Origin of the sequence: Crocosphaera sp. (assembly GCF_030064895.1) — a bacterium.
Lineage (GTDB): Bacteria > Cyanobacteriota > Cyanobacteriia > Cyanobacteriales > Microcystaceae > Crocosphaera.
In genome coordinates this window covers 1-57,671 of record NZ_JASJEB010000009.1, presented here as the reverse complement: position 1 = coordinate 57,671, position 57,671 = coordinate 1, and the positions used below count along the sequence as shown (strand labels likewise).

Here is a 57,671-nt window from a genome sequence, read left to right as displayed (position 1 = left end):
CTCCTTTAATCGATTAGACAAAAGTTAGTTTTTGAAATTGCTTAGTCAACCTTTTGGTTGTTTTTGACTAACCAACTCAAGAAAAAGAATAAAGGCTAAAGGTTTCTTCTGTCTCATTTGTGCAAAAGAAAGTCACATTTTGTAATATTCTGAAACTCAGACCTTGATTTTGGTCTTCAATTTCGGGAGTGTGGGAAGTGTGTCAAGTGTGCGAAGGGTGGGGAGTGTGGGGGTAATTTTGATTGAGATAATTAGGTCTATTGAAATGAAAACTGCTATGAGAAAATACATTTTGGCAACAATATATGGAGTTTGATTTTAATGGAAGAAAACTTGAGCCGTTATCAAACACAAACAGCCAAGGAGCAGTTGTTAGATGGACTGCACAAAAAGCTCAGAAATATGACAAGTGAAGCTCATCCCAACGGACGAGACATCAGGTTAATTCAGCAAAATATTAGGGAACTTCTCCCCAGTGTTGATACAGGGAAGGCACTACCCTATAAGAAGACCCCAAATGGCAGAATACAAGTTTTGCAGATGACTTATACCCGAAATCAGACAGATGAACTGATTGAAACAGAAATTGCTCACTTGAAGTTCTTTGCTAGGACAGTTGCAGAATTAGGATTACAACTAGAAATCTTGACTAACGAAAAAAGTCGGGGGGATATTGAAAAGGAATTAGTCAAAGATGAATATCAGTTACTCAATTACACCATAATAGAAAGCCAGAAACCTGTCTGGAAGTGGGCAGAAGACGGTGTGGAATACTTAGAAAATGGACGAACAGCTATACTTTACCCATTCGATGAGCAACTTCTGCAATGGGCAATGACAGAAAGCAGAAGACATCGATGGACAGGAAAAATTGACCCTGAGAACTTGGAAGAGGCACTACGAGATGATCTCTTATGGATTCCTCTCGGGATAAGTGTTAACACAGTCAAAGTAGGATTGGAGCGAGAGTGTGCGACACAAGTTAAGGGACAAAATATTTGTCACCTTAGAGCATATATAGAAGGAGGGAATATGATTACAGGAGAAGATAAAACAGGCCAACCAGTGATTATCGTTGGCAAAGATGCGATCGGAGCAACTGCTCATATATATCAACTGAATGACGACGATGTGAGGAGAATTATCTGTGAAGATTTTGGCTTAGAAGGTATTCAGCAGGTTATTTGTGTCGAACAACCAGGACAATTTCATCTGGACATGGGTATGCTGTTTATAGGAAATGGTGTGGTTATTGTCAACGATAGTAGGGAGAGTCTTAAAGATGCAATGGAAATGGCAGAAATAGCCCCTTGTTTAACAACGGAAAAAATGGCGGCCAAACTGAAGTTACAATGTCAACTAGAGAAAGAAGCTACAAAAGATTTAGAAACTGCTGGTTTAGAAGTCAGACGAGACAAACTAGAAAATAATCTGCTTTATAACTTCTTCAATGGTGAGTTTGTAGAGGGAAAGGATGGATTTAACTATTACATCACCAACGGAGGGCCACAAGAGCAGGAGGAAAAGTTTCAAACTTTGATGGTTGAAGAGTGGAAAGTAGTGAAAAAAGTAATTTTCAGTCCTAAAGATGCAGCACATAAGAGTCTCCAAGAAAGGGGAGGGGTGGGATGTCGAATCAAAGGACACAGAATCAACTAAAGTAGGGGTCAACGGCCGTTGACCCCTACTAATATGAATAATTTTGTTGAGAACCCTATGCTTTTAATCCGGGGAATCTCAACCTGAAGCTTGCTGTTGACGAAGACTTGAGAGTGTTGCGTCAATTTGGTCTAGTTGAGGTTTTATTTGAGCCATTGCTGCATTCTTAGGCATTTTAGCTCGTTTGGCCGTTGTTTCCATTTCGGAGACGAGTCGCTCCCGATATTTTTCAAATTCTTCAATGACTTCTGCTAAATCTTGTGCAGTCACTGGTTTCTTATTCTCTTGAGTTTCTTGTAAACTGATCGATGTAGAGTCTGGAGTAGAGTTCATATCTGTTATCCCCGATAAAATACCAATAATTATTTTATACTGAAGGCTTCTCTGTAATTAACCTATATTTTAAGATTTATTGAGTGTTTACATTTATTTAAATAAAGAAAACCCAAAAAGTTATATAAGTAGAGCTAAATAAACTATAAAAACACGAGGAGACTTACATCAATGGTTTTTGGACCTGCCTCTCAATTAGGAGTCAGTTTGTTTGAAGAGACCCCCCCAGTAGAACTAATACCAGGGAGTTCAGCAGAAGAAGTAGAAACCGTTATCCGCGCTATCTACCGTCAAATTTTAGGCAATGCCTATGTAATGGAAAGCGAACGGGCTAGTATTCCTGAATCCCAATTAAAACGGGGAGAATTGAGTGTCCGTGAGTTTGTGCGTGCTTTGGCTAAATCTGATCTTTACCGCAGTCGCTTTTTTGACTCTTGTCCTCGCTATCGGTTTATTGAACTCAATTTTAAACATTTTCTTGGTCGTACCCCCGACGGGTTAGAAGAGATGAGAGCGCATAGCACCATCTTAGATACCCAAGGATTTGAAGCAGAAATCGATTCTTACCTCGATAGCGACGAATACCAAAACGCCTATGGGGAATTCTTTGTTCCTTACTACCGAGGCTATAAAACCCAACCTGGACAGACAATGGTGGGCTTCACCCATATGTTTGCTATGTTACGGGGAGCTTCTAGCAGTGACCTTAAAGGAAGTCTATCAGGAAAAGAACCAGTTCTCAACAAATATGTGATCCAAGATACCCCTCTAGCTGTGATTCCTCCTTCTAGTGGTAGTGCTGGAGAAGGTTGGTCTTTCCAAGATACTCCTACAGGATCTCGTACTCGTCAAGGTGTGGGAGCTAGTGATCAAGGAAAAGTTTACCGTATCGAGGTAACTGGTTATAGCTCTCCTGGTAAGGTCAATCGTGTTTCCAAATTCCGTCGGAGCAACAAAGTTTATTTAGTACCTTTTGATAAACTCTCCCAAGAATACCAGCGCATCCACAAACAAGGGGGTGTCATTTCTAGTATTACTGCTGTTTAATCTGCTTAAACACTAAATAACTGTCAGTTTAGTCTAGATATAGCAATTCTCATACTTGTGAGGTACACAGTTTTCTAGTTTTAGGAGTTCGGAGTTCGGAGTTCGGAGTTCGGAGTTCGGAGTTCGGAGTTCGGAGTTAGATGTTAGGTGTACCTCATTAGTCCGAGAAACCCTATAAATCAAACATCGGAAGATTAAAGAATTGGGGTTAAAACTCTGATTTTTTGATCTTCCAATTTAAACCAATAATTGATGATTCAGTTATCAATTATGGAAAACTTTGGATTTTCAAACCAATAACAAACTAGGAGAACTCAAATGAGTGTAATTTTAGATAATCCCGTGGAACTCTTTCCTTCTCGAAACACTGATGAGGTAGCTATCGTTATTCGGGGAGTCTACAAGCAAGTATTAGGCAACCCCCACGTTATGGAGAGCGAACGCTTAATTAGTGCTGAATCTCGCCTAGCTAATGGGGAGTTAACCGTCCGAGAATTTGTTCGCGAGGTGGCAAAGTCTGACTTTTACCGTAGTCGCTATTTTGAATCCTGCGCCCCTTATCGCTTTGTTGAAGTGAACTTCAAACACTTATTAGGACGCGCCCCCCAAGACCAAGCAGAACTTTCCAGCCATATTCGTCTCTGTATTGAGTCTGGATATGAAGCAGAAATCGATTCTTATCTCGATAGCGACGAATATCAGGCGAAATTCGGCGAGAATATCATCCCTTACTATCAAGGGGCGCAAAGCCAAGTGGGTTCCAAGCAAGTGGGTTACAATCGCACTTTATCCCTCTATCAAGGCTATGCTGGTGTTGATAGTGCCTTTAAAGGCTCTCGTTTAGTCGATGAAGTGGCCAGCAATAGTGGAGGAAAAATTGTCCTACCCAGCAAGGGAGGACGTTTGGGAATCTCTCCAGATGCTACCACCAAGACCTTTAAAATCTTGGTTAAAGGAGCAAAGTTTGATTCTCCTCGTCGTGTTAGTACCACCGAGTATATTGTCCCTGGAGACCGTATGACTCCGCAAATTCAACGCATTCATCGCGCTGGTGGCAAGATTGTCAGCATTACTGAAGTTGCTTAATCATTTTCGGTCAAACTGTTGTGATGCTTTCAAAAAAATTTTAGGTGAGTCCCCATCTAAAAATCTCAATAACTAATACCAATTTCAAAAAATCTAGCTACACATTCGGTCTAGGGGTCAACGGCCGTTGACCCCTACAAAATAAATATCTGTAGTCTAAATTAATAAAAATGGTATAAAAATTCATGAGATACTGTTTATAGCATCTCTTAACTGTTTTTAGAGCGAATTAAACAATTCGCTCTCTTTGTTGAAAACTTGTCATGGATATTACTAAATTTGTTGAACTGTCCCTGGGCAGTTGGCGTTCTCAACGTAGCGCCCATCATCTCGCTTTCAGACACTTTGAAGAAGTAACATCAACCATTGATATTATTGGCCTAAAAGAGTCAGATAAGGAAGTTATTGATCTCTGTCAATCCTACAAGATTGACCCGACTTTAGCGGCTCATCCTTTTCGCATGAGTTGGCAAGGAGAAACAGACTGGGATGACCAAGAGGAAACTTTTGAGGGGACTACCATTTTAGTTCCTATACCAGACCCAGGCAATCCCAAAGCTGGAAAATTGCTGCGAGATATGGGTTATGCAGAAACTATTCCTTCTGTGGGTCAGTATCAAATTATGGAAGATGGTACATTTGTGTTAACAACACCCTATGACCGTGCTATGGCTGAAGAAAAAATTTGGTTTGTCAATCCTAATTTTCGTCTGCGAGTATCTTTGATTAAAACAAGCCAAGGGTCAGGGGTTGTTACGGCTTCTTTTTCCTCAGAAACTCGTGTTCTTGAACCTAAATCATAATTTATCCAACTTTGAAAAATGCTGAAACTTAAAGAACAATTGAGTGTAAAATTAGCTCACTGGCTTGCAGGGGATTTTAGTAACCAAAAACAAGCTGCTTCTAGTCCCAAAGATTACCCTCATATTCGGGTGTTTTTTCGTCCTTTATCTTGGGATTTTTTTGAGGGAATTGGTTTTTATTCTGAGCAAGCTTACGATTATGATCTTTGGAGTCCCTATCGTCAAGGAATTCATCGCTTTGTTGAACAAGAGGGACAAGTTTATATTGAAAATTATGGACTAAAAGAGCCTATACTTTATGCTGGTGCAGGAAGAGATCGAGACATTCTTAAAACCATTACCCCTGATTGTATAGAACGTCGTTATAACTGTTCGATGATTTTTCAACAGGAAGGAAATTTGTTTCGGGGAAAAGTTGAGGGAAACCAGTGTTTAATTACTAGAAATGGTTGCGACACTTATTTAGTTAGTCAAGTAGAACTAACTGAAAATACTTTCGCCAGTTTAGATCGAGGGTTAGATATTAATAGTCATGAACAGGTGTGGGGAACAGCAACCGATTCCTTGAAATTTGAAAAACGTGAAAGTTTTGCCCATGAACTTCCCGATATTTTAGCTTCCATATAAAAAATCACCGAATAATTATTAATTATTAATTATTGAATCTGTTCCTATTCGTTATGCTTCCCCCAGTTGCTCGGAAAAAAATGCAAGCTTGGATTCGCAGTCGTCACTTAATCTGTGAGGGTAATTTTTTCATTTTTGAAACCCTAGATTATTCCACCATTGAACGATTTGAAAAATGTGTTATTAGTTTAGGTGGAAGTTTAATTTGTGTTGACCCCAAAAAGCGAGTTTGGTTAGGAAATCACCGACAAATTTTTCTTTATCAAGCCAAAGCAAGCTTGCATACTCCCCATCATGAATTGAAACAATATTGGTTTAAAAACGGTAGTTTTCATACCAGATTTTCTGAAAATCCTTAATATTGGTTATAGGCTCTGTCTGCAAACCATTAGAATATTAAAAATAAATTAATTTCCCCCTCTGCTTCCTCTGCTTCCTCTGCCTCCCCCGTCTCCCCCGTCTCCCCCGTCTCCCCCGTCTCCCCGTCACCCCGTCACCCCGTCACCCCGTCACCCCGTCTCCCCCGTCTCCCCGTCACCCCGTCACCCCGTCACCCCGTCACCCCGTCACCCCGTCACCCCTGCCTCCCCCGTCTCCCCGTCACCCCGTCACCCCTGCCTCCCCCGTCTCCCCACACTCCCCACACCCCCCACACTCCATTAACTACAGCCAAGACTTTTCGCTGTATTAGAGCGAGTGAAAGAATTCCAAGTCCCTAATTCTTGGGAGGGACGACTGCATAAAAACACCCTGTCAGACTCACTCAATCCCTTAGTTCCTGTAAAGTCTGCTCCAGCAATACTCTGTAACTGTTCCCAACTCACTTCAGTTAAGTCGGCCCCTCGCAGGTCGACTCCCTGTAACTCCGCACTAATGAGTCGAGCTTGGGATAAATAAGCCCCTGTGAGAAATGCTCCTTGAAGGTTAGCTCCACTTAAGGCTGCTCCTTCCAAGTTTGCCCCCGTCAAATCAGCCCCACTCAAATAAGCTCCTCTCAAGTTAGCATAACGGAGGTCTGCGCCCCTCAAATTAGCTGTATTCAAGAAAACCCCTGCAAGGTTAGCATAAGGACCCACAGCCCCAGAATTCCGATAATTATAGCCTTCAGGCCAGACTGTGAGAGAGTCGTAGAGTGCCAGTTGCAGTTTAGCTGAGTCTAACTTGGTACCGCTTAAATTACACCCTTGTAACTGGGTCCGGTGTAAATAACTGTCTTGTAAGTCAGCATCGGTGAGGTTCGCTCCTTGTAAGTTGGCCCCTCGCAAGTCAGCCCCTTGTAAGTTAGCCCCCTGCAAGTTGGTTCCCTGAAGATTAGCCCCAATTAAGATAGCACCGCTTAAATTGGTTTGGGATAAATCCATCTGGCTGAGATTTATGCCTTGTAAATTACTATTGGTAAGGCTCCTGCTATTGCTTAAAGTGGATTTGACTTCATCAAGAGAGAGAGGAATAGAGCTAATGAAAGTAGCAAGGGTTTTCATGGGAAAATGAGTTAGTTGAGTGAATTTTTGTAATTAAGGATAAAACATAAATGTTACTGACACCTCCTATGACCATGATGGATTTTTTTCGTAAAAGTGAGGGAGTCTGGTTTTCCCAGCGTACAGTCCATCGTTTTGATTCCCTGGCTGATGAGTCAGGACTGTCTAACTTGATTATTAAAGTGTTGGACAAAAATGACCCAAGGGTTCTGAAGGTTTGTCAAGAACAAGGAGTAGATTCCAACCTGGTCACTGGTGGTGCTAGTTTCGCCTGGCAGGATAACTTAGAGGAGAAAGAACCTAACGAGAACTATGCTGCGATTTTAGTGGACGTTCCTTATGGACCTAATCCTCACCAGGGTAAATTTTTACGAAATCGTGGTTATGTAGAAGGGATTCCTGTGGTCAGTGTCTACAATTTTTCTGAGAATGGAGTATTGACAATTGAGACGGAATATGAGCGGAATCAAGGTCAAGAACGCTGTTGGTTTCTAACCGATGATTTTCGGGTCAGGGTTACTACGGTTAAGATGATGAACGGGGTTAATTTGATGGGTTACTGTTCTGAACGTCGTTGTGTTTCTGTTTCATGAAACCTACTATTTTATATAAAAAGTCTCCCGTTAAATGACAGATTGTCACGGGAGATTCTTGTCTTGACTAGGTTTATCTATGAAATTCCTGAAGATGAGCAATTAAATGGTCAAAATAAGAACTCAATTCCTGCTGTTGTTCAGGTGTAAATTGCTGTAAGCTATAGACTTTCAAGTTTTCTAAGCCGCAAATCATGGCATTAAGAGGAACTTGTAATTCTTGATATAGCAAGTCCATATTTTTAAGTCCTTCTAGGCTAGTAAATTGAGGACTGTTTCCGGCTATTCCATAGGTGATACAGCGTAGAAAATGCCAGAAGTCTCGCCAGCAAGCTTCTGCTCTTTGAGGGGGATACAGACCACCACCTAATTCTGTAATGTTAGGATAGGTTGCTAAAACTTGTTCTCTGGCATAGTTAACAATTGAATCGGCGTTATCTCGCAACAATCTTGCGTTTTCAACTGCTGATGATTGCTCGGGGTTGAGAGCTTTAATTTGCGCTAAGTCTTCATCAGTAAGATAGCGGCCTTGATCATCTGCTTGCTGAAAAATTTGCAATACTTGATCTGAATAGGAGCTTTGCCAACGCTTAAAACTGACGATTCTAGCTTTGGGAATTAATTGTTTAGCTCTTTCGCTTAATTGACTACTCATAGTTTTCTCCACTGTGTATTTTTTCTTGATTGACATTCATCCCCACCCAAAATATGAATATTTATGGGTAGGGAATTAGTCAATAATTCAGTTGATTAGAGACGAATGATACCCCAGGCGGCCAGGGCAGTTGCAATTACAAGAATGGTTAATAACGCAGCCCCGCCCAGAGTAATGACTTTACCTATCAAACGAACCCATGCTGGATAAGGAGGCTGCTGCCATTTCCAGTAATAAGCAGGTTGTAGAGGACGGAAATAGCCGATTTCCTCTAATTTAGCGCGGTAGTCGGCTCCGTATCGAGGCATACGGGCAAAGGGTAACTCCCCTTGAGACCGACTCGGCAAAATCCGCCGCCGTTGGTAGGGAACAGTATCGTCGCCAAAGTTATTGAGGTATTCTTCACTGTTTAGCAAGTCGTCAACAAACCCTCCTAAACCTTTAGTGGCGATGACAATAGACCAAGCCATTTTTTCTTGCTCGCTGTAAACATTCCGTCCTAAAACCCGTTGGACGCACATGTCTACAAACCGATAGTTACTATTAGGTTGATAATTGCGCATAACAAAGGGTTCAGAAAGCAATAGCCCCCGAATAAAATCCCTTACCGTGATTTGACCATATCTTAGTTGAGATTCTAAGGCTTTTTGGCGGTTATACTCTAGGAGTTGCTGCTCGTTAAAAATCTGTCGGTAGGCTGCTTGGATTAAATTATCCATATCAGCAGGTGAGAGAAGATTATCTGTGTTGTAGTTTCTGGGTTGTTCGTCACCAAAGACTTCAAAGCCGGAGACCCGTTGGTTTTGACTGGTGGGGGAATAGCTGAGTAGGGGTATTGTCATAATTTCAGAAAGTGTATTGGGTATAAAATGGGAGTTTCAAGAGAAGAAAAAGCAACTGTCTTAGATGGTTAGAATCAGGCTTAAACTATTGCTAGTATCAGGTTTCAAAATCCAACTAATTCTTGATCCTTTTTCCCTACTCGAATTCCGTTTTTGACTGTTAACTCAATTTTTATTAGTCTCGAGCTTATGGCATCAAGGGTGTTTAAAGTACAGTTTTGTCAAAAAACTTAATATGTTTTTCGTTTCCCTCAATTACTAAACCGCAACCAGTTGGCGTTCTAAGTCAAACAGAAATCCATGAATATACTCTTCTGTCCATGCTTCCCCATAGAGACGAGTAAACATCCCCCTAGCCGGATCTTTCTCCGCACGATAGCCAATATAACGCCTTTGTGCTTGCAGAATATCTTCGAGTCCTTGACTATCAGTAATTGGTTTTGCTTGCTCCACAAAATCCAAATAAGCTTGGAGATAGTCCTTAAAAGCTTGAAAAACTCTTGTTTCTACCACTTGTGTTTCTTGGGGACGAGTCCATAGGAATGCTGGAGAAAAGAAGGGTTTTGCGTCTTCTGGAAAATCTCCCCCCCAGGGTAAATGTTGTTGATGGCTTTGGAAAAGGGGTAAGATTGGCTCTGTATATTGCTTTTGATAGGCTTGATCGTGGAATAATGGCTGCATATCCAAGGCAATGAGATGACCCCCGGGCAATGTAACTAAATCTGCGCCAAAAAAGGGTAAATTATAATTTAACTGTGGGAAGATGACAAAATTGAGAACTTGTAGGGAACCACCCCCTTCGATGTGAGCAGCTCGAATTTGTCTTAGTTTGGGAGATTTAAAAGCATAGCTGGTAGTGACAACCCTTTGCTGCTTTTTTCCTTTCCCTGTCATCTCTTCTTTTTTCTCAAACCCTTGAGGAATGGGATAAGGTTGCAAGGAAAGTTTGTCTTGCATTAGAGAGATAGCATAGTCTAAAAAAGGTTTGTAGAGGGTCATAGGATTAGAAATTTAATAATATTGGCACAATTAATAATTGACAATTAACAAAAGTTCGCTCAATTTTGTAGCTAGAAAAGTAATGCAACTATCTAAAAAATTAAGCGTTAACTTTTTTTGACAGCAACGGCAACAGAATCTTCAAACAAAAAGTTATGGAGAAATTCTTCAGACCATTCATGACCAAAATAGCTATTAAATAGTCCCGAGGCAGGATCTCTTTCTGCACTATATTGATCATAATCTTTTTGTGCTTGGATGATCCGTTCAATTTCGTTTGAATCTGTCTTTGGTTCAGCTTGTTCTACCAGTTGCCAATATAATTGGAGATATTCTTGATAAGCAGGAAAAAGTCTTTCCACAACGGTCTGCGCATCAGTTTTTGCGAATAATAAATAGGGTGAAAAATATTGATTAGAATCATAAAACTTCATTTCTAAATCTTGCGCTAATTCATTATATTTTGCCCGTATAGGTGCTATTGGTTCAATATATTTTTCTAAATAATCTGGGTCACGAAATAAGGGTTGAAAATCTAAAACAACTAAGATTTTTTTCTGCCCAAAAGATAAAAAATCAATACCCAGTAAAGGTAAATCATACTGATGGCTTGGATAAATAACACTATTAAAAATTTGGGCAGTTTCTCCAGCATTAATGTAAGTGTAGCGTATTTTTCGCAACTGGGGACATTGATAACACCAACTTTCAATCATGGCTGGATTTTTACCCCGTTCGCTGATTTTGAACTCTAATTCTGGGGTAATTGGTCTGCTTGTTAGTTCAAAGCGACTAAACAGTTCTTTTTCTAGGTGTTGAAGAAAAGGCTGAAACATAAACTGAAGAAGAGATAGTAAAACCTTTCCTGAAGATAAATAAAAACCGTCCCCTCTGTCTCATTTTTCACCCAGAAAGTCACAATTCGTAATATAAGAAAATAATAATGCAATAATTCGCACTTATAGCAGTTTTCTTATGTATAGATTACAGATTAAAATGTCAAGACTCCCGACACTCCCGACACTCCGCACATTACTCAAAGGAAATATGAATACAATAAATTGAAAACTGCTATTAGAATTATTGAGATTTACCTAAAGCTAATCCAGCTAAATATCCAGTAGTCCAAGCACTTTGAAAATTAAACCCTCCGGTCACTCCATCAATGTCTAAAACTTCTCCAGCTAAGTATAAATTGGGACAAATTTTACTTTCCATTGTTGAAAAATTAACTTCTTTTAATTTTACTCCTCCACAGGTTACAAACTCATCTTTAAAAACACCCTTGCCTAGAATTTTATACTCTCCTTGCGCTAATTCTTTAGCGAGTTTAATTATTTCATTTTTGGAAAGTTCAGACCATTTTTTTTGAGTATCAATAGATAGATACTCTAGAATTCTTTGCCAAAGTCTTTTTGGTAAAGGAAGAGGACAGAAAGAAGAGATTTGTTGTCTAGATTGGTTATTTCTTGCTTTAATTTTGAGTAACTTTTCTTCGACTTGTTGAGGGTTATTTGGGAAAAGCCAATTGATTAATAGGGACATTTTATAGTTATTTTCCGCCAATATTTTTGCACCAAATGCTGACAATTTTAGAACTCCAAAACCGCTAATACCCCAATGAGTAATTAATAGAGAGCCTGACTGTTGAATAGTTTGTTTTTTTCCTTTGCCAGACAATTTTAATTTTAATCCCACGGAATTAACTGCAATACCTTCTAAGCCTTTAAAACGTGAATCTTTAATTTTAAATGTAAATAAAGATGGAATGGGAGTAATAATTTCATGACCTAGAGATTGAGCTAATTTATAACCCACAGTACTACTGCCTGTTGCTAGTAATATCCGCGCACATTTTAAGCTTTCTCCTTGTTTTAATCTGACGTTAAATAGTTTATTTTCTGACTGTATAGCTACTACTTGTGACTTGATTTTTATATTTATTTTCGCATTCTCTGCTGCTTTCATTAAACAATTAACAATAGTTTGAGAATCATCGCTTATAGGAAAAACACGGTTATCTGCTTCTGTTTTTAAACTGACCCCTTTTTTCGCGAACCAATTGATTATATCTCGGGGCTGAAAACGAGTAAATGCACCTCTTAGTTCACGACCACCACGGGGATAATAAGTTACTAATTGTGCCGGTTCAAAACAATGATTAGTAACATTACAGCGTCCTCCCCCAGAAATACGAACTTTCCCCAAAACTTTGGCACTTGCTTCAATAATAGTCACACGACTATGAGGATAAGTTTCAGCGCAAATAATCCCTGCAAAAAATCCTGCTGCACCTCCTCCAATAATAATAATATCCAATGAATTGCTCAAAGTTAAATCACCTTTTACTAGAAGATAAAATTGCCTATTAAAGATAACATAATTTAATTAACTCAAGCAATTCATAACTGGTAACCTGAGTTCGGTGTTAGGAGTTAGGAGTTCGGAGTTATAATTTTAGCAACGAAATCATTAGGGTTTGAGACTTGTCAATTTTGCCAATTCTCTATCAATTTCCTTATGTCGAACTAAGGTTGGTAAGTATTTATAGCAATTTTCATTTGCATAGATTACAAACTCAAAGAAAAATACTACCCACACTTCCCAACCCTCCCACACTCCCCACACTCACTCAACCGAAAACTGCTATCAGCTAGACCTTTTTTTGAGGGAAAAAGCAACACCAGATAAACCTAATGCAATTAAACTAATTACAGAAGAAGGTTCAGGCACAGAAGTATTAAAAGTATCAGAAGTATCGACAAGTGTATAGGTAACTAGACCATCACCTGCGTCCCCAGTTCGAGGAATATAGTCAAAAAGTGCGTCTAATGGATCAAATCCTGTAGACAAAGTGAAACTAGCTAACTCAAAGGCCGCATCGACTACGGTAACTGTATATTCTAAGCCTAAGAAAATATCTCCATCAAACACAACTGCTGGTGTTATGTCTGCATCAGTTTCATCAAAAGTTGATCCTAAAATATTGAACGTCACTGATGTTACCTCTTCTGTCAGATCATCAAAAGTAACTTGTCCTGTATAATTTGTACCAATTAAAGAAGGTTCTCCAGTCTCAATTGAACCACTAATATCATAAGTTATAGTTGCTGCATGGACGTTGGAAACATTGATAGTAGATAAACCCAAGGCGAAAATAGAAGCAGTGGTAAATTTAGCAAAATTATTCATGGATGATTCCTTTTTTTGTGCTTGAAATAGTACGAAATGAGAAAATTAGACGTTTCCAGAAACTAATAGCCCTTCGGGAGAGGCAAAAGGCAGGGGACAACCCACCCCTAACCCCTTCCAGGAGGGGAACAGGAGGGAAAATTTTTAGTTAAACTAAAGCCTGTCTTGGTGGTCTTCGGTTAGATGTGGGTTAATACCCAATCCGCTTTAGATAGCCCTTTGACAAACTTGATAGGTTAAGACTGGAAAACCCTCCTGCCTCCTGCCTTTCAACTCCTGCCTCCTTTTAGAAAACAAAGTTACTGGAGTTATTTATGTCAACAACACTGACACCTTGTACAAGGATGTAGGAGGATGCACGACCAGGACCGCCAGATCCATCGCTATCAAAAGTGATAATGCTGTTACTGCTGCCTCGACTGCGGAAACCGAGATATCCATCCGCAATTGCGTCTGTTCCTGTATAACCCACACTGTCTAACAGTTGAGACAAATCGATGACATCGCTTCCCACCTCAAAATCCGTAATAGTGTCTGAGCGATCGCCAATTTGGGTGTAAACAATGCGATCGTTTCCTGCAAGGGTAGTAATGGTGTCTCGACCTTGCAAACCTGTGATGACATCATCAAATGCAGTTCCCGTTAAGCTATCTCGTCCTGCAGTACCTGTAATGTTAGATAACAGGGCCGTATCGCTACGGAAGTTGAGATTTTGAATACGAGTATCGAACTCACGGGTGACATCTTTCTCGGTGTAGGGTGTATCAAAGAAATTATCCTTGAGATATTCCGCCAACGCATCTTGTTCTGTCCCATCCGGGGCAAATGTCGCCTCTCCGGTAAAGATTTCATTAGCAGAATCGGATAAATCCACGCGATCAGTTTGAGGAATGTTGTAACCATCCCCACCATTGGCTAAAAAGCCCAATGTTACCATGCGGAAAGTCCGATTAGGATCTCCTACTAATGCTCCATTTTCCACAACCACATCCGTTGTCACACCATTTTCATCCTTAATTGCTAAAGATTGAATTCGGCTGTCATTTGGTTGGGTTAAATCAAAACTAAAAGAAAGTCCACCCACTTGAGGAAAACGACCTTGAGAACTGGTGGGGTTATTGGTGCTATCAGACACCCCGTGTTCGAGAATATCTAATAATTCTTGTGCCGTAACCGTTACCAGGGTTAAGCCATTGTTGAATGCTAAGGTATTGGCAATATCAGCCTGTGAAATTCCCCCTTCTGGTTTATTGGCATCCGGTACTGCCTCGGTAACCGTTCGCACCACATCACCTGTAGAACCAGTTGGAACAACAGTACGACCAATTGAAGCCCTAATTCCCCCCCCATTCCTGAAACTAATGACCGTACTAGCATCGCTTTGTTGCGCAATAGCTAAATTAGCATCGGCGGTTAAATTACCTAAATTAGTTTCTTGGTTTCTTACACCGTCTGTTTCCCCCCCAGAACGGTTTCCATTGAGAAATTGACGACTAACACCGAAAACGTTGCTTTCTTGGGCAACAATTACCTCTCGTAACTGATTGGTGATTTCTACAATTTCCGGGTCTTCCAGACCTGTTCCCCCAACATCTTCAACCCCTTGTTCATCGGTAGCATAAGCCCCACTAACATTGGGATCATAGCTATTTTCGATGATATGACCGTTACTATCAAAGTCAATGACCAAACGTCCCACATATCTGTAATTACCATCTGTGTTGACAACCGCTACTGGATTACCATCCACATCGGTACTAAAGATGGGATAATCCCCTTGCTGCTCATCTCCAGCCCTTGGTCGGTCATTGCTATCGAATAAGCGAGTATTGGAACCACCAGCAACAATAATATCCACATCACTGAGACGTTCAGCTAAGGCTAATTCCACCTCAATTTGCTGCATATGTGCCAGTAAAATAACCTTATCGATGTCCGAATTATCTGCCAGTAAAGCGTCAACTGAGGTTTGAATTTCGGCTGCTAAAGCGTTTAAATCAGCATCATTGTTTGGATCCCAAGGAAGACTCGGGGAAACCGTTGAGTTTCCTGAAGTAGTGATTATTGGTAGGGTGGGAGTTACTGCACCAACTACACCAATTCTTTCCCCACTATCAAGGGTAATGATGGTGTTTTCAGCGATGGAATTGGGAATACTGCTGGCCTCTTGTCCGTTGGCCACCACTAAATCATCTAGATTATCCTCTCCACTAAAGTCTATATTGGCACTTAGATAGGGAAATTGTGTGCCTTCGTAGCCTTCTGTGTCGGGGAGAATTAAATTTCGTAGAGTCCCTGTACCATCGTCAAATTCATGGTTACCAATTGCGATCGCTTGAAAGCCCAATTCGTTTTGAATGAGGATATCTCCACGACCTTGACCACCGAAAACTTCCTGACTAGCATCGAAAAATAATCCGGAAATAAAAGCATCCCCTGAGGAGAGGGTTAAGGTATTTTCAAATCCTGCCTCTCCGTCATTATCGATGTCTTGGTTTCGTAAAGCGTTTAAAACTGCACTAAACCGAGGTGCATCATCTAGGGCTGTAATTCCTGCTTCTTGGTCAGCCGCATGGAATAATTGTAGGGTAAATGGCTCATTGGTGGTGTTAGAGTCTAAATCTAAACCAACAATAATGGGATCGTGGTCAGAACTGCGATAAGGGTCAACAGTCCCTTGAATATCATGAATGAGGGTGGGGGTAGTATCGTTGTCCATAATGTCAACGGTTTGGTCGGCAATGGGAGTTAAGCTCTGGGAATAATTGGGATCTCCACTACTAACAATGGAATGGGTAATGTTTCCTGCGTGTAGTAACGTTTCCGCAACATTATCATCCACTGCTTGAACAGTGACAGTAGTTGCATTGGTATCGGTTAAACTAAGAGTTAATAAATTAGAAAAGTTAATGCCATCGATGCTAAGGCGCGTTTGTCCATCGGCTGCGGCGACTTGAACTTGAACGGTTCCTGTGGGTGTGGTATCTAAGGCAATGGTGTAAGTATCGGTGGTTTCTCCTTGTTCCAACACTTGAGGTGTTCCCGTGATGGTAATACCAGCATTCCTTGTCCCAGGGTCAAAGGTATGAGATACTATCGGGTAACTTCTTCCATTGGAGTAAAGTTCTAGGGTGTAATTACTTGCTAATAGATCAATTACACCCCCTGTACTATTAAACAATTCTAAAGCTTTATTGAAGGAAGTTCCTTCAATATATTCGGAAATAAATATGTCGGTTGCTACCATTGAATTTGAGGAGTAAGTGTAAATTTTAGTTCATTTCAATAAGACAATTTCTTAGATAAAATCAATGGTGTTTCCCATTAAAAAAATCTAAATATTTGTCCTTGAAACTCACTTCAATTCATAACAAATCAATGCTATAAGTTGTAGATAAAAAAAAGAATAAGCGTTATTTAAGTTTTGGTAAAGCAGCTTATTAAAAATTAATTATCACCAATGATATAATCCTAAGAATGAATATTAAGAGATTATATTATTTTTTTCTGTTCCCTGTTCGTTAAAACAAAAATATATGTGTCTTAATTATTTTTTGTAATATTATATAACTCAAATAAATGCTATAATTATTTATTAAATAATTCAGGTTTAATAGATTATGAATTATCTGGCTCATTTATTGTTAGCGGAAAATAATCCAGAATCTCGGATCGGAAATTTATTGGGTGATTTTATGAAAGGAAATATAGGTGGAAAAAAATCACCCTATTCTCCAGCTATTCTTAAAGGAATTAGAACCCATTTCAAAGTAGATAAGTTTACCGATACCCATGAAATTTTTAAAAGAAGCAAGAAAAGAATCTACTCATCTCAAGGACGTTTTTCTGTTGTTTTGATCGATGTATTTTACGATCACTTTTTAGCTAATCATTGGCAGTTATTTTCCTCAGAAAAACTAGAAAAATTTGCCGAAAACAATTATATTATCCTCCAAAAAAATAATCATTTACTTCCCAAAAAATTGCAATTAATCTTACCCAGAATTATTCTAGAAAACTGGTTAGTTTCTTACAAGAAAATAGAAGGAATTGAACGAACTTGTCAACGACTTAGTAAACGGATAAAACGTCCCAATAATTTTGCGATCGCTCACCATGATCTAGAACAAAATTATCAGGAATTAGAAGCAGATTTTCTGTTATTTTTTCCGCAACTTGTCAAATATGTAAATACAAATCGTCATACTTTTTAATTTAAGCTAACATCAATTAACCTGAGTTAACTGCTAAACAGCTTACTGAACATCCCACCAACCAAAAGTTGGGCCAATAAAGCGAACTGTTAGCCAGATAACCACCATAATACCAATACCAACCCAAGCACCTCGGGTTGTCCATTGATAGAAATCACCAGCTTGACGCTTTGAAATAGGAACCCAAGATAAAATACGCTCCTCTTTACCGTATTGTTCTCCTAAAGCGTTTTGACGGCGTTTGGCTTCACCCATTTTTCATCCTAAAATTCATCATAATCTAATCATAACAGTTGATAGCATTCCATATAGTGAACTACCCCAACTTGCTTACGCTGAAGTTGGGGCTTCTGAACTCACAGGGGAATGCCTCAAGATAGACTTACGGCCACCTTTTGGTCTTACTTCCCCTCCTTCAGCAGCAGTCCTGGTTCCCAAGACCGATAATTGTCTGATGCCTTCTGCTCTAATGTTTTTAGCAGCGTTTTCATCTCTGTCATGGTGTGTTCCACAACTCGGACAAGTCCACTCCCGAATATCTAATGACATTTCTGACATTTGATATAGGCAATTAGAGCAAGTTTTAGAGCTAGGGAAAAATCGGTCAATCTCAACTAATAAACCACCTTTTTGTTCTAGTTTATAAGCGAGGAAATTGACAAACATTCCCCACCCTACATCAGAAATAGCTTTAGCTAAGTTGTGATTACGAACCATACCCTTGACGTTCAAATTTTCAACGACTACTACTTGATTATCATCAACAATTTTTCTTGATAATTTATGTAGAAAGTCTTGACGGGCATTACTAATACGTTCGTGAACTCTAGCTACTAGCTTTCGTGCTTTTTCTCTTGAAAAACTTCCCTTCTTTTTACGGGCTAATTTGGCTTGTTTTCTAGCTAAGTTTTTTTCATGTTTTTTTAGGTGTCTAGGGTTAGCATACTTAGATGTTTTTTCACCATTGTATGTAATACAGAAGTCCTTTAGCCCAAGGTCAATTCCTGTGACTTTGACCCTTTGAACTACTTCAGGAGTCTCTTGTTCAGTGTCAAACAACAAGGAAGCATAGTATTTACCTGTGGGTGTTTTAGTAATAGTTACAGTCTTTAATTGACCTTCAAATAACCTATGGATAGAGGCTTTAATCACCCCCACTTGAGGAACTTTGACCCCCTTATCTACCACCTCGCAGTTTTGGGGGTATTGGCAAGATTGTTTACCATGATAAGACTTAAATCTAGGGTATTTAGCTCTCTTATCAAAAAAGTTTTTGAAAGCTTTAGTTAAGTTAAGAGTAGTTGACTGCAAGACCTGGGAATAACATTCCTTTAACCAAGCAGTTTCCTCTTCTTTTTTGAGCTTTGGTAAGACTTTGTTTAGTGCTACTCGACTCAACCCTTTACCTGTTTCCTTGTAAGTTTCATTGCACAGATTCAAAGCATAATTCCACCACCAACGAGCAGACCCCATAACCTGACTAAGTTTTAGGGATTGCTCAGATGTTGGGTAAATTCGTACCTTTACTGCTCTGTACAATGGTTTCACACAAAATAAGTTTATGATAAAAGTATAACACAAGATAATAGAAAGTGGAGCCAGTGCGGTCTTGGGGTCTCCCCAAGTGGAGCAACTGGCGTGGATACTTCGTAGTTTATTTGTTGGTCGGGCATTCATCCCTAACCTGTAGAGGATAAGGGAATTCTGCCCGACATTAGGTTAAACATTAAAATTGCTTAACTTCTCACACTCCCCACCATTTCTATATTCCCCACACTTACTCAACCCAAATATTGATAAGCTGTTAAGAAGTTGAACCTCCCGTCGCTTTCAGCGCGAGGGATTCCCATATAGACTCTTAACCAAAATTTTCAATGTTCAATGTTGGGTCAAGGATACTTGTTTAATCTTCTCCTCACTACTCAAGAAGCTGAAAGTTTATTAAGACAGGGTTTATAGAATAAATTAATATCATAATGTTGTTAATTCAGGAAGATATTTAATTATTTTCTCTGCCCTTTTTTCCCAAGAAAATCCTTTTGCATATTCAATATTTTCTGTATATCCTGTTGTTTTTCGAGGATACAATTCTAAGGCTTTCTCGATTGATTCAGCAAAACTAGATGGCTGATCAGGAGGACACCAAACAGCCATAGGAATGGTCTTTTTAAAGGACATTAAAGGAGGAATTTCTGTAGTAACGAGAGGAGTTCCTGATGCTAAATACTGGAAAAATTTAACAGGATTAGTAAAATTGGCTGACTTACCTGAAAGATGAGGATGGGCTAAAATATCAGCAGCTTGAAATAGACTAATTAAACGGGATCGTGGTACTATCCAACCCAAAAAATCTATATTTTCAACCCCTTTACTTTGAGCCAATTCTTGATAATGTTTAACTTGTTCTTCTGTTCCGCCTGTAACAGAAAATTGGATATTAGGTAATAATTTAGCCACATCAATTAATAAGTCAACTCCCTTAAAAGGATAGAGCGCGCCAGAATAAACAACTAACTTTTTACGGTTCTTTTTTAATAGTTGCTCACGCCAATTTAGAGCATCTTTTGGCTGTCTTTCCAAGAAATTTTGATTAAAACCATTATCTAACCAAATGACTTTTTCTGAGGGAATACCAGCTTCAATCATACTCTGTCTCGTTAATTCAGATTGAGTAATACAAACCCGAAAATAAGGATCATTAACAATCTCAGCCTCAAATTTATTGTCAGCAAAATAATGACGTTCAAAAATAGTTAGTATTTTATTTTTTACCGCAGCTTTAGCAAAATTCCAATTTCTAGTATGTACCACATTAACTTTATTTTTGAGATGAAATGGTAAATAATATTTGCACACCAAACTACTTAAATTAAAACGATTGATTCCTTTACGGATCAGATTAGGAATAAATAAGGGTAGAATATTAAGTTGATCTTGAACATCATAAAACTCAACAAAAAAAGGTTGAGGTTTTTGTAGGTTAAAAGGGGAAAATAACGAACCTAAATCTAAATCAGATGATGGGTTATCAGGGTAAGTTAAAATAGTCTCATAGCCTAAATTAGCCATAGCATTAGCACACATAACATCATGAATTTCGTGAGCAGAATCAGCCTGTTGTGAAAGTTGACTATAAACTAAATAATATTTCATCAAAATTAAAATAGTAGAATTGACAAGGTGCTTTGCACGATATTTAAGATAAACTAAATTTTACCACTGATAACTGATATAGTCAGAGATGGATAGACTGATATTGCCATCATAGGAGAGTCAAAAGTGTTTGGGTTAAATCAGCGATCGCCATTGATCACGTTTCTGTCAAGTTTAGTATTAATTTTCCTTCTCAGTTGGGGTTTGATCGGGTGCAGCGATCGCCTAGAAACATCTTCCCAAGTGCAAGAAACCTCTAAAGTTGCGGTCAACACCAGTAAATTAACAGAAGTTGCCCCCCCAACGGTGATCCAAGAACTAAAAGAGATTTTAGCCCAATATAATCCTCAAGTCGCTATTATTAGTCCTAAACCACAGGAAATATTCTCAGAAACCTCAGTACCGGTACAACTAGAGGTTAAAGATTATCCCCTCTTCAAAGACGAAAAGTTAGGACTAGGACCAAATTTACATTTGTTTGTGGATAATAAACCCTACCAGGCCGTTTATAACCTTGATGAACCGATTATTTTAGAAGACTTAAGCCCAGGAACCCATACTATCAGAGTGTTTGCCTCTCGTCCGTGGCACGAAAGTTTCAAAAACGAAGGGGCCTACGCAGAAACAACCTTTAGTATTTTTACCGAAACAGAAGATAACTCACCTTCATACTCTCTTCCTCTGTTAACCTATAGTCAGCCTCAAGGCAGTTACGGAGCCGAACCGATCATGTTAGATTTTTATCTAACCAATGCCCCCTTGCATTTTGTAGCCCAAAACGATCCCGATGATGATATTATCGATTGGCGAATTAAAGCTACGATTAACGGGGAAAACTTCTTAATTGATACCTGGCAACCCATATATTTACAAGGGTTGGAACCTGGGGAAAATTGGGTTCAGTTAGAGTTCATAGATGAACAAGGACAAGAAGTTAATAACGCCTTTAATGATACGGTTAGAGTCATTACCTATCAACCCAATGGAGAAGACACCCTCTCGAAACTTGTACGAGGAGAACTATCATTAGAGATAGCCCGTTCCATTGTTGATCCCAATTATGTCTATACTTCAGAACCAATACCAAGTGAGGAAAACATTCCCTCTGAAACTATTGAAGAAATAATAGAACCAGAAACAGAAACTCTTGAGTCAACTGAAACCATTGAAGAAATAATAGAACCAGAAACAGAAACTCTTGAGTCAACTGAAACCATCGAACAAATAATAGAACCAGAAACAGAACCTCTTGAATCGACTGAAACTATTTATGTTGAAGAAAACAGTCAAGAAGTGATTGAAACCGAAGGAAAAACCCAAGAATATCTAATTGAAACCTTAAAACAAACGATAACAGGAGAAAACAATGAACCAGGAGACCTTGACTTAGATAGTTGAGACCTTTCTGACCATAAAAAAATAAAAGTATAGTTAAAATTCCTAGCTTTTTTCTGGGAACTAAATTATCCTGAAAGGTGTCAATAGACAATTTATTCAATATAGTTTACCCAATTAAGTTGGAGTGAGGTCATCGTGTTCATGAAACACTCACATATGTTAGCAGGGTTAGCTCTTGGCTTATCCCTATTAGGAATTTCTCCTGCTCAAGCAGAACCCGCACAAAAAGAAGTTCTCATCAGTCAATTGGCTGGTCACGAATTAGAAGATCCCATCGACGTTTATCGTCAAGACTGGTTAGACTTTAAATTTGATGATTATATCGTCGGTCGTATTCGTGGCGTTACCGGAGATGTAGCTCAAATTCAGATCATTTCTGCTGGTATCACCCAGGATGCCCACGTTCGAGTAACTCATGATGTAGGTTTTACCACCGGAGAACGTGATGTTTGGAAAGTGACCGCTCAAATGCCTCATTTATGGCCTAATTTAGTAGCTGGTTCCGATGTAATCATGAAAGTTGTTGATGGTGAATTTGTTATCGTCGGAGACAAGCGTTCTTACTACCGTTCGCAGCAAGCTTATGCTCGTCCTTACTGGGTATCTCGTTTAGATTTACGGGAAGTGCCTGAAGTAGTACGGACAAATATCAGTTGGGAACGTCCTGACGTAAGTTTACCTCCCATGCCCGAAAATACAGTTGAAATTGCCCCTGCTCCTGAACCTATCCCTGGTATGTGGTAAGGTTGGTGTAATCAGGGAGTTAGAGAATTTAGTGACAAGAGCAAAACTTAATTATTGGTAAAATAAAGGCGGTACTCAGAGAAAACTTGTCAGTATCGCCTTTAATTCTTGTTTTGTATTACCCTCAAAACCCCCTTGAACTACAATGTCCACCGTTTCTGACTTCTTTCTCGAAATAGATTGAGGCAGGATCGGCGATCGCGACTAAAATAGAAAATATAGACAGAAATTAAGTGAGGCGGTTTGCCCTGTGGTTTCTTCAATAGAAAAAATAACTTCATCCTTAGCAGAAACACCCCAACGCTGTACAGGGGCCTACGCCCTCATTGATAGCTTAGTACGTCACGGCGTTAAACACATTTTTGGCTACCCTGGTGGAGCCATTCTCCCCATATATGACGAATTATACCGAGCCGAAGCCAGGGGAGAACTTCAACATTTCTTAGTGCGTCACGAACAAGGCGCGTCCCATGCAGCCGATGGTTACGCTCGGGCTACCGGTAAAGTGGGAGTCTGTTTCGGTACCTCCGGCCCTGGGGCAACCAATCTCGTCACAGGGATCGCTACAGCACATCTGGATTCTATCCCGATGGTGGTGGTAACCGGACAAGTGGGACGAGCCGCCATTGGTAGCGATGCTTTCCAAGAAACGGATATTTTTGGTATTACTCTCCCCATCGTAAAACATTCCTACGTGGTACGCCATGCCGAGGATATGGCTAATATCGTGGCCGAAGCTTTCCATATCGCTAGTAGCGGACGGCCTGGCCCTGTATTAATCGATGTGCCGAAAGATGTAGGACTGGAAGAATGCGACTATATCCCGGTTGAACCCGGTCAGGTTAAATTACCTGGATATCATCCGACGGTCAAAGGAAACCCCCGTCAAATAAATGCGGCCTTATCTTTAATCGAAACTTCAGAACGTCCTTTACTGTACGTCGGTGGTGGAGCGATCGCCGCTAATGCTCACGTGCAAATAGAAGAATTTGCTGAACGTTTCCAAATTCCCGTAACAACGACGTTAATGGGACTTGGTTCCTTTGATGAACATCATCCCCTATCGGTAGGAATGTTGGGAATGCACGGAACCGCTTACGCTAACTTTGCGGTCAGTGAGTGCGATCTGTTGATCGCTGTGGGGGCGAGATTTGATGATCGCGTAACCGGAAAATTAGATGAGTTTGCTTCCCGTGCAAAGGTGATCCATATGGATATCGATCCCGCGGAAGTTGGGAAAAACCGAATGCCGAATGTTCCCATTGTGGGGGATGTGCGTCAGGTACTCGAACAATTATTACAGCGATCGCGAGAAATAGATGTTCCTCTGGATACCGAGAAAACTCGAGCTTGGTTACATCGGATTCAGTGTTGGCGCGAACAATATCCCCTGGTTGCACCCCATTATGACGATACTATCTCCCCCCAAGAAGTGATTGTGGAAATTGGTCGTCAGGCCCCAAACGCTTACTACACAACGGATGTAGGACAGCATCAAATGTGGGCTGCTCAATTCTTAAATAATGGACCCCGGCGTTGGATTTCTAGCGCAGGTTTAGGAACAATGGGTTACGGGATGCCGGCAGCAATGGGTGCTAAGGTTGCTTTACCAGAGGAAGAGGTAATCTGTATTAGTGGTGATGCTAGTTTCCAGATGAATCTGCAAGAGTTGGCTACTTTATCTCAGTATGGTATTGCTGCGAAAACCGTGATTATTAACAACGGTTGGCAGGGAATGGTACGTCAATGGCAAGAAACGTTTTTCGGTGAGCGTTACGCCTCGTCTAATATGCAGTCAGGAATGCCTGATTTTGAACTGTTGGCTAAGGCTTTCGGGATCAAAGGTATAACGGTTACAGAGCATTCTCAGTTGGCTGGTGCGATCGCCGAAATGTTAGCTCATGATGGTCCTGTGTTGATGGATGTTCATGTGAAACGGGATGAAAATTGTTATCCTATGGTTGCTCCTGGAAAAAGTAATGCCCAAATGTTGGGACTTCCTGAGTTAAAATCGACAAATGTGAAGACGGAATTAATCCGTTGTAGTTACTGTGGTACTGATAGCCCTGTAACTAACAAGTTTTGCCCAGAATGTGGCACCAAACTTTAATTGATGGGGAAACAGATGACAGAGTTAAGCTTCTCTGTTTCTCCTTATTTTATTTTTTAACATACCTAAATTTAGTCAGCGATCGCATTTACTCAAAAAATTGCTCATCGAGAATGGAGATTAATGGGTAAGGACATTGTTGCGGAAAAGTGTCTAGAGGTAATTGAGTTTCTGCTTTAGCTTGTTTGATAGCTTCGCTGTAACTTTCATCAATAATAGTGCTAAGGTAGGGCTTTAAACTAGGGGATTCTTTTAAGGCTTTTTTGATACGTCGTCGATGTTCAAGAATACTTCTCTCCCAACTTCCTGTACGTTTTTCAGGTTGATATTGCCATTTTAGTAGGTGAAGCAAAAGGACAATTAAATTGCTTTCTAAGGCTCTCCTTTCACGTTTACCCATGTCTTCAATTTCCTCTAATAAATTCTCCCAATCTACTTCTTGATAGTTTTTCTGTCGTAATTTTTCTAAGTTGCTTTCTATCCATTGCAAGTAATCAGTTTCGTATAAGTTTGACGTGATTTTTTTTATTGTTTCCATATCGCCTTATCTCGATTCTATTCAAATTATATAATTATTAATTATAATAGAATTCTTATTCTAACGTAAGGTGGGCAGTGCATTAGCCTAAGAGTTTGTTGAACTCATAAATACTTGATAATTTACATTAAAACGTTCTGCTAACTGTTGAATTTGAGCAAAAGTTAAGGTTTTATTTTTACTTAAAATCCTTTCTATTATTTCAGGTGTACCAATTTCGGGTAAATCTAATACAGTTAACCCATTTTCCTGCATTAAATAAGCTAATATTTCACTACCACTACAATCAGGTATAGGGTAATTTTCTGATTCATATACTTCAATTAATGTTCCCAGAGTCTCTAATAAATTATAAAGGGGATGTTCTTCATTCGTGCCAATTTCATCAATTAAAGCATTTAATCTTTCAACAGCTTGATTATATTCTTCTTCATTACGAATTATTAGAATAGGGGCAATAGCCTGCCAATGGGTGTTAATATCTGGGGAGAGGATTGTTATGTTTTCCATTTGTCTTTGTCGTATTCTGAATGAGTCAATATGTAACGAATATAAACTTTCTGACGATTAAAGTGAATTGAAGTAATTAAACGATATTTATTACCCCCAATGTTAAACACAACTCAGTCATTAACTAAATCAGCACTGGGAAAAATATAACGCAATTCTTCAAAGTTTTTAAAATTTGCAGATTTAATGAGTTTAAACCAACGAGTCAAGCTATTTTTACTATCAGGATATTTCTCCCAGAATTGATGTAATGCTTTACGAGAAATAATGTGCATAAAGAAAGAATAACTAATCTCATCGGTTACATTGATAAAAGATAATCAATATCATATTCATATCTTATACCATATTGTTGAAAAATACCTATTAATAGCATCTCATGGTCGAGTTTATCAGTAAGGGTTATGTTGGGTTTCCTTTTATTAACCCAACCTACAAAATTAGCGCGCCGCAAAGCGGATCTCTTCGAGATCGCATTTAAAAATGTATGATATAATCTTATCAAAATCCATTATGCTTTATTTATGAGTGATTTAGGAATTCGTGAGCAAGTTGAATCCTATATTAATCAACTATCAGAAGAAAAACTGTTAGTTGCTGCTGATTCTTTGTCTTATTTAGTAGAAAGAGAAGATAATGAAGCAACGGAAGAATTATTAAATATTGTTGGTTTTGAAAATGATTTAAAAGAAGCAGAAGAACAAGCAGCAACAGAAGATTTAGTCTCATTTAAGGCTATTCGTCGCAATGTATGATTTAATCTTAACTCGTAAAGCACAGCGATTTTATCAACAAGCTGATCAGTCTTTAGCGTCTCGATTAAATCGTTGTTTTGATCAACTGTCTAAAAATCCTTATCAACATCCTAATATTAAACCACTTAAGTATTACACATTAATTCTACATAAATTTAAAGCAATTTGTATTAGTTGAGCAGATGCAATTTCATATTGGGTTTGTTGTCCCCTTGGTTTGCTTCTTAAATATCCTGCTGGACTTTTTTGTGAAGGTAATAAGGGGAGGTTTTGAATGATTTTATTAAAATCTGCTTGCGATTTAGGACTTTTATGAGCGATCGCATTTCTAATTTTATGATAACGTCCTAAATAAGTTTTTTGATCGTCGTCAAGATTATCAAAAGGAATACCATTATGGAAAAAAATTTTTGCTCGTTTTATTGTGTTGTCATAAGGCAACCAGTCAAGATATCTTTGTCCTCCCAAAATATAGCAGTCGCCAAAGCTATTAGGACATTTTTCTGTTCCCTGTTCCCTGTTCCCTGTTCCCTTAAAATATAATTTATGTGTCCTAACTAGCCTGTCTATTGCTATAACTGCATTAATTTCTGATTGTGGAGAAATTGTAACTTTACGAATTTTGTTAATTTGGTATCCATTAATCGTAATTTTTCCTTCAAGTAATCCCCAGAATAATTCTTCCAGTAATTGTTCAAAATCAGTGAATAAACCTAAAAATAGACCATCATAAACAGTTAGAACATCACTTTCATCTAGACTATTATCAACAAATAAGTTTTCTATTTTTGTTCTTGTTAATTCTTTCTTTTCTACCCTGGCTCTAAATTCATTCAATAGTATTTCCGCGTTTTCTTGCATAACTTTAATCAGAGTCTTTAACAAAATGAATCAAATAATCAAACATTATTTTTCTCTCCTTAATATTTTGTCGTCGAGCATCAAATACTTCTTGAACTTTAGAATTAGAATAAATTAGCTGTTTATTTTTTACCTTGTCATTAGCTATTTTTATTCTTTGTACAACTGCTTCAGAAATTTTTTGCTTGTCATCAGATTCGGAGTTTTTTATACTATTTAGTCCAAAAACTAAATCATAAATTACAGCAAAGAAAATATAGATTTTGGTTTGTTCACGAAACTTTGAAAATGGCAAAAAATCCCTAAAATTCTTATCAATAACTTCCATAGTCTTATGAAATTTATTATATATTCTATTTTTATGAGGTATGGAATCATCATATTTTTTATAATAATTGTCTATCGTCTTATCATTGCTACCCATTAATTCACCATCTAACATCATCATAATAAGTTCTGATGTTAGTTTTACTTCTTTCATTCGTGCAATATCATCATCTGTAAAAACTTTCCAGTTTTTCCAATACCAGAAACATTCTAATGCAAGTTTATAAGCAAGGGTTTTAAATTCTCCAAAATATTGAGAGTTTCTTATTTCCTGTTTATTTAACTGATAATAGGTTGAATTCATTCTACGAAATATGTCAATAACTTCTCTATCATCCATTCTTGGAGAGAGAATATGAACACTGAACTCATACTCTAAAATCTCTCGCTTAATTTCATCATCGAGTTCTTGAAAGGTTTTTTTTGCTATTTCTTTGTTATGATTTTTTTGTATAGTAAAATAATCTTGTTGAGAATTATAGTCTGGTAAAGATTGAGGTGCAACAAAACTCAAAACAGTTCTTAATCTTTGTTGTCCATCAACTACTTCACGTTTTGGCCGTAAAGTTTCAAGATCAATAGGAAGATCCCTTAAAAAAATAATAGGAATTGGTAAACCTCTAACAATTGTATCAATTAGATAAGATTTAGTTCCAGGTTTCCATACTGATCTACGTTGAAATTTAGGGGATAAAATTAATGCTTCATCTTTTTGCCAAGAGACAAAATCAGCTACTTTGAAAAAGGTTTTTTTGTATTCAATTGTTCCCATAATTTTAGTTCTCGTTATAAACAAGTAAGGTGGGCAATACCCACCTTACGAGTTAATTATTTAACAGGGGTTAAGGTCTTTTCTTCAATCATAACGGGGTTAGGGTTCGTTTCAGGACTGTTTGCCTCAGATGGGGGAACTACTTGCCAGAATTTGCTCACATATTCTCCCCAGTTATTGAGGATATGTTCGGCTTTTTTACTGCCAGTGCGTTCAAAATGAGACTCAATTAATCCTTTTAATTGTGCTTCCCCTGCTTCCGTACAAATATGTTGAATATCAACAATTTCGGGGTTAACTTTTTCGGGGAAACTGTAATCTTCATCCAAGAAATAACCGATCCCTCCGGTCATTCCTGCGCCAACATTACGGCCAACGGAACCAAGGACAACGATAACACCACCGGTCATGTATTCACAACAGTGATCCCCTGCACCTTCAATAACCGCTTTACCCATAGAGTTACGCACCCCAAACCGTTCACCGGCGCGGCCATTGGCGTATAATACACCGCCAGTTGACCCGTAAAGGCAGGTATTACCGACGATAACGTTATTTGCGGCTTCGTAGGTGGCAGGTTTGGGGGGAACGATGACAACCTCTCCTCCGTGCATTCCTTTGCATACATAGTCGTTTGCTTCTCCTTCTAGGTGCATAATCATACCAGGAAGGTTGAAAGCGGCAAAGCTTTGACCAGCAGCACCGGTAAAGTTAAAGGTTAATTCCCCAGAAAAGCCTGTATTGCCGTATTTTTTGGCTAATGTTCCAGAAATACGCGCCCCAACTGTGCGATCTGTGTTGACAATTTTCACATTTTTTGCTACCCTTCCATGAGTGTTGATGGCCGAAGCAATGGCAGGATCAGCTAACAACTCATCGTCTAACACCGGCCCGTTGCTGTGGACTTCTTCGTGGTTTAACCAACTGCGATCGCTTTTCACATCGGGTAGGTTCAACAAACAGTCTAGGTTAAGGGAGTTAGTTTTAGTTAAATTGGGTTGTGAGCGCATTTTAAGCAGATCAGAGCGTCCGATGACCTCATCTAAGGAACGATAGCCTAATTTTGCTAAAATTGAACGGACTTCCTCAGCAATAAAATAGAAGAAGTTGACTACATTTTCAGGAACTCCGGTGAACCTTTTACGCAACTTCTCTTGTTGCGTTGCAACACCAACGGGACAGTTATTAGTATGACAGATACGCGCCATAATACATCCTTCGGCGATCATAGCAATGGAACCGAAACCATATTGTTCTGCACCCATCAAGGCGGCCATCATTACGTCCCAACCAGTTTTTAAGCCACCATCAGCCCGTAAAATAACGCGATCGCGGAGTTTATTCTCCATCAACATCCGATGCACTTCTGTAACACCTAGTTCCCAAGGACAACCAGCGTGTTTGATAGAACTTAATGGTGATGCACCTGTACCACCATCGTGACCAGATATTTGAATGATGTCTGCGTTAGCTTTGGCCACACCAGCAGCGATGGTTCCGATGCCGATCTCTGCGACTAATTTAACGGATACCTTAGCACTAGGGTTAATTTGATGCAAGTCAAAGATTAACTGGGCCAAGTCTTCGATGGAGTAGATATCGTGGTGAGGAGGGGGAGAAATGAGGGTAACACCAGCTTTAGAACGGCGTAACATGGCAATATAGGAACTAACTTTTTTGCCTGGTAACTGGCCGCCTTCTCCTGGTTTTGCACCTTGGGCCATTTTGATCTCTAACTGTTTACCGTTCATCAGGTATTCGGGGGTGACTCCAAAGCGTCCTGAAGCGATCTGTTTAATGGCAGAACTAGCAGTGTCACCGTTGCGTAAACCTTTAAGATGGGGGAATGTGGGGGAATGTCCTTCTGCATCTACATCGGAGAGACGAATAAAACGGGTGGGATCTTCTCCTCCTTCTCCTGAGTTGGACTTGGCCCCTAAGCGGTTCATGGCGATCGCTAAGGTTTCGTGGGCCTCTCTTGATAATGCACCCAAGGACATTCCGCCGGTACAGAAGCGTTTAACTATGTCTTCCACTGGTTCAACTTCTTGGACGGGGATAGAGGGTTGATCACTTTTGAAGGTTAAGAGGTCTCGTAAGGCAGTAATAGGACGCTGTTCGAGGTATTTTTGATACATCTCGTAGTGATCGTAAGCCTCTTTATTTGCCCCATTTTGTCCAATTTTATAGGCTTTAACAGCTTTATGGAGAGATTTGGACATTTCTGGGGAGTTCATGTGGTATTCTCCCCCGGGACGGTAGTTAATGAAGCCGAAGTTTTTCAGTTTTTTATCGGTTAAACTGGGGAAGGCGCGACTATGAACGGCGATTATCTCTTGAGAGAGTTCTGCCATGTTTAAACCACCAACACGACTGGTTGTCCCTTTGAAGGCCATGTTGACTAACTCCATACCGAGGCCGATGGCTTCAAATATTTGGGCCCCATGATAGGATGCTAAGAGGGATATTCCCATTTTGGAGAGAATTTTTAATAACCCTGCTTCTACTGCGTGACGATAGTTTCCTAATGCTTCATCTAAGGTAATGGTTGCTAGTTTCCCGTTGGCCATTAACTTCTGAGTTTTGCTGTCATTCCACCATTGACGGATGGTTTCTAGGGTTAAATAAGGACAAACAGCAGAGGCCCCATAACCGACTAAACAGGCAAAATGATGGGTACTCCAACATTGGGCCGTATCTACCACTAAGGAGGTTTCTAAGCGTAACCCTTGTTTAATTAAATGATGGTGGACGGTTCCTACTGCGAGTAAGGGAGGAATATAACTGGTTGTCTCATTAATACTTGTGACTCCCACAAGGCGATCGCTTAAAATGAGAATTTTTGAACCGTTTTCTACTGCTGCGGTTGCTTCATTACAGAGTCTCTCTAAAGCAGTGTTTAACCCTTCTGGCCCTGTTGTAATATCGAACAGGGTGGATAACTCGGTAACGTTAAAATCTGAGTTTTTGATCTGTTCTAGTTCGGTTTCGTTGAGAACGGGACTTTCTATTTGTAGTAGTTTAGCGTCTTCTGCTTTAGGAGCGAGTAAGTTTCCTTTTTCCCCTAACAACATCTTCAACGACATGACTAAACTTTCCCGTAAAGGATCAATGGGAGGGTTAGTTACTTGAGCAAACCGTTGTTTAAAATAGTCGTAGAGTAGATGGGGTTTGTCTGATAACACAGCTAAGGGAATATCATCTCCCATACAGAAAGTGGGTTCTTTTCCTTGGGTGGCCATGGGAACCACGATCATATCTACGTCTTCTGCGGTGTAACCAAAAGCGGTTTGTTGTTGTAAGAGTTGTTGCTTGTCGCTTAAGAGAAGGGTATCTGAGAAGGTTTGAGGGGTTAGTTGTTGACGATGGGTTTGCAACCATTCCCCGTAAGGATGGGTTTTAGCAATACGTTGTTTAATCTGCCAATTTTTTAACACTTCTTGGCTAGTTAAATCAACTGCAATGGTTTGTCCGGGGCCAAGTCTTCCTTTTTCGATAATATCTGCTTCAGGAATATCTACAACTCCTGCTTCTGAACCAACTACTACATAATCATCTTTGGTTATACAATATCTTGCAGGCCGTAAACCGTTGCGGTCTAAACAAGCACCTACCATTTTACCATCGCTAAATGCTAGTAATGCTGGACCGTCCCAAGGTTCTTGGAAACCGCTATAATAGTCATAAAAATCGGTAATTTCGGGATAATTTTTGAGATCGGGCTGATTCTTGTAAGCTTCGGGAACTAAGATCATGGCCGCTTCTAAGGGACTGCGACCGGTTCTTACTAATAATTCTAAGGCACTATCTAAGTTATAGGAATCACTGTTTGCTGTGTTAACAACGGGGGTTAATGCTTCTAGTTCCTCTGTTTTCCACCCTGGTGCATTTAATTTAACTTCTCTGGTGGTCATGGAGTTAATATTACCGATAAGAGTGTTAATTTCTCCATTATGACCCAATAAGCGCATTGGTTGAGCTAAAGGCCACTTCGGCATAGTATTGGTACTAAACCGACGATGATAGACAGCAAAGCGACTAATATAGTTAGGATCGGTTAAATCTTGATAAAATTGTCCTAATACCTCACTGCGTACCATCCCTTTATAAACAATGGTACGACAACTAAAGGAACAGATATAAAAATCATCCGCTAACCGTTTCCCGATCTGCGATCGCACGATATACAAAACCCGATCTAACTTATCCCCGGATAACCCTTCAGGAGACGTGATCATTATTTGTTCAATATGGGGTTGGTTTTCCTTTGCTTGAACTCCCAAAAATTCAGGTTTAACAGGAACTTCACGCCATCCTAAAACGGTTAAGTTTGCACCCTTAACAACGCTTTCAACGTAGGATCTTTGTTCTTCTTTTTTACTGCTATCTTGAGGCAAGAATACCATCCCCACCCCTAACTGTTCCACAGGAGGCATAGTTAAGCCTTTTTCGGCAAACCAGGAGGCTAATAACTCACGGGGAATAGCGGTCATGATCCCCGATCCATCTCCTGAGTCATTATCTGCGCTACAACCGCCTCTATGTTCCATACAGTCTAACGCAGTTAAGGTTTGTTGGATCAGTTTATGGCTGCCTTTACCTTTCACATCTGCTATAAATCCTACCCCACAAGCGTCTCTTTCTTCAACTAGGGAGGGTATTCCCATATAGGTTGCGTTGGGTTGGTTATGGGTATTTTGGGTCATATTCATTATGTTGCGCTCATCCATACGAGTCAAAATTTAAGGGTAACTAGGTTGCTTAAGTGGGTTTAGTCTGCAACTCAACCGTAGCTTAAGGAATGGTTAAGGTATCGATTCGGTTAGAAGGTGTTAGTTGAACCTGTGTCTATGGGGGGACAAGTATTTAACGGTTGGGTGAATCAACGGGCCTCTATTTCCCATGCTATCGAAACTAAGAGTTTTTGATCTATGGTGTTTCTTAAGACAAGTTATACTACAGGATTTTGATTTTAACGGTTTTTTCGGGATGTTCTTATATTTGCTCTGATTTTTTTAAGATTCGTTTAAGGTTTTGAGATGAAAGAGAGAACAAGATTAATATAATTCTAGATAAGATAGTGTTTAGATTAGTTCTCAATTATTAATTATGAATGATTTATATTTACAACCTATTCATCCTAGAGAATTTTCATATAGTCTTCAACTTATGGGACAACATTTATTTTTGTTAAAAGTATTCCAGAATTATCATTTTTATCCCTATCATTCATTGTTAATAATAAAATCCCATCTATAGGTGATGTGAATCTAGTTTCTTTACCAACTTCAAAAAATTCGTCAAGTTTAGGATTTTTCTCATTAGAAATTTTCGCAATTAAACTTCCTAACTTTGCCTTGATTTGAGCAGCAGGACATTCTAAAGTTACACAGTTTAAAGACTCATATCCTTCTCCGGTATTTTCAGAAAATTGATGCCATAATTCATCAAGATTAGGAGTAGATATATATGCTTGATCAATATCTGGATATTTTTTAATATCTATTAATCTTCTCCCTAGAGTCCAACTTCCACCTTTAACACTAATTATTACTGTATTTCCTTTCTTTACATTAATACCTGTTGATTGCCAACCTTTCGTCGAATCTACTGGAATTAAAGGAGCTTCAGAAGCAGAAACAAGGGGTTGATTTTCCCATCCAGTTCCTAACCCTAAACCAAGAATAAATACTGCAACTATTATGGATAAATACAGCCATAATTTATTTCTTGCTGTATAATAAAATCCAATAAATCCAAATATCAAGCTAAAAATAACTCCTATTGCTGTCCAAGCTGGATCTCGTAAAAAATCAAGTAAACTATTAAGCATAGTAATATTCAGATAATGATACTCTATCCTAACGTATTATAACTGAGAAGCAAGACATCTTCAAGATTATTTATTATCTACTATATAAATTACTGACATGGTTTTAACAATGTTAAACCTCTACGATATTTATGTATATTGGTGGGTTACGACGGATAGTTAAATACTGGTTATAATTGATATTATCCCCATCTAACCCACCCTATGGTAACTGATATCAATTTTAAATATTTAATTGAATTATAAACCTTGTAGGGGCATAATAATATTATGCCCAATCCTTTATGATTAAGCTAGATTGTTATTCTTAGAGAATGGGTAAAACACAGTGTTAAACCCGTGCGATATTTATGTATATTGGTGGGTTACGACGGATAGTTAAATACTGGTTATAATTGATATTATCCCCGTCTAACCCACCCTACGGTAGATATGACAATGAATCAACAACAAGAATTATTAAATAGAATTACTTATAACCCTCAACAATGTGGAGGAAAACCTTGTATTCGTGGTATGAGAATTAGGGTAACAGATATCTTAGAAATGTTAGCTTTGAATGTAGAAGTATCAGAAATATTAGCTGATTTTCCTGACTTAGAATCTGAAGATATTCAAGCTTGTTTATTGTTAGCAGCATAATATATCAAGATGGGTTTAACAGTGTTAAACCCCTAAGTAATTATTAATGATGTCAATATTTTGTTGTAAAAATTAATACTTTTTCTACCAAATTAATTCTAAATCTAAAACAAAATCAGGTAATATATCTTCCCCGGATAATGTTTTGGGATTATCTAATATTTCCACTTCTTTTCCTTGTCTATAAATTTCAACTTGTTTAGTTTTTGGACTAATTAACCAGCCTAATTTTGTGCCATTTTCTAGATACTCTTTCATCTTATTTTGTAACGTTTTTAAACTATCACTGGGAGAACGTAATTCAATGACAAAATCAGGACATAAAGGTAAGAACTTTTGACGCTGTTGAGGGGTTAAATTATTCCACTTTTCTAGAGGTATCCAAGACGCATCAGGTGATCTATCTGCCTTATTTGGTAACTTAAAACCTGTAGATGAATCAAAGGTAATACCTAATTTATTTTGAAGATTCCAGGCGTAAAGTTGATAGTTTATTGAACTATTTTTGTTACTTGTTTCTCCTCCAGTTGGTGGCATAATTAATATATCTCCATTGCTATTTCTTTCAAACCTTAAATCTCGATTATCTTGACACAGTTGAAAAAATTGTTCGTCTGTCATTTGCAAAGAATTACAGTTTATTTCTAGAGGATTAATCATATTTTTTGACCTCAATAATTAAGCTCTAATTTCATTCTACCAAATTAATTCTAAATCTAAAACAAAATCAGGTAATATATCTTCCCCTGATAAAGTTTTAGGATTATCTAATATTTCTACATCTTTACCTTGTCTATAAACCTCCACTTGTTTAGTTTTTGGATTAATTAACCATCCTAATTTTGTGCCATTTTCTAAATACTCTTTCATCTTGTTTTGTAACGTCTTTAAACTATCACTAGGAGAACGTAATTCAACAACAAAATCAGGACATAAAGGTAAGAATTTTTGACGCTGTTCTGATGTTAAATCATTCCACTTTTCTAGAGGTATCCAAGACGCATCAGGAGACCTATCTGCCTTATTTGGTAGTGTAAACCCTCCAGAAGAATCAAACGCTATTCCTAATTTATTTTGACGACTCCATGCTTGAACTTGATAAGAAATTTCAATATTACGGTTGCTTGTTTCTCCTCCAGTTGGTGGCATAATTAATATATCTCCATTGCTATTTCTTTCAAACCTTAAATTACGATTGTCTTGACACAGTTGAAAAAATTGTTCATCTGTCATTTGTAAAGAATCACAGTTTATTTCTAGAGGATTAATCATATTTTTTGACCTCAATAATAAAACCCTAATTTAATTATACCAAATTTATTTTAAATATAACACTATTAGATACTAGGATTTTTTAGAGATTTAAGATAGTTAACTAACTAAATTAATTTTTGATCCTTGATTAGTTTTATATACTTCAATACGATGTTGAAAAGCTTCTTGAAAACGGGGCATATGGGTGACAGCTAAAATACAAGAAAAGTCAGAAGAAATAGCATTAATAGCTGCAATTAAACGTTCACATCCTTCTGCATCTTGCGTTCCAAAACCTTCATCAATAATTAACATTTGTAATGTAGTTCCTGCCCTTTGTGCTAATAATTTAGCTAAGGCTAAACGCACAGAAAAATTAATCCTAAATGCTTCACCTCCTGAGTAAGTTTCATAGGCACGACTGCCTTTTGTATCGGAAATAATAATATCTAAGGTATCGATCATTTTAGCTGATTTTTTTCGAGAACTGCCACTTTTTCCGGCACGTTGTGTTACAAATCTAATATGAAATTGATTACCTGTTAATCGTGATAATATTTGATTTGTTTCTGCTTCTAATTGTGGTAAAACATTTTCAATCATTAATAATTGAATACCATTTTTACTGAAAGCTTGAGTTAATTCTGTGTAAACTCGATATTTTTTACGAATATTTTTATATTGTTTTTCTTGTTCTTCTTGGTCTTTTTTAAAGCTTTCTAATTGAGATAAAGATTGTTCTATTCTTCCTTTTTTACCCAGTAAATTATCTAATTTTTTCCTTTCTAATTTAAGTTGTGTTTCTAATCTTTCAATTTCTTCTGTATAATCTTCAATAGTTTCTAATTGAGTTGATAATTGTTGTATAAATTTTTCTGTATCTTTTTTTTCTTCTTGATTATTATTGATTTTATTTGTAACAGTTTCTAACTGTTCTTTCAATTGAGGATATTGTTGTTTAATATCTTGCAATTTTTGATAATCAACCACACAAGATTGAGATTTACGAATATAACTAGAAATTCTTTGATGATAAGCTCTATCATAGTTCAAGTTATTTAATTCCCCTTCTATTTTGTCTATTTTTTGTCTTAATTCTGAATCGGTTTCTAATTTTTTTATTTCTGTTTCTAATTTTTCAATTTTATTTATAATTTCTGGCTTTTTTTGAGCTATTTTCTTTTGGTTACGGATAGCATCTTCTATTCTAGCTTGTTTAATTTCTGCCCATCTTAATCGATCAACTTCTCCCCTAGCTAAACCATGACTTTGTTCATCATAATTCAGTTCTTCTAATCTTTTACTAATAGTTTTAATATCATTTTGTATATCCATTCCGTAGGTTTCTGTTTGGATTAAGTTTTCAATAGATTCTTTTTCTTTTTGTAATTTCTTTGACTTAATTTTTACCTCTCCTGCTTGATCAAGTTGTGCCTCTATTCTAGAAAAATCTTGTTGAATACTTTCTGAATTTTTTAGCTTATTTTCTAACTGCTTATCTTCAATAGTTAATGATTTAATATCTCGCTTAATAACAGATAGTTCCTCTTGTAAAAACCAAATCTGTTCTTGAAGTCTCTGCTGTTGCTGATGAGTTTTATCAACAACATTATGACGACGACTTTCATCTAATTCTTGTTCACATAAAGGACAAGCAGAGTCTGGATTATTTAATAAGTTTATTTTTTGCTGTAATTCGTCTATTTTTTCTGTATAGTTACGTTGATTAACTATTAATTTTTCTTGTTTCAATTTTCTTTCTTGCGATTTTTCTTTAACCCGTATCTGATAAACTTTCTGATTATCAATTTCTTGAATTTGACTATCTAACTCTAAAAGAAGTTGTCGTCTTTCTGGTATTTTTTTCAATTCTTGATTGTACTGAGCTTCTAAATTTTCAAATTGTTCTAACTTTGCTTCTAGATTAGCTTTTATTTTTGCTAATTCTGTTTCTAAATTTTGCTTCTGTTTCAACAAAGGGGTAACTTTATGTTGTAATTTATCTAATTCTTGTAATCTTTGACGATGATTGTTTAACTTTTCTACTGCTGCTTTAATTTCTTTGGATTGACTAATTATTTTTTGTAATTCTCTTTCATTTTCTTCTAACTGTTCTAAACGAGTTTTTTCTTGACGAATTTGTAATTGTAATTGATTATTTTTTTTGAAAATTTCTTGTTCTATTTTTTGTCTTTCCTGTTGAAGTTCCTGTGAAATTTGGAATTGATGGGACAAAGTTTCTTCTTGTTTTTGTAATATTAATAGCTCTTCGTATTTTTCAGTAATTTCTTGTTCTTGACTAATCATAGTTTCTGAATTATTAATTTTATTAGCTAACTCACCAGATTCCTTATTTAATTTATGTGCTTCTTTTACTAAATTTTGTTGTTTATTTTGATGCCATGTAAATTGTTCTAACCAAGCTTGACGATGATTATTTTTTTGTTTAATTATTTGTAATTTGTGTTGATCAGCTTGTTGTAAATTTTGTAATTTTTCAATCTCTTCATTAATCACTTTTTGCTGAGTATTAATATTTTTTCTCTCTTCTATCTGTTGGTTAATTCTGTCTAAGTTCAACTTGATTTGTTCAACTTGTCCTTTATATTGTTTAGATAAATCTTTGGCTTTTTCTGCTAATTTTTGATACTCCTCTAACTTTAATAACTCTGCCAAAACTTTTTTTCTATCTGTTGCCCCCCGTAACATAAATTCATCAGCCCTTCCTTGACGTAAATAGGCCGAATTAATAAAAGTCTCGTAATCTAATTTCAAGGTAGCAATAATAATATCTTGAGTCGCCCTAACACCTTTACCACTCAAAGAAATAAACTCATCACCACTATTAATTTGAAAGTCTAAAGTGTTACTTTTTCCCCGTTGACGACTACGAATAATCCGATAACTTTGTTCATAACAAATAAACTCGAAATCAACCCTAACATAGGCTGCGGTAGTATGAATAATATCCTCATCTGTTGCCGTTCTACTTTTTCCCCAAATAACCCAGGTTATTGCTTCTAATAAAGATGATTTTCCTGCACCATTTGCCCCACAAATACAGGCAGTATGTAACCCCCGAAAATCAAGGATTATATCTCGATAACTCAAAAAGTTTTTTAGGGTAAGTTGCAAAGGAATCATAGCAAAAAATTAGTCAAAAAAAGGAGGGTGCGCAGATATAGTTATTCAGTGTAACGAGAAAAGTTTGAGAACTCCTAGAGGATGTCTGCAAACTGTTACAATTATTGATAAACTAAAAAAGATTGAAGATCATCTCCAAAGTTGGCGCAGGTATCATTTCGCCTCGAAAGTCCAATAATTGAACAATCACTAAATAAGCAACTGCTAGAAAGATAGAAATAGCGCCGGTAATAACAGCAACAATTTTACCTTGATTCATGTTTCATTCCTCTTCTCTAAAAAGATTTAATTATCTATTATAGTCCCTGACTTGATCCAGATACAGAATGAGTAAGCCCCTAAATGATAAAATAAGAAATTGTCACTGATTAAATGAGACAATGACTGATACAATCTTTAGTAAGATTATCCGGCGAGAAATACCAGCCAATATCGTCTATGAAGATGATTTATGCTTAGCTTTTACTGATGTTAACCCTCAAGCACCCACTCATATTTTAGTCATTCCGAAAAAACCTATTCCTAAACTAGAAGAAGCGCAAGAAGAGGATCATCGTATTTTAGGACATCTTTTAATGAAAGTGAAACAAGTTGCCCAACAAGCAGGGTTAAATAATGGTTATCGTGTGGTTATTAATAATGGAGATGATGGAGGCCAAACCGTTGATCATCTTCATTTACATATTTTAGGAGGGCGATCTTTATCTTGGCCACCTGGTTAACTTACATTAGTTTTTAATTGGGTGTATCAATATTTCAGTTGAATGAGGGTGGGAAGGGTGGAGATATATTCAACAATTCAAAATTTAAAAAGTAGGGGCTTAATATTATTAAGCCCCCAAATGTATTCTAGAAAGTAAGCTGATAGCTTATCGCTGAATCCTTACAATTTCTTTAATAAAAAGCGTCTAAATCAATTGCTTTTGATCCACCTTCTTTTAACTGTTTTAATACGCTTGCCAGTTGTATCCATACTAAAGCAGCAATAAAAATGGTCATGGGTAAAGAAAGGGCATAAGATAGCCAACGGTCAAAAATAAAAATCTCTAAACCCGAAGAAAGAAAGACGCAAATACCAACACAAATACCAAAAAAAGGTAACTGTAAACCAGAACCTTTTAGCATTTGATCGACAGGCTTATTTAACATCACTTTAACTTGAGACTTTAGGGTAGCTTCAAAGGCTAAACCACAGGTGAGGCCGATGAATAAACCGGCAAAGATTAGGAAATAAGGAGGCTGAGGTAAATAGTACATGAAAAACCCGAATGAATAATAGGTTAATTGAAATCGGCTGTTTTGGGAAGAATGGCAGCAACTCCTACACTCGAGAATTGTTGAAATGCCTTCATAGCAACACCAAATAATTGTTGGGGTTGAAGATCGTCACTAATTAACGCCCAAATACGTTGAACTTCTTCGGTGTGTAAGCGATCGTCTTCTGTTAAGGCTAACAACAATTGATGACGTAAATATCTTCCTTCATCAGATAACAAATATTGTAATCCTAATTGTGCAGTTGGGAGAAGATCAAATTGTTCGTCGGAACGGGCAATATTGATCATGTTTTCTAATCGTTGCCACTGGAATTTCCCATCTTTAAATAATACTTCTAAGAGTCGTTTTCTAAGTTGGGGAGATTCTCCTGTTAATAACCTTCTGGCTACATAAGGATAGGCTACTTCCACAATTTTGAAGTCAGAATCAAGGCTGAGGGCTAATCCTTCTTGAGTAATAAGTGAGCGAATAATTAGGGCAAATTTAGCCGGAACTCGGAAGGGATATTCATACATTAATTCCGAAAAATCATCGGTGATAGTTTTGAAATTAAAGTCCCCTACACTTTGACCGATCGCATTCCCTAAAACCCTTTCTAATGCGGGAATAATTGGTTCAATATTGGTGTCAGAGGTCAAAAAACCTAACTGCACAAAATCCCTTGCTAAAGCATCATAATCTTGATTAATTAACTGCACAACAGAACTGGCAATGGTTTCTTTGGTGTTTTCTTCTAACTGATCCATCATGCCAAAATCAATAAAGGCCATGCGTCCATCGAGGGTGGCAAATAAGTTACCAGGATGGGGATCAGCATGGAAAAATCCGTGTTCTAACAGTTGCCTTAAACCGGAGGTTACGCCGATTCTTACAATAGCATAAGGGTCTAATCCGGCTGCAATAATTTTGTCAGTATCAGTTAATTTATAACCCTGTATCCACTCTAAAGTTAAAACGCAATCGCTACTATAAGACCAGTAAATAGCGGGAACTTTAACGTCATCATCTTCTCGGAAGTTAGCTGCAAATTTTTCGGCGTTTCTTCCTTCGTTAATGTAGTCGATCTCCTCAAATAATTTCACCCCAAATTCATCGATAATTAGGGTTAAATCGTGTCCTAAATTAAGGGGTAAAAAGCGACCAAACTGACAAGCTGCCCAACGCATTAAGAAGAGATCACGGGTTAAAATGGGTCTGAGTTTAGGCCGTTGTACTTTAACTGCTACTTCTTCCCCTGTATGCAACACAGCGCGGTAAACTTGTCCGAGACTAGCTGCTGCTACGGGATGGGGAGAAATTTCTCGATAGGCTTCGTCTATGCTAATTCCTAGAGATTTCTCTATAATAGAGAAAGCCATTTCGTTATCGAAGGGTGGTAGTTGATCCTGGAGTTTGATCAACTCTTGCAGAAAATCGGGCCGGATCAGATCGGGACGGGTTGATAAGGCTTGACCCACTTTTATAAAGGTCGGTCCCAAACGGGTGAGAATTCGCCTTAATTGGGTTGCACACTGCTGTTTATTGTCTTTATCGGAGTTAAACCACTGATCCCATTGCAAATGGAGCAAAAACCAGCCAAAAGACCAGATAACTGTTATGGCCCGTTTAATTACTCCCCAAGGACGTAGGCGGTAATAACGGGCGATGGCCTCAGCATCATAGCGTTTTTGCTGTTGAATTTTGGGACTGGGGTAATGAGATTGGGTTGTTTGCAAAGTCACAAGCGTCTACTAATGCCTCTGAATTCAAAAGAAAATAGGAAAAAAAGGTTTTATTAAATTTGGTATACAAAAATATAAATATCTTAACTCACTATTATGGTTGGTCTTCCTTTTTTTCGCAACATTTGTTAATTTAATACCGGGTCTAATCAATAACCGAGTGTAATTCTTGAGGGTTAAGATTGCTATGAATCACTTGACCATCCCGAAACCAAATAACTCGGCGAGAATGGCGAGCAACTTCTGACTCGTGGGTGACGACGACTACCGTAATACCAGCTTGATAAAGGCTTTCAAAGATGCCTAACACTTCCTCGGTGGTTTTGGAGTCTAAAGCTCCGGTCGGTTCATCGGCGAGGAGAAGCACCGGCTCATTAACGATGGCCCTAGCAATGGCCACCCGTTGTTGCTGCCCCCCTGAGAGTTGATTGGGTTTGTTATTAACCCTATTCCCCAAACCCACCTTTTCCAAGGCTTCTAGGGCGCGTTCTCGCCGTTCAGAGGGAGATATCTCAGCATAGACCATTGGTAAAATAACGTTTTCCAAGGCGGTCATTTGTGGCAAAAGGTGGAATTGTTGAAAAACAAAACCAATTTTTCGGTTACGGATAGCAGCTAGTTGAGAATCGGGCAATCCCGACACATCGATCCCATCTAAATAATACTTTCCAGAAGAAGGACGGTCAAGACAACCGATAATGTTCATCATGGTTGATTTTCCTGAACCTGATGCTCCCATAATGGTACAGTATTCACCTTTTTCGATGGTTAGGTTAATTTTATCTAAGGCTTTGACTTTAGTATTGTAACTTCCATATATTTTGGTAATTTCTTCTAAATTAATAATAATGGGATGATAAGCATCAGATTGATTGGTTGGATGCAAATTTTCACTTAAAGATGGACTTTCACTGATCATAATCAATCTAAACTACTTTTGCTCTTTAATTATACTTCTTTTATTCCACGATATCATAAAAAATGGCTATTAATCGTATCAGAATAAGTAAAGATAAATCAGAATTAGTTAAATCTTTGGTAGATTTCAATGGAGGGGTTGGACCCTTTCAAACCTACGCAGATGTGATAACTTTTGCGGCCACATTAGGCTCAAAATATAACAAGCGAATTCCTCTTAATGTTATTTCTAAAGAACCAGCACCTATTAGTTTAGAAATTTTTGTTTCTCGGGGTTATGATACTGTCATAAAGTTGTTAGCGATCGCAGAGACAAATGACCCTAATATTCTTTCTGTTAATGACCCAGAAGCAGAAGAAAAAAGAGTTAAAATTTTTGAAGAATATGCCAACGGTGGGCTAGAACAATTACAACAAGAATTAAAAGGCATTGTTGACTACTCGGAACACTTATTATTATTATTGAATCTAGAAAGATTCCCCAATAATAATTCAGAACAAGAATTTGATTTAACCCGATTTCTCTAACAAAAAAAATATTATGAATACAAAAGAAATAAAAAAACAACTGAGAGCAGAAATTATAAGCAAGAGAGAAAGCTTATCAGAAACAGACTGGAAAGAAAAAAGCCAAAAAATATGTAATATTTTACAAAATTATTCATTATTTAAACAAGCAAAAACTATTCTAGCTTACTTTCCCATACGTCAAGAACCAGATTTAACTTCTCTATTTTCAACTAACCATAATTGGGGGTTTCCTCGCTGCGAAAAAAAATCCTTAATTTGGCATTTTTGGCAACCCCAAGAGCCACTAAGAACAGGCAAATATGGGATTTTAGAACCCTTACCCAACGCTCCGATTTTAACCCCTGAAAAAGTTGATTTAATATTCATTCCTGCCGTTGCTTGTGATTATAATGGATACCGGTTAGGCTATGGTGGAGGTTTCTACGATCGCCTCTTAAATTCTCCTCAATGGCAATCTATTCCCACAGTCGGTATTATCTTTGAATTTGCCCTTTTATCTCAACTTCCTTGTGAACCTTGGGACCAAAAATTAAAGACAATTTGTACAGAAAAGCAAATTCTAAGCATATATGCTTAAAAAGTATTAATTAAGATTTATTAAGTTACCTAGCAACCCAAAATGGTTTTGCTAATATGAATGATAACTATTGCTAAACTATAGATTAATTAGGACGAGAACCAGTAGTAAATTGAGGAAATCTAAAAGAATTATGAAACACTTTAGAGACGAATGGATACAAGAATGGTGTGACGACAATGGATGGACAGATTTATTTAGAGAACGCTACAATCACTATTGGGCTTTTCCTCCAGGTGCAGTTATGCCAGAACCAATTCCCTCTGAAGTATTGTACTTAATCAAAGCAACAAAGGGATTTTGTGCTGAAGAAAAAACTTGGTTAACCACTGCAATTTTAATCTCAATTGTATCGGTTGTTTTAAGCTATATATTAAGAAATCCCATGCCTATTGTTTTTGCTTTTGCATTCGCTGCTGTGACCTCTGCTAAGTTGGAAATGGAAGAAATTTAAGCAATTTGCGTAAGTATTTAGCCGTAAGCCGTAACGATAATTATTGTGCAAAGATCCCGAAAATTGTGGAAAGAAGGAAAATTACATCCACCTCAAGATGATTCTTTTCTTTAAGCAAAAAAAAGACGCGAGCGATCGCGCCTTTTTTTTATAGTTTTTAATCTAGTTTATAGCTGGGGGACAAACTGTTCTTTTTCAGGAACTTCGGTGTATTCAGCTACAATTTGACGGAACTCTTCTCCATCAATAGTTTCTCTTTCGATCAACAATTCAACCAAGCGATCAACCACTTCACGATTGTCGCGGACAATTTGACGGGCTAATTTATGGCCGTCTTCAGCTAAAATTCGCATTTCAGCGTCAATTTTCATAGCCACTTCTTCCGAATATTCCGAGCGGTTCATTAAACCGCCCCCTAAAAAGACCTCACCGGAGGAACTTTCTAGAGAAAGAGGACCAAGTTCACTCATCCCGAAACGAGTCACCATCTGACGAGCCATTTCTGAGACCTGCTGTAAATCGCCACCAGCACCGGTTGTTACCTCATCGTAACCAAAAACCTCTTCTTCGGCAGCACGACCGCCTAAAGCTCCAGCAATGCGGGCCATAAGCTGTGCTTTGGTGGTCAAACCTTGTTCCTCATTGGGGGTAAACCAGGTTAACCCTTGAGCTTGTCCACGGGGGATTAAAGTAACTTTTTGTACAGGATCGTGATCCTTAACTAAAGTACCAACGATCGCATGGCCAACTTCGTGATAAGCAATGAGACGCTTACTCTTACTATCAACCAAGGGAGTTCCTTCCATACCAGCAACAACCCTATCAACAGCGTCGTCAATTTCTAATAAAGTAATGGCTTCCTTACGACGACGGGCGGTTAAAATAGCTGCTTCGTTAAGTAAGTTAGCTAAGTCAGCACCACTAAAACCAGGAGTACGACGGGCGATAGTCTCAATAGAGACATCGGGGGCTAATTTTTTGTTGCGAGCGTGAACTTCTAAGATTTCGATCCGTCCTTTGAAGTCAGGAGCGTCTACAATTACCTGACGGTCAAAACGACCCGGACGCATTAAAGCAGAGTCCAGTACATCGGGACGGTTGGTAGCAGCAATAATAATGATTCCTGTATTGCCTTCAAACCCGTCCATTTCCGTTAATAACTGGTTGAGAGTTTGTTCCCGTTCATCGTTACCACCACCTATACCAGCACCCCGTTGACGACCTACTGCGTCAATTTCATCGATAAAAATGAGACAAGGGGCGTTTTCTTTGGCTTTCTTAAATAAATCACGAACACGGGACGCACCAACACCCACGAACATCTCTACGAACTCAGAACCAGAAATACTGAAGAAAGGTACGCCAGCTTCTCCGGCGATCGCTTTAGCTAAGAGGGTTTTACCGGTTCCAGGAGGTCCAACTAATAACACTCCTTTAGGAATACGGGCCCCAACTGCGGTGAAACGTTCGGGTTGTTTTAAGAAAGTGACAACCTCTTGTAATTCTTCTTTCGCTTCGTCGATACCGGCCACATCATCAAACATAATGTCGGTTTTGGCTTCCATTTGGAAACGAGCCTTAGACTTACCAAAACTCATGGCCTGACCTGGACCACCGGGTAAGTTACTAGAGCGACGGAACAAGAAGAATAAAGCCCCAATCAGGAGAATTGGGAATAATAGATTGCCCAAAAAGCCCCATAATGCCCCTTCGTTACGGATGGGGTGGGATTCTAGGTTTACATCAGACTGACGTATTTTACTGATTAAATCAGGGGCGTTCATGGGAAGATCAACCCGTGAACGTTGTACGCGGTCTTGAATTTCCGGGTCAACTGCTTCAACAATGGCGGTGCGTCCTCCTTCATAAAGGTCAACACTGAGGATACGACCGGCATCTAAATATTCTAAGAAACGCCCGTAGGTCATACGGGTGTTAGCTGTGTTGTTCCCCATGGGAGTTGATGTTGCGGGGAAAGCTCCCTGCCAGAGGAAAAATCCCACCACCAATAGTGGTAATGTCCAGAGTAATAGGGTTCTCCAAGATATTTTCATAGGTTAAGTTTTCTCTTAGGTGAGTGAATTTGATTTTCTTAACACAAAATATTTTTTTTGTCAAGAGTTTAGTTATAAAGACGAGAATTTTGCTGAAATTGCAGATCCAACTTAACTAAATTTAACGTAATTCTCAGATTAGTTGCAAGTTTTATTATTTGTAGACAAAAAAAATAGAGAGTAGTGACTTACTAACTCTCTAGAGAAAAGGGAAAGAATACAAAGATGTTGAACGTCTTTCCCTGTTGGTATAATCTACTCTTGAATGGGAGGAAGCTTGGTAGGATCTTCTTCTAAACCACCAATAGCGGGGGAAAGAGAATTGTTGAACTGAGCCAAGGTTCTTTGAGATTCTGCGAATGTAGCGCCATTTTCAGGTCTTAAGGTTAAGACTACATTTTCGGTAGAAACGTTTTCTGGATCGTAGGAGATAAAGATAACTCTTTCTCCGTTAACAACACCAGTAGCCATTCTTTCAGTGAATGCTTGAGCAACACCTACAGGAGTAGTTTCACCAAAGGCATAGGCTAGATTGGTTAGGCGCGCACTAACGGTTTGACAACGACTTTCGGGAGTGTATAACCCTTCAGGATTACTGGAAGCAACTTCTTCATTCCAGAGAATCATGGGTTGTCCACTTAATTCACCCAATGCGATGTACTGATTGGACACATCCTCACGTGAATAAACACCACCACTATAGGGGTTATGAGGATCGAAAGTGCTACCAACGGGAGCAGCCTTTGCAGGATTAAAAGTAATTTCTACTACCCGTTCTTCAGTGACATAACTGCCATCTGCTTGAGGAACACATTCAAACACAACTTTTTGGATCTGGCGTTCAAAAGCACGGGGGCCAGGATTGCTGTCCCAGTCAACATAAGCGATTTCTTCCTCTTTTTCTAATTCTTGAGGATAGACGAAATGTTGAGCTTGCGCTTCGGAAACTAAACCAAGTACACCAACGGTTGCTACTGTACCTAAAGCAATAAACTTAGCTGAATTGTTAACCATTTTGACCTCCAAAGAGTGTAAGGAGCAGTGTTTTAATAACAAACTGCTGTAAGAGCTAATTTGCCCTAAACTAGATTAGTTCGCGGGACTTTCACTACATCACACCACACTTTATCGGTCGCTAAATTGTTTCTCTCTGCCTAGCACCTTATTCATTACAATAATCATTGTAGCTCTTTAATTCTGTTCAAAGGTGACAATCATAGGATTATTTTACAATTGGTTATTTATTGCTAATTTGCTCTGGCTTTTTATCCTTTTTTAAACCATAATACTAGCTCAAGAAATTCAGTATACCGTTTAAATTTAAGATGAATTTTATGATTAGAAAAAAAGTGCTTTTTTTTCGTAAAAAAACGATACAATTTAAACGTTAACTAACGGAGAATATAATCATGAAGACAGCATCGGAAACCTTAGAGGTTTATCAAGGTCAATTTGGACAATATACTATTACTTCAGAAGACCTCCAAGGGGTTAAAATCTATCGTCTTGGGTTGCTACTATCGGCTTTCAGTTTTGCTTTAGGAAGTGGCTTGATTTTAGGGCAAGGGGCGACCTCTTTAACCCTAACTTTACTCACTCCTTTGTTTACCTCATTTTCTCTTGGTTTGGGCATTAGCTTAATAACTATTCATATTTACTTGATCCCTCTCCATCGTTTCTTACAGGTATGTTGGGGCATTGGAACCCTAACCGCTATAATTCTGTCTACATTTTCTCAAGACCCTTTAGCTTTATATGTTTATCAAAATCCCCTTACTTTATTGGGAATTGGTTTTATCTTTGTTGCCTTAACAGGGATTTATTTTAAGGAAGCGTTTTGTTTTAATCGTCTGGAAACAAAATTATTAACGCCTCTAGTACCCCTACTTTTATTAGGTCATTTATTTGGTGTTTTATCTGTAGGTATAGAACAAGCATTATTGGGTACCTGGGCAGGTTTATTTATCATTTTTGCCCTACGGAAATCTATTCAACCCTTAATCCCTGATATTGGAGATAAATCCGTATTTACCTATCTAAAACAACAACGATCTGCCTCTGTTTCTTAGTCAATTAATTATGGTTTTCTGCCAACTCCCACCCCAAAAATTTTGGGGTTTACTCGAATATAAACCCCAGTGGACTTTGAGCCTTAAGGGGTGGTTATTTTTGGTTTTTGTCCTAGTTTTACTATTAATCAGTTTTGCCTTATCCATTCATCCATTTTTAAGGATGTCTCGCCCCCTAGATGCAGACGTTATGATCGTAGAAGGATGGGTGAGTGATAAGACAATAGAAGCAGCGATGGCAGAATTTAAAGACAAAGATTATCGTTTGATGATCACCACTGGTAACGAAATAGGCCGAGGAAAATATCTAAGTGACTATAAAACCTTAGCTGACCTAGCTGCTGCCACAGTCATTGCCTTGGGGTTAAACCCTAATCAGGTTGTTGCAGTTCCTAATACTACTGTACAAGTTAACCGAACTGCCGCCAGTGCCAAGGCTGTGAAACAATGGTTACTGGAATCAAATTTAGCTGTTAAAGCTATCAATATCTATTCCTTTGACGTTCACACTCGCCGTAGTTGGTTAGTGTTTAAAGGGATTTTAGAACCAGAGATCAAAGTGGGGGCGATCGCATTTACTCCTCCTTCCTCCGTACCTTGGTGGAAAACCAGCGCGGGGATAAAATCAGTGATTGTGGAAACCATCGCTTATCTGTATACTAAGCTTATTTGGCCAATCGAGAAGTAAAAATGCGGGCAGTTATTAGTGGTTATTATGGCAAAGGAAACGGGGGCGATGAAGCCTTATTGATGACTTTGCTACAGATGTTACCCTCTCAAGTTGAACCCATTGTCCTCTCAGCAAACCCTCGTAAAACTTACGAACAATATGGGGTGCAAACTTATCATAATCGTTCTGGGTTAGCTATTTTAGAAGCTCTAAAAACCTCTGATATTTTTATTTGGGGTGGGGGGAGTTTGATGCAGGATGTTACCAGTTTAGCTAGTCCTATTTATTATGCAGGATTGATGGCATTAGCCCAACAAAAAGGCTTAAAAACTGTTGCTTGGGCGCAAGGAATTGGCCCTTTAAATAATCCTTTGACCCGTTGGTTAACCCATCAAGTTTTATTAGGTTGTACTGCTGTTAGTGTTAGGGATTATAAGTCCGCACAATTATTATCAAAATGGCATATAAATCCTTTGATTGCCCCTGATCCAGTTTGGGCGTTAACGGCTAAATCTGTGGTAGGTTTAGCGGATTTACCGGCACCGAGAGTAGCAGTTAATTTACGGAGTCATCGTCTATTAACCCCTCAAAGGTTAAAGATATTAACCCAAGCTTTAATTGATTTTCAAAAGGCCACCAATACCTGTCTTTTATTGGTTCCTTTCCAAGCAACCCAAGATTTAGAAATTGCTCGTTCTATTGCTAAACAATTACCAGGGACTAACCAGATTATTCAATTAGAAAATCCCAGAGAATTAAAGGGTTTCTTTCAAGGGGTAGAGATGATAATTGGGATGCGTTTACACAGTTTAATTATGGCCGCTTCACAAGAGTGTAAATGTTTTGCTCTCAGTTATGATCCTAAAGTGGACTATTTAATGGAAGAAATCGAAATTCCTGGATGGGATTTAGCTCAACTTCCCACTGATCCCAATGTTATTAGTACCGCTTGGTTAGAATATTTTGTTAATGGGGACCCGTTAATTAAAGATAGGATTCAATCTTTAAAAGATCGCGCTTTTATGCACCAAGATGTGCTTAAAAAATTAGTTATTAACTAACCAAAAAATCTAGTAGTTATATGTGAATTATTATTTTTTATAATAAGATAATTTTTGGATAGGGATACAACAGTAACTAGAGGTTTTATTCCGTCAGTTAAGATAAGTTTATCTCTATTTGCTCAACTTTGTTTTTCAACCATTCGAAGATCATTAAGTAACCGAAATTGATCGGCGGCTTTTTGTAGTTCTTCAGTTTCTATTGTGATGTCTGCTTTTTCTGCTTCTTCAGTAATAATTGTCTGCTTAACTATCCCTTCGAGAATTTCTGGGACTTTTCCTGATAATTTAAGTTGTTTGAGAATATCTTGCTCGGTAATGTTGATCTGTGATGACATAATGAAATTTTTTCCTTGAAATATTCATTCTTAATAGTAATATAAATTCTGCCTTTAAGTTAAGTTATTATCAAGATTTTCCTTAATCCAATTTTTAAAGTTTCTCATAGCTTCACTTCTCCCAATATGTTGACTTTGTTCAACAGCTTGATTAATTAATTCAATAATCGGAATATTGGTAAAATTGGGACTATTTAAAGACTCAATATATTCTCCTTCTCGTAACACATTAATCTCTAAACTATTTTGAGTATAACGCCAAAGTTCGGGGACACCTAAAAGTCGATAATTATCTAAACGGGTACGGGAAGTGATATCAATTTCTATGGCTAAGTCTGGAGGTGGATCACTTTCTAGGTTTAGCCTTTTTTTACCAATAACAGCTTGATAGTTTTCAATATAAAAGCAAGCATCAGGTTCGACGGCCTGATTCATAAGTTTATTTTTAAATGTGGTTGATCCCAGCGTTTCAAAATCAATGTTGAGTGCATCTAAGAGAATTTTAATAATATCTCCAATGATTTCTTTATCCTTTTCATGTTCAGGTAAAGGAACCATGATTTCTAATACTCCGTTACTGTAGGATAATCGAGAAGCACGACTTTCTCCTAATTCTGATAATATTGCCTCAAATTTTGCCCAGTTAAGCTCTTTTAAAAGTAATTGTTGACCAGGATTTAAGATAATTTGTTCTAAGGCTAATTCCATGGCTTTAGCTGGAAATATTTATTTCTTAATTTAATTATATCAAAAATTTATGATCTCCATATTGCTGCTACCTTGTTGATGGAAACTTAAGAATTGATCACTATTGAAAAAGCTGATAAGTCTATTAATCGAACCAACACCGTCAAAATTGTCTTTATTCATCTTAGTTCTTCTTCGGGATAAAAAAATTCAAAATTAGCTAAGAGGCAGTTTGAGAAGCCCCTAAGCTCCTCTAAACCTCCTTTCAAAGAAGGACTAAGAGGATCTAAATTAAAATTCACACTTTTCAAACATCCTATAGATAGGAAGTTAAAATAGACCATAACTAGAGGTGAGATAATTTAAAAAAGAAATAATTGTTTTAATTTATTCTTGGATATTGCACAAAATCACTGAAAATTATTGATCGAGATCACAACTCAATATACGTTTAGATCACATTTAACCATCTACATAGTCACAAAGGTAGTTTTCTGAAACAATATCAGGAAATAATTAGTTTAATTGTTATTAATTTAAGCTTTTTTTGCTATTGACGCTACTAATTAATACTTGATATCTTATAAATAAGACAAGCAAATTCAAGCTTTTCAAAAACACAACTAATTATGGAGTAATGTAACAATGGCAAACATAGTTATTTCTGATCTTAAACCTGTTGAATTAGACTATACAGAATTATCTGACTTAGAATTAGAGAGTATTGTCGGTGGAAAATGGAATTGGAAAAAAATCTTGGAGGTTGCACTCTTAGTTGTTGTTGTTGGGTTGGTTATTGATGATAATCTTTAAATAACTTCATCAATAGATTTGAAATATTTTGATTAGGTTTAAAGTTAAACAGATATCCTTTAACTTGTAATTATTTGTTACAACAAAAAATTTTGTAGGGACTTAATGTTATTAAGTCCCTACCTACTTCTTACTACTAACTTCTTTAACTATGGTTTCTAAAGTTTAAATTCTCCATTTTGTAACTTTTTAAAGGGATCAATTACAAAATAAATAATACGAAGTTGACGAATAATAATCTCTTCTTTAGCTGTATCTCCTGGACATACTTTAATACAGTCTCTAAAGAATCTTTAATTAAAATTAAATAACAGCGTAATCTGTATATTGACGCATTTCTGGAGCTTGAAATCCTAAGACAATATCTTCTTTAGGAACCCCTTTTTTAATAAGTTCTTTAGCAATTCTCATTTCTGTCATATTTTGCTCAATCCAAATCTTTCCTTTTTTAATATCTAAATGGAGAACAGAACCATAAACCCGTCGATGGCCATCCCATCCCACATTCATAACCTGGTAATGGTCTTGTTTCGTGTCAAAAACTGTATAACAATCTATCGCTCCATTGGAAATAGGAACAGCAGCATAAGCTGTTAATAATGATTGGATTACACTACGATAAAACTCTAGTTTGTCCATTGTATAATTGCCTCTTGGATTAGGTAATAAATAATTTGTTTTATCTGATATTTCTCCAAGGATATTTAAAGTTTAAATCCTCCATTGTGTAACTTTTTAAAGGGATCAAGTACAAAATCAATAATCCGACGTTGACGAATAACAACCTCTGCTGTCGCTGTATCTCCTGGACGTAATTTAATACACTCATCGGGGGTTGGCATACAGGTCTTATCAAGTTCAATTATCAGGTCATAAACCAAGGTTTTACCATCAGGGGTTTCTATTTCTGATGTTGTTGGAGAAACTTCAATTAATGTCCCTTCAATGATACCAAAATCCTGAAAAGGATAAGCATCAAACTTCATTTTTACTGGCATTTCTTGGCTTACAGAACCACTTTCTGTTGTAGCCATTTGCGCTCTTAAAATCAAATTTGTTCCTTGAGGTGCAATTTCTAAAATGCGCTTTCCGGGTTGAACAACTGCCCCTTCTGCATCAATGGGTAAATCAAAAACTATTCCCTCAATAGGTGATTTTACTACTCGTTGACTTAACTGATACTCTAAACTTTCTATTTTACTTTTTGTCTGTTTTATGTCTGATTGAAGAGTGGTTATATCTCTTTGTATATTATTGATTTGCTCTTTATTTTTTAGTAAAGAAAGTTCACCAGATTGCTTGATGCTTTGATAACTATTGTCCTGTTCTCTTACTTTTAATTCTGCTTCTTGAATTGCTCCTTTTGCTTCTTTCATCGTTCGTTTATAACTACTTTTTTGTTCAGCTAAACGATGTTTTGCCTTTTCAATATCTGACTTTAATTTTTTATAAGTTTTTTGTCTTTCTTGTAAAGCGTCTTCTTTTTCTAATACTTGAATCGCAGAAACAATTCCTTCATTAATAGCCGCATCATAGCGATCTTTGACTTCTTGAGCATTTTGTAAATGAATTTCTGCTAATTTAATAGCTTCTTGATTATATTCTAAATCCTGTTGAGCTTGATTAACTTGAGCTTGTTTTTCTGACTGCTGTAAATGGTAGGCATTTTTCAGGATTGATAGATTAGATTTAGCTTGATTAACTTGAGCTAATTTTTCTAATTCTTGAGCCTGATTTTGTTGCTTTTGTGTCTGAAAAACAACCTCTAATTGCTTCTCTAAAATTTGTAATTGTTGCAGTCTTTGTTTTTGTCCTTCTAGTTTATTTCTTTGCTGTTTTAAATCTGCTTGAATTATGTCAGATTCGATTTCTATTAATCTATCTCCAGCTTTTACTATGTCTCCTTCTTTGACATTAATTAAAGATACCTTTCCCTCCACCGGTGCATCTAACTTTAAGGTCTTTCCTTCGGGTTCTAGTTTGCCGGTTGCTGTTCCCGTTTCATCTACTTTTCCTAACATCGCCCAGGGTAAAGCGATACCCACAAAAATAAATAAAAAATAGAGAAGTCCTCTTGTCCAAACACGGGGCAAACTATCAAGAATTTCTTTGGTTGAATTTGACCAATTATCTTGATAATTAATACTTGTTTTAACGACAGAAGACAAATTTTCTTCTTCTTGTAAATTGTGATCAATGTGTTCATTTTTAGCTGCATCAGTCATGAGTTTACTCCAAAAATTGATAGATAGATTGTAGACAATAAGATTAAGGTGTTACCTCTAATTGTTGTTGGTTGAGATAATAATAATGTCCTTGTTTTTTCATTAATTCATCGTGAGTTCTTTTCTCAATTAATACTCCTTTATCTAATACTAAAATTAAGTCTGCTTTCCTCACAGTAGAAAGGCGATGGGCAATAACTAAAGTGGTTTGATGACGTAAAATAGAGTTTAAATTTGTTTGAATAATACGCTCTGATTCTGCATCTAAATGGGAGGTTGCTTCGTCTAAAATTAATAAGCGAGGATTGCCTAATAAACCACGGGCGATCGCTAATCTTTGCCGTTGTCCTCCTGATAGCATTCCTCCCCCTTCTCCTATTTGCGTTTCGTATCCCATCGGTAATTTTTGAATAAACTCATGGGCTCCTGCTAATTTAGCAGTTTCTATAACTTCTTCTAGGGTAGAATCAGGATGAGCAAGACTAATATTGTCTCGAATAGTTGTGCCAAATAGAAAGGTATCTTGATCCACTACACCGATTTGTTGTCTTAAAGAACTGAGAGATAAACTATTGATATCTTGCCCATCAATTAAGATTTTTCCATCCGTGGCAGGATACAGTCCTAAAACCATTTTAGAAATGGTTGTTTTTCCTGAACCACTACGGCCTACTAAAGCAACAGTTTGACCTGATTTAATCTCAAAACTGAGGTTTTCTAGCACGTTTAAATCACTTTCTGGATGATAACGAAAGGTAACATTATCAAAGCGAATATTTCCCTTAAGATGGGGCAAAATTTGTCGTGATTGTTGTTGTAAATCTTCTTCTGGTTCGTAGTCAAGTACATCATTTAGTCGTTCCACGGCAATGACTACTTCTTGTAATTGTTCCCACAATACCGTCAGTCTTTGGAAAGGACGAATCACATTCCCAAATAGCATATTAAAGGCAACTAATTGACCAATAGTTAATTGATTTTGAATTACTAACCATGCACCATACCATAGCAAACCTGTGGTTGCTAAAGTTTCGATAGTATTACTAAAAATCTGTAGGCGGTTACCAATCACTTGACCCGAAAATTGTTTAGTAATTTCTTTATGTAAGAGTTCTTCCCAATGCCAACGAACGCTTCTTTCTACGGCACTAGATTTAATGGTTTTCACCCCATTTAAAGCTTCAATAAGATAACTTTGTTCCTTGGCCATTTCTCCAAAAATTTCTCTGGAAATCCGCTTTTAAAATGGAGTTGCAACTAAAGCTAATAAGAAAAAAGGTGGGACAATAGCTAAGGATAAGAGTGCCATTTTCCAGCTATACCAAAACATCAAACCAACATAGATAAATACGGTAATTAAATCTAGTATAATTGATAAAGATTCTCCTGTTAAAAATCGTTGAATTTTACGATTTTCCTGTACACGAGAGATAATATCCCCCACATAACGAGACTCAAAAAATCCTAAAGGTAAGCGCAATGTATGGTTAATAAATGCGACAATTAAGGTAATATCAATTTTATTAGCAGTATGATCTAATAAATATTGACGTAACCCCATCATAGCCACTCGAAATAGACCAAAAATGATTAATCCTAACCCTACTGCAAATAAAGTGACACCGGATCGCTGAACCACCACTCTATCTAAAATTAACTGGGTAAAAATGGGTGTAATTAATCCAAAAATTTGGATAAACAAAGAGGCAATAAATATTTCAAATATAACTAAGCCATGAGGTTTAACTAATTCAAAAAATTGCCAAAAAGGAGTTTTGACTTCTTGTGTATTTTTTAAAGAAACTGTAGGTTTTAATAGCAGGCTATAACCTGTCCAATGTTCTTTAAATTCTTCATAACTTAGGGTTTTTTGACCAATTGCAGGATCACAAATAATAACTTGTTTCTTGGTGATTTCATAAACAACAATATAATGTTTTCCTTCCCAATGAACAATGGCTGGAAGTTCCTGTTGAGCTAGTTTATCTAAACTCGCTTTAACCGGTCTTGGAGAAAAACCAATGCTTTCTGCTGCATGACAAAGTCCTTTTAGTGATGCACCATTTCTATCAACATTGGCGATATCTCTCAAACGATTAATACTTAGTTTTTTACCCCAATAACGGGCGATCATAGCTAAACAAGCTGCCCCACAATCAGAACCACTTTGTTGAGCATAAAAAGGGTAGCGTCGCCATACTTTTTGGAATAGATGAGTTACTCTTTGGGTAGGGGAAGGAAAATAAGCCTTATTAATAATTTTTTGAGGTTTATTTTCTATAGTTTTCTTAGATAAATCAATGGGTTTATCATTTATAAATTCCTCAACATTTGTCGGATTTAATTTATGATTAATTTGTTGTGCTTTTTGATAAAAATGCTCTCGTATTTGAGGATATTGAGTAATTAAAGGAAACAGGGTTTCTGGGTTGAGATAAATCAGTTTTGTTTTTAGTCCTGCTCTAATACTATAATGTTCAAATCCATCATTAATAAAAAACTGACATTCTCCAAAGGTATCTCCTTTATCTAAGGTTCCAATTTTTTCATCTAATTGATTAACTAATCTTACTTTACCCTCAATAATAATATATAGCAGTCGCCAAAGCTATTAGGACATTTTTCTGTTCCCTGTTCCCTGTTCCCTGTTCCCTTAAAATATAATTTATGTGTCCTAACTAGCCTGTCTATTGCTATAGATCC

52 protein-coding genes and 2 pseudogenes are annotated in these 57,671 nt (G+C 37.6%); 21 read left to right on the top strand and 33 right to left on the bottom strand.

Going from position 1 to position 57,671, the window contains the following annotated elements:
* Nucleotides 1–321 precede the first annotated feature (321 nt).
* Nucleotides 322–1,659, top strand: a complete 1,338-nt coding sequence (locus tag QNJ66_RS04145) for a hypothetical protein (RefSeq protein ID WP_300503300.1) — start codon at nt 322–324, stop codon at nt 1,657–1,659.
* A gap of 78 nt (nt 1,660–1,737) precedes the next feature.
* On the opposite strand, the gene QNJ66_RS04140 is transcribed toward QNJ66_RS04145, so the two are convergent.
* A complete protein-coding gene (locus QNJ66_RS04140) occupies nt 1,738–1,992 on the bottom strand; it encodes a hypothetical protein (RefSeq protein ID WP_300503298.1) in 255 nt (84 codons plus the stop codon).
* A gap of 171 nt (nt 1,993–2,163) precedes the next feature.
* Between QNJ66_RS04140 and QNJ66_RS04135 the strand changes: the two genes are divergently transcribed.
* The 5 genes from QNJ66_RS04135 to QNJ66_RS04115 all read left to right on the top strand — a co-directional run bounded on the left by QNJ66_RS04135 (nt 2,164) and on the right by QNJ66_RS04115 (nt 5,914).
* A complete protein-coding gene (locus QNJ66_RS04135) occupies nt 2,164–3,039 on the top strand; it encodes a phycobilisome linker polypeptide (protein WP_300503296.1) in 876 nt (291 codons plus the stop codon).
* A 318-nt stretch (nt 3,040–3,357) separates the two neighbouring features.
* The gene (locus QNJ66_RS04130) at nt 3,358–4,125 is read left to right on the top strand and encodes a phycobilisome rod-core linker polypeptide (RefSeq protein ID WP_300503294.1); all 768 of its coding nucleotides are present in this window, start codon (nt 3,358–3,360) and stop codon (nt 4,123–4,125) included.
* A 263-nt stretch (nt 4,126–4,388) separates the two neighbouring features.
* Nucleotides 4,389–4,928, top strand: a complete 540-nt coding sequence (locus QNJ66_RS04125) for a phycobiliprotein lyase (RefSeq protein WP_300503292.1) — start codon at nt 4,389–4,391, stop codon at nt 4,926–4,928.
* A gap of 18 nt (nt 4,929–4,946) precedes the next feature.
* A complete protein-coding gene (locus QNJ66_RS04120; RefSeq protein WP_300503290.1) occupies nt 4,947–5,555 on the top strand; it encodes a chromophore lyase CpcT/CpeT in 609 nt (202 codons plus the stop codon).
* A 53-nt stretch (nt 5,556–5,608) separates the two neighbouring features.
* The gene (locus QNJ66_RS04115) at nt 5,609–5,914 is read left to right on the top strand and encodes a CpeR family transcriptional regulator (protein WP_366146272.1); all 306 of its coding nucleotides are present in this window, start codon (nt 5,609–5,611) and stop codon (nt 5,912–5,914) included.
* A gap of 300 nt (nt 5,915–6,214) precedes the next feature.
* Here QNJ66_RS04115 and QNJ66_RS04110 read toward each other — a convergent pair whose 3' ends face one another.
* The gene (locus QNJ66_RS04110) at nt 6,215–7,036 is read right to left on the bottom strand and encodes a pentapeptide repeat-containing protein (protein WP_300503286.1); all 822 of its coding nucleotides are present in this window, start codon (nt 7,034–7,036) and stop codon (nt 6,215–6,217) included.
* A 50-nt stretch (nt 7,037–7,086) separates the two neighbouring features.
* Between QNJ66_RS04110 and QNJ66_RS04105 the strand changes: the two genes are divergently transcribed.
* Nucleotides 7,087–7,629, top strand: a complete 543-nt coding sequence (locus tag QNJ66_RS04105; protein WP_300503284.1) for a phycobiliprotein lyase — start codon at nt 7,087–7,089, stop codon at nt 7,627–7,629.
* 73 nt (nt 7,630–7,702) lie between these two features.
* On the opposite strand, the gene QNJ66_RS04100 is transcribed toward QNJ66_RS04105, so the two are convergent.
* From QNJ66_RS04100 to QNJ66_RS04070, 7 genes are all read right to left on the bottom strand, one after another.
* Nucleotides 7,703–8,284, bottom strand: coding sequence for a phycobilisome protein (locus tag QNJ66_RS04100; protein WP_300503349.1), 582 nt, complete (start codon nt 8,282–8,284; stop codon nt 7,703–7,705).
* Between the two features lie 95 nt (nt 8,285–8,379).
* The gene (locus QNJ66_RS04095) at nt 8,380–9,126 is read right to left on the bottom strand and encodes a phycobilisome rod-core linker polypeptide (RefSeq protein WP_300503282.1); all 747 of its coding nucleotides are present in this window, start codon (nt 9,124–9,126) and stop codon (nt 8,380–8,382) included.
* A 258-nt stretch (nt 9,127–9,384) separates the two neighbouring features.
* On the bottom strand, nt 9,385–10,125 hold the full coding sequence (locus tag QNJ66_RS04090) for a phycoerythrobilin:ferredoxin oxidoreductase (RefSeq protein WP_300503281.1): 741 nt from the start codon (nt 10,123–10,125) through the stop codon (nt 9,385–9,387).
* Between the two features lie 107 nt (nt 10,126–10,232).
* Nucleotides 10,233–10,961: a 15,16-dihydrobiliverdin:ferredoxin oxidoreductase gene (locus tag QNJ66_RS04085; protein ID WP_300503279.1), complete on the bottom strand. Its 729-nt coding sequence runs from the start codon at nt 10,959–10,961 to the stop codon at nt 10,233–10,235.
* A 244-nt stretch (nt 10,962–11,205) separates the two neighbouring features.
* Nucleotides 11,206–12,456 carry an NAD(P)/FAD-dependent oxidoreductase gene (locus tag QNJ66_RS04080; protein ID WP_300503277.1) on the bottom strand — a complete coding sequence of 417 codons (1,251 nt, stop codon included), beginning with the start codon at nt 12,454–12,456 and terminating at the stop codon, nt 11,206–11,208.
* Nucleotides 12,457–12,774: 318 nt separating this feature from the next.
* Entirely contained in the window at nt 12,775–13,317 is a 543-nt protein-coding gene (locus QNJ66_RS04075) for a PEP-CTERM sorting domain-containing protein (RefSeq protein ID WP_300503275.1), read from the bottom strand.
* A 286-nt stretch (nt 13,318–13,603) separates the two neighbouring features.
* Complete coding sequence (locus QNJ66_RS04070) at nt 13,604–16,564, bottom strand: 5'-nucleotidase C-terminal domain-containing protein (protein WP_300503273.1); 2,961 nt, start codon at nt 16,562–16,564, stop codon at nt 13,604–13,606.
* 373 nt (nt 16,565–16,937) lie between these two features.
* On the opposite strand from QNJ66_RS04070, the gene QNJ66_RS04065 reads away from it, so the two are divergent.
* The gene (locus QNJ66_RS04065; protein WP_300503271.1) at nt 16,938–17,531 is read left to right on the top strand and encodes an ACP phosphodiesterase; all 594 of its coding nucleotides are present in this window, start codon (nt 16,938–16,940) and stop codon (nt 17,529–17,531) included.
* A 42-nt stretch (nt 17,532–17,573) separates the two neighbouring features.
* On the opposite strand, the gene QNJ66_RS04060 is transcribed toward QNJ66_RS04065, so the two are convergent.
* The 3 genes from QNJ66_RS04060 to QNJ66_RS04050 form a co-directional block, all read right to left on the bottom strand.
* Nucleotides 17,574–17,786 (bottom strand): DUF2839 domain-containing protein, encoded by a 213-nt coding sequence (locus QNJ66_RS04060; protein WP_300503269.1) that lies wholly within the window; start codon nt 17,784–17,786, stop codon nt 17,574–17,576.
* A 75-nt stretch (nt 17,787–17,861) separates the two neighbouring features.
* On the bottom strand, nt 17,862–19,070 hold the full coding sequence (locus QNJ66_RS04055) for an RNA-guided endonuclease TnpB family protein (protein ID WP_300503347.1): 1,209 nt from the start codon (nt 19,068–19,070) through the stop codon (nt 17,862–17,864).
* 432 nt (nt 19,071–19,502) lie between these two features.
* Nucleotides 19,503–20,684 carry a glycosyltransferase gene (locus tag QNJ66_RS04050; RefSeq protein WP_300503268.1) on the bottom strand — a complete coding sequence of 394 codons (1,182 nt, stop codon included), beginning with the start codon at nt 20,682–20,684 and terminating at the stop codon, nt 19,503–19,505.
* 126 nt (nt 20,685–20,810) lie between these two features.
* Here QNJ66_RS04050 and QNJ66_RS04045 point away from each other — a divergent pair, with 126 nt between their 5' ends.
* The 3 genes from QNJ66_RS04045 to ilvB all read left to right on the top strand — a co-directional run bounded on the left by QNJ66_RS04045 (nt 20,811) and on the right by ilvB (nt 24,936).
* Complete coding sequence (locus QNJ66_RS04045; RefSeq protein WP_300503267.1) at nt 20,811–22,082, top strand: hypothetical protein; 1,272 nt, start codon at nt 20,811–20,813, stop codon at nt 22,080–22,082.
* 141 nt (nt 22,083–22,223) lie between these two features.
* Complete coding sequence (locus tag QNJ66_RS04040) at nt 22,224–22,826, top strand: hypothetical protein (protein ID WP_300503266.1); 603 nt, start codon at nt 22,224–22,226, stop codon at nt 22,824–22,826.
* 250 nt (nt 22,827–23,076) lie between these two features.
* The gene (ilvB, locus tag QNJ66_RS04035; RefSeq protein ID WP_300503264.1) at nt 23,077–24,936 is read left to right on the top strand and encodes a biosynthetic-type acetolactate synthase large subunit; all 1,860 of its coding nucleotides are present in this window, start codon (nt 23,077–23,079) and stop codon (nt 24,934–24,936) included.
* An 88-nt stretch (nt 24,937–25,024) separates the two neighbouring features.
* Here the strand turns inward: ilvB and QNJ66_RS04030 are convergent, their stop codons facing one another.
* The 3 genes and pseudogenes from QNJ66_RS04030 to QNJ66_RS04020 form a co-directional block, all read right to left on the bottom strand.
* Complete coding sequence (locus QNJ66_RS04030) at nt 25,025–25,474, bottom strand: DUF29 domain-containing protein (protein WP_300503262.1); 450 nt, start codon at nt 25,472–25,474, stop codon at nt 25,025–25,027.
* A gap of 87 nt (nt 25,475–25,561) precedes the next feature.
* A complete protein-coding gene (locus QNJ66_RS04025; protein ID WP_300503261.1) occupies nt 25,562–25,984 on the bottom strand; it encodes a transcriptional regulator in 423 nt (140 codons plus the stop codon).
* Nucleotides 25,972–26,259, bottom strand: a pseudogene (locus QNJ66_RS04020) (type II toxin-antitoxin system HigB family toxin). The gene QNJ66_RS04025 and the pseudogene QNJ66_RS04020 overlap by 13 nt, the downstream one beginning before the upstream one ends.
* 249 nt (nt 26,260–26,508) lie before the next feature.
* Between QNJ66_RS04020 and QNJ66_RS04015 the strand changes: the two are divergent.
* The gene (locus QNJ66_RS04015; RefSeq protein WP_300503259.1) at nt 26,509–26,739 is read left to right on the top strand and encodes a hypothetical protein; all 231 of its coding nucleotides are present in this window, start codon (nt 26,509–26,511) and stop codon (nt 26,737–26,739) included.
* A gap of 132 nt (nt 26,740–26,871) precedes the next feature.
* Here the strand turns inward: QNJ66_RS04015 and QNJ66_RS04010 are convergent, their stop codons facing one another.
* The 4 genes from QNJ66_RS04010 to QNJ66_RS03995 all read right to left on the bottom strand — a co-directional run bounded on the left by QNJ66_RS04010 (nt 26,872) and on the right by QNJ66_RS03995 (nt 34,532).
* Nucleotides 26,872–27,600 carry a hypothetical protein gene (locus tag QNJ66_RS04010; protein ID WP_300503257.1) on the bottom strand — a complete coding sequence of 243 codons (729 nt, stop codon included), beginning with the start codon at nt 27,598–27,600 and terminating at the stop codon, nt 26,872–26,874.
* Between the two features lie 4 nt (nt 27,601–27,604).
* The gene (locus QNJ66_RS04005) at nt 27,605–28,699 is read right to left on the bottom strand and encodes a DUF262 domain-containing protein (RefSeq protein WP_300503255.1); all 1,095 of its coding nucleotides are present in this window, start codon (nt 28,697–28,699) and stop codon (nt 27,605–27,607) included.
* 56 nt (nt 28,700–28,755) lie between these two features.
* Nucleotides 28,756–33,405 (bottom strand): glutamate synthase-related protein, encoded by a 4,650-nt coding sequence (locus QNJ66_RS04000; RefSeq protein WP_300503345.1) that lies wholly within the window; start codon nt 33,403–33,405, stop codon nt 28,756–28,758.
* A gap of 461 nt (nt 33,406–33,866) precedes the next feature.
* Nucleotides 33,867–34,532: a hypothetical protein gene (locus QNJ66_RS03995; protein ID WP_300503253.1), complete on the bottom strand. Its 666-nt coding sequence runs from the start codon at nt 34,530–34,532 to the stop codon at nt 33,867–33,869.
* Nucleotides 34,533–34,970: 438 nt separating this feature from the next.
* On the opposite strand from QNJ66_RS03995, the gene QNJ66_RS03990 reads away from it, so the two are divergent.
* Complete coding sequence (locus QNJ66_RS03990; RefSeq protein WP_300503344.1) at nt 34,971–35,174, top strand: DUF433 domain-containing protein; 204 nt, start codon at nt 34,971–34,973, stop codon at nt 35,172–35,174.
* 84 nt (nt 35,175–35,258) lie between these two features.
* Here the strand turns inward: QNJ66_RS03990 and QNJ66_RS03985 are convergent, their stop codons facing one another.
* The 4 genes from QNJ66_RS03985 to QNJ66_RS03970 all read right to left on the bottom strand — a co-directional run bounded on the left by QNJ66_RS03985 (nt 35,259) and on the right by QNJ66_RS03970 (nt 39,831).
* Nucleotides 35,259–35,834: a Uma2 family endonuclease gene (locus QNJ66_RS03985; protein ID WP_300503251.1), complete on the bottom strand. Its 576-nt coding sequence runs from the start codon at nt 35,832–35,834 to the stop codon at nt 35,259–35,261.
* A 36-nt stretch (nt 35,835–35,870) separates the two neighbouring features.
* Complete coding sequence (locus QNJ66_RS03980; RefSeq protein ID WP_300503249.1) at nt 35,871–36,446, bottom strand: Uma2 family endonuclease; 576 nt, start codon at nt 36,444–36,446, stop codon at nt 35,871–35,873.
* 99 nt (nt 36,447–36,545) lie between these two features.
* A complete protein-coding gene (sbcC, locus tag QNJ66_RS03975; protein WP_300503247.1) occupies nt 36,546–39,572 on the bottom strand; it encodes an exonuclease subunit SbcC in 3,027 nt (1,008 codons plus the stop codon).
* Between the two features lie 112 nt (nt 39,573–39,684).
* On the bottom strand, nt 39,685–39,831 hold the full coding sequence (locus QNJ66_RS03970; RefSeq protein ID WP_300503245.1) for a hypothetical protein: 147 nt from the start codon (nt 39,829–39,831) through the stop codon (nt 39,685–39,687).
* Nucleotides 39,832–39,952: 121 nt separating this feature from the next.
* On the opposite strand from QNJ66_RS03970, the gene QNJ66_RS03965 reads away from it, so the two are divergent.
* Nucleotides 39,953–40,294 carry a histidine triad nucleotide-binding protein gene (locus tag QNJ66_RS03965; protein ID WP_300503243.1) on the top strand — a complete coding sequence of 114 codons (342 nt, stop codon included), beginning with the start codon at nt 39,953–39,955 and terminating at the stop codon, nt 40,292–40,294.
* A 172-nt stretch (nt 40,295–40,466) separates the two neighbouring features.
* Here the strand turns inward: QNJ66_RS03965 and QNJ66_RS03960 are convergent, their stop codons facing one another.
* From QNJ66_RS03960 to QNJ66_RS03950, 3 genes are all read right to left on the bottom strand, one after another.
* Entirely contained in the window at nt 40,467–40,829 is a 363-nt protein-coding gene (locus QNJ66_RS03960) for a hypothetical protein (protein WP_300503241.1), read from the bottom strand.
* A gap of 23 nt (nt 40,830–40,852) precedes the next feature.
* On the bottom strand, nt 40,853–42,571 hold the full coding sequence (locus QNJ66_RS03955; protein WP_300503239.1) for an AarF/ABC1/UbiB kinase family protein: 1,719 nt from the start codon (nt 42,569–42,571) through the stop codon (nt 40,853–40,855).
* A 145-nt stretch (nt 42,572–42,716) separates the two neighbouring features.
* Nucleotides 42,717–43,490 carry an ABC transporter ATP-binding protein gene (locus QNJ66_RS03950; RefSeq protein ID WP_300503237.1) on the bottom strand — a complete coding sequence of 258 codons (774 nt, stop codon included), beginning with the start codon at nt 43,488–43,490 and terminating at the stop codon, nt 42,717–42,719.
* Nucleotides 43,491–43,552: 62 nt separating this feature from the next.
* Here QNJ66_RS03950 and QNJ66_RS03945 point away from each other — a divergent pair, with 62 nt between their 5' ends.
* The 3 genes from QNJ66_RS03945 to QNJ66_RS03935 all read left to right on the top strand — a co-directional run bounded on the left by QNJ66_RS03945 (nt 43,553) and on the right by QNJ66_RS03935 (nt 45,051).
* Nucleotides 43,553–44,017, top strand: coding sequence for a DNA phosphorothioation-associated protein 4 (locus tag QNJ66_RS03945; protein WP_300503235.1), 465 nt, complete (start codon nt 43,553–43,555; stop codon nt 44,015–44,017).
* 13 nt (nt 44,018–44,030) lie between these two features.
* The gene (locus tag QNJ66_RS03940) at nt 44,031–44,597 is read left to right on the top strand and encodes a 5-formyltetrahydrofolate cyclo-ligase (protein WP_300503233.1); all 567 of its coding nucleotides are present in this window, start codon (nt 44,031–44,033) and stop codon (nt 44,595–44,597) included.
* A gap of 133 nt (nt 44,598–44,730) precedes the next feature.
* Nucleotides 44,731–45,051 (top strand): hypothetical protein, encoded by a 321-nt coding sequence (locus QNJ66_RS03935; protein ID WP_300503231.1) that lies wholly within the window; start codon nt 44,731–44,733, stop codon nt 45,049–45,051.
* A 167-nt stretch (nt 45,052–45,218) separates the two neighbouring features.
* On the opposite strand, the gene ftsH2 is transcribed toward QNJ66_RS03935, so the two are convergent.
* Both ftsH2 and QNJ66_RS03925 read right to left on the bottom strand, forming a co-directional pair.
* On the bottom strand, nt 45,219–47,105 hold the full coding sequence (ftsH2, locus tag QNJ66_RS03930; protein WP_300503229.1) for an ATP-dependent zinc metalloprotease FtsH2: 1,887 nt from the start codon (nt 47,103–47,105) through the stop codon (nt 45,219–45,221).
* A gap of 255 nt (nt 47,106–47,360) precedes the next feature.
* A complete protein-coding gene (locus QNJ66_RS03925) occupies nt 47,361–48,119 on the bottom strand; it encodes a COP23 domain-containing protein (RefSeq protein ID WP_300503227.1) in 759 nt (252 codons plus the stop codon).
* A 395-nt stretch (nt 48,120–48,514) separates the two neighbouring features.
* Between QNJ66_RS03925 and QNJ66_RS03920 the strand changes: the two genes are divergently transcribed.
* From QNJ66_RS03920 to csaB, 3 genes are read left to right on the top strand one after another with little or no spacing between them, the layout of a single operon-like run.
* A complete protein-coding gene (locus QNJ66_RS03920) occupies nt 48,515–49,174 on the top strand; it encodes a DUF2301 domain-containing membrane protein (protein WP_300503225.1) in 660 nt (219 codons plus the stop codon).
* A gap of 10 nt (nt 49,175–49,184) precedes the next feature.
* The gene (locus QNJ66_RS03915) at nt 49,185–49,862 is read left to right on the top strand and encodes a YdcF family protein (protein WP_300503224.1); all 678 of its coding nucleotides are present in this window, start codon (nt 49,185–49,187) and stop codon (nt 49,860–49,862) included.
* A 2-nt stretch (nt 49,863–49,864) separates the two neighbouring features.
* The gene (gene csaB, locus QNJ66_RS03910) at nt 49,865–50,905 is read left to right on the top strand and encodes a polysaccharide pyruvyl transferase CsaB (protein ID WP_300503342.1); all 1,041 of its coding nucleotides are present in this window, start codon (nt 49,865–49,867) and stop codon (nt 50,903–50,905) included.
* Nucleotides 50,906–51,027: 122 nt separating this feature from the next.
* Here the strand turns inward: csaB and QNJ66_RS03905 are convergent, their stop codons facing one another.
* Together QNJ66_RS03905 and QNJ66_RS03900 are read right to left on the bottom strand one after the other, a co-directional pair.
* Entirely contained in the window at nt 51,028–51,243 is a 216-nt protein-coding gene (locus QNJ66_RS03905) for a hypothetical protein (protein WP_300503222.1), read from the bottom strand.
* Nucleotides 51,244–51,297: 54 nt separating this feature from the next.
* Nucleotides 51,298–51,951, bottom strand: a complete 654-nt coding sequence (locus tag QNJ66_RS03900) for a Uma2 family endonuclease (RefSeq protein ID WP_300503220.1) — start codon at nt 51,949–51,951, stop codon at nt 51,298–51,300.
* 624 nt (nt 51,952–52,575) lie between these two features.
* Between QNJ66_RS03900 and QNJ66_RS03895 the strand changes: the two genes are divergently transcribed.
* On the top strand, nt 52,576–52,743 hold the full coding sequence (locus tag QNJ66_RS03895; RefSeq protein ID WP_300503218.1) for a hypothetical protein: 168 nt from the start codon (nt 52,576–52,578) through the stop codon (nt 52,741–52,743).
* Nucleotides 52,744–53,046: 303 nt separating this feature from the next.
* Here the strand turns inward: QNJ66_RS03895 and QNJ66_RS03890 are convergent, their stop codons facing one another.
* The 3 genes and pseudogenes from QNJ66_RS03890 to QNJ66_RS03880 all read right to left on the bottom strand — a co-directional run.
* Entirely contained in the window at nt 53,047–53,382 is a 336-nt protein-coding gene (locus QNJ66_RS03890) for a XisI protein (protein ID WP_300503216.1), read from the bottom strand.
* 65 nt (nt 53,383–53,447) lie between these two features.
* On the bottom strand, nt 53,448–54,968 hold the full coding sequence (locus QNJ66_RS03885; RefSeq protein ID WP_300503214.1) for an HlyD family efflux transporter periplasmic adaptor subunit: 1,521 nt from the start codon (nt 54,966–54,968) through the stop codon (nt 53,448–53,450).
* A gap of 43 nt (nt 54,969–55,011) precedes the next feature.
* Nucleotides 55,012–57,564: pseudogene (locus tag QNJ66_RS03880) on the bottom strand (peptidase domain-containing ABC transporter); the annotation flags it as partial.
* Nucleotides 57,565–57,671 lie beyond the last annotated feature (107 nt).

What these genes read in the sequence shown, in the direction of transcription:
- QNJ66_RS04145 (WP_300503300.1), top strand. Translation starts at nt 322, where the DNA reads ATGGAAGAAAACTTGAGCCGTTATCAAACACAAACAGCCAAGGAGCAG.
- QNJ66_RS04140 (WP_300503298.1), bottom strand. Translation starts at nt 1,992, where the DNA reads ATGAACTCTACTCCAGACTCTACATCGATCAGTTTACAAGAAACTCAA.
- QNJ66_RS04135 (WP_300503296.1), top strand. Translation starts at nt 2,164, where the DNA reads ATGGTTTTTGGACCTGCCTCTCAATTAGGAGTCAGTTTGTTTGAAGAG.
- QNJ66_RS04130 (WP_300503294.1), top strand. Translation starts at nt 3,358, where the DNA reads ATGAGTGTAATTTTAGATAATCCCGTGGAACTCTTTCCTTCTCGAAAC.
- QNJ66_RS04125 (WP_300503292.1), top strand. Translation starts at nt 4,389, where the DNA reads ATGGATATTACTAAATTTGTTGAACTGTCCCTGGGCAGTTGGCGTTCT.
- QNJ66_RS04120 (WP_300503290.1), top strand. Translation starts at nt 4,947, where the DNA reads ATGCTGAAACTTAAAGAACAATTGAGTGTAAAATTAGCTCACTGGCTT.
- QNJ66_RS04115 (WP_366146272.1), top strand. Translation starts at nt 5,609, where the DNA reads ATGCTTCCCCCAGTTGCTCGGAAAAAAATGCAAGCTTGGATTCGCAGT.
- QNJ66_RS04110 (WP_300503286.1), bottom strand. Translation starts at nt 7,036, where the DNA reads ATGAAAACCCTTGCTACTTTCATTAGCTCTATTCCTCTCTCTCTTGAT.
- QNJ66_RS04105 (WP_300503284.1), top strand. Translation starts at nt 7,087, where the DNA reads ATGTTACTGACACCTCCTATGACCATGATGGATTTTTTTCGTAAAAGT.
- QNJ66_RS04100 (WP_300503349.1), bottom strand. Translation starts at nt 8,284, where the DNA reads ATGAGTAGTCAATTAAGCGAAAGAGCTAAACAATTAATTCCCAAAGCT.
- QNJ66_RS04095 (WP_300503282.1), bottom strand. Translation starts at nt 9,126, where the DNA reads ATGACAATACCCCTACTCAGCTATTCCCCCACCAGTCAAAACCAACGG.
- QNJ66_RS04090 (WP_300503281.1), bottom strand. Translation starts at nt 10,125, where the DNA reads ATGACCCTCTACAAACCTTTTTTAGACTATGCTATCTCTCTAATGCAA.
- QNJ66_RS04085 (WP_300503279.1), bottom strand. Translation starts at nt 10,961, where the DNA reads ATGTTTCAGCCTTTTCTTCAACACCTAGAAAAAGAACTGTTTAGTCGC.
- QNJ66_RS04075 (WP_300503275.1), bottom strand. Translation starts at nt 13,317, where the DNA reads ATGAATAATTTTGCTAAATTTACCACTGCTTCTATTTTCGCCTTGGGT.
- QNJ66_RS04070 (WP_300503273.1), bottom strand. Translation starts at nt 16,564, where the DNA reads ATGGTAGCAACCGACATATTTATTTCCGAATATATTGAAGGAACTTCC.
- QNJ66_RS04065 (WP_300503271.1), top strand. Translation starts at nt 16,938, where the DNA reads ATGAATTATCTGGCTCATTTATTGTTAGCGGAAAATAATCCAGAATCT.
- QNJ66_RS04060 (WP_300503269.1), bottom strand. Translation starts at nt 17,786, where the DNA reads ATGGGTGAAGCCAAACGCCGTCAAAACGCTTTAGGAGAACAATACGGT.
- QNJ66_RS04050 (WP_300503268.1), bottom strand. Translation starts at nt 20,684, where the DNA reads ATGAAATATTATTTAGTTTATAGTCAACTTTCACAACAGGCTGATTCT.
- QNJ66_RS04040 (WP_300503266.1), top strand. Translation starts at nt 22,224, where the DNA reads ATGAAACACTCACATATGTTAGCAGGGTTAGCTCTTGGCTTATCCCTA.
- QNJ66_RS04030 (WP_300503262.1), bottom strand. Translation starts at nt 25,474, where the DNA reads ATGGAAACAATAAAAAAAATCACGTCAAACTTATACGAAACTGATTAC.
- QNJ66_RS04025 (WP_300503261.1), bottom strand. Translation starts at nt 25,984, where the DNA reads ATGGAAAACATAACAATCCTCTCCCCAGATATTAACACCCATTGGCAG.
- QNJ66_RS04015 (WP_300503259.1), top strand. Translation starts at nt 26,509, where the DNA reads ATGAGTGATTTAGGAATTCGTGAGCAAGTTGAATCCTATATTAATCAA.
- QNJ66_RS04010 (WP_300503257.1), bottom strand. Translation starts at nt 27,600, where the DNA reads ATGCAAGAAAACGCGGAAATACTATTGAATGAATTTAGAGCCAGGGTA.
- QNJ66_RS04005 (WP_300503255.1), bottom strand. Translation starts at nt 28,699, where the DNA reads ATGGGAACAATTGAATACAAAAAAACCTTTTTCAAAGTAGCTGATTTT.
- QNJ66_RS04000 (WP_300503345.1), bottom strand. Translation starts at nt 33,405, where the DNA reads ATGACCCAAAATACCCATAACCAACCCAACGCAACCTATATGGGAATA.
- QNJ66_RS03995 (WP_300503253.1), bottom strand. Translation starts at nt 34,532, where the DNA reads ATGCTTAATAGTTTACTTGATTTTTTACGAGATCCAGCTTGGACAGCA.
- QNJ66_RS03990 (WP_300503344.1), top strand. Translation starts at nt 34,971, where the DNA reads ATGAATCAACAACAAGAATTATTAAATAGAATTACTTATAACCCTCAA.
- QNJ66_RS03985 (WP_300503251.1), bottom strand. Translation starts at nt 35,834, where the DNA reads ATGATTAATCCTCTAGAAATAAACTGTAATTCTTTGCAAATGACAGAC.
- QNJ66_RS03980 (WP_300503249.1), bottom strand. Translation starts at nt 36,446, where the DNA reads ATGATTAATCCTCTAGAAATAAACTGTGATTCTTTACAAATGACAGAT.
- sbcC (WP_300503247.1), bottom strand. Translation starts at nt 39,572, where the DNA reads ATGATTCCTTTGCAACTTACCCTAAAAAACTTTTTGAGTTATCGAGAT.
- QNJ66_RS03970 (WP_300503245.1), bottom strand. Translation starts at nt 39,831, where the DNA reads ATGAATCAAGGTAAAATTGTTGCTGTTATTACCGGCGCTATTTCTATC.
- QNJ66_RS03965 (WP_300503243.1), top strand. Translation starts at nt 39,953, where the DNA reads ATGACTGATACAATCTTTAGTAAGATTATCCGGCGAGAAATACCAGCC.
- QNJ66_RS03960 (WP_300503241.1), bottom strand. Translation starts at nt 40,829, where the DNA reads ATGTACTATTTACCTCAGCCTCCTTATTTCCTAATCTTTGCCGGTTTA.
- QNJ66_RS03950 (WP_300503237.1), bottom strand. Translation starts at nt 43,490, where the DNA reads ATGATCAGTGAAAGTCCATCTTTAAGTGAAAATTTGCATCCAACCAAT.
- QNJ66_RS03945 (WP_300503235.1), top strand. Translation starts at nt 43,553, where the DNA reads ATGGCTATTAATCGTATCAGAATAAGTAAAGATAAATCAGAATTAGTT.
- QNJ66_RS03940 (WP_300503233.1), top strand. Translation starts at nt 44,031, where the DNA reads ATGAATACAAAAGAAATAAAAAAACAACTGAGAGCAGAAATTATAAGC.
- QNJ66_RS03935 (WP_300503231.1), top strand. Translation starts at nt 44,731, where the DNA reads ATGAAACACTTTAGAGACGAATGGATACAAGAATGGTGTGACGACAAT.
- ftsH2 (WP_300503229.1), bottom strand. Translation starts at nt 47,105, where the DNA reads ATGAAAATATCTTGGAGAACCCTATTACTCTGGACATTACCACTATTG.
- QNJ66_RS03925 (WP_300503227.1), bottom strand. Translation starts at nt 48,119, where the DNA reads ATGGTTAACAATTCAGCTAAGTTTATTGCTTTAGGTACAGTAGCAACC.
- QNJ66_RS03920 (WP_300503225.1), top strand. Translation starts at nt 48,515, where the DNA reads ATGAAGACAGCATCGGAAACCTTAGAGGTTTATCAAGGTCAATTTGGA.
- QNJ66_RS03915 (WP_300503224.1), top strand. Translation starts at nt 49,185, where the DNA reads ATGGTTTTCTGCCAACTCCCACCCCAAAAATTTTGGGGTTTACTCGAA.
- csaB (WP_300503342.1), top strand. Translation starts at nt 49,865, where the DNA reads ATGCGGGCAGTTATTAGTGGTTATTATGGCAAAGGAAACGGGGGCGAT.
- QNJ66_RS03905 (WP_300503222.1), bottom strand. Translation starts at nt 51,243, where the DNA reads ATGTCATCACAGATCAACATTACCGAGCAAGATATTCTCAAACAACTT.
- QNJ66_RS03900 (WP_300503220.1), bottom strand. Translation starts at nt 51,951, where the DNA reads ATGGAATTAGCCTTAGAACAAATTATCTTAAATCCTGGTCAACAATTA.
- QNJ66_RS03895 (WP_300503218.1), top strand. Translation starts at nt 52,576, where the DNA reads ATGGCAAACATAGTTATTTCTGATCTTAAACCTGTTGAATTAGACTAT.
- QNJ66_RS03890 (WP_300503216.1), bottom strand. Translation starts at nt 53,382, where the DNA reads ATGGACAAACTAGAGTTTTATCGTAGTGTAATCCAATCATTATTAACA.
- QNJ66_RS03885 (WP_300503214.1), bottom strand. Translation starts at nt 54,968, where the DNA reads ATGACTGATGCAGCTAAAAATGAACACATTGATCACAATTTACAAGAA.